We start from the raw sequence: 56,424 nt of genomic DNA, 5'->3' as shown, positions 1-56,424 counted from the left end.
GCAGGGCCTGGACCGCAACGGCTTCCACTTGAACCCCGACACCGCGTGGCGGGTCGCGCATCAGGCGTGCGTCGGGGGCATCCCGGGATACATCGGATTGGAACTGGCCGCCCAGGGCGTGTTCGGCCCCGGTTCGGAGCAGCGCGTGTACGACGTGGCCCGAAAGTACGCCTGCCCGGTTCAGTAGCGGCACCGCGCGGCGGCCAGTCGCCGGTTTAAGGTTGGCCGCACGATGTCCGGCGAAGTTGCACTCGCGCTGGCCCTGGCGCTGATCCTGGCGGCCGTCGCCGCCGTCGTCGTGGTGCGCACCCGCAGGGTCGTCGCCACCCCCACCGAGCGCGCAGTACACGCGGCCTTACACACCGCCGCGCAGGCCGCCCGCGCGTTACGGCAAGGCCTGGACACCGAATCCGCCACCACCGCGGCGCCGTACCTGCGTGAGCTCACCGGCACGGCGGGATTGGCTCTGTTCGACGACGATGCGGCCCTGCTGGCCCGCGATCACGCCGATGAGGCGATCTGGCATCCCGACATCGTCGAGGTCTGTGCCGACACCGCTCGCGAATCCATCAACGCCGGACGTCGGGTGCTGCGCACGATGCGATCGACCGCGGTGGTGGCCCAGCCGCTGCTCACCGAGGGCGGCGAGGTGCTCGGCGCCCTCGTCGTGCTGGCACCGGCCAGTCCAGGCCCCGGCATGCTCGGTGCGGTCGGCGAGGTGGCCCGGTACGCCGCCAGCCAGATCGAGTTGGCCGAACTCGACGCATCCCGCGCCCGCCTGGACCGGGCCGAGGTGCTGGCGTTGCGGGCCCAGATCAGCCCGCACTTCATCTACAACGCGCTCAACACGATCGCGTCGTTCGTCCGCACCGACCCCGATCGGGCCCGTGAGCTGATCCTGGAATTCGCCGACTTCACCCGCTATTCGTTCCGCGCCGCAGGCCAATACACCACGCTGGCCGACGAGCTGCGCAACATCGACCGATACCTGACCTTGGAACGCGCCCGATTCGGCGCCAATCTGCTGGTGCGGCTGCGGGTGGCGCCCGAGGTACTCAACGTCGTGGTGCCGTTCCTGGCGCTGCAGCCCCTGGTCGAAAATGCCGTGCGGCACGGGCTGGCCGGACAGGGCGGCGGATCGGTGGAGATCATCGCGCGCGACGCGGGCACCGAATGCGTGATCACCGTGGAGGACGACGGCGTCGGCATGGATCCCGACGCGCTCCGTGCCGGCCCCGGCGATGCACTGGCCGATCGCACCGACGAATCCGCGCACGTCGGGCTGACGAATGTGGATCATCGGCTGCGCGCGGCTTTCGGCAACGACTACGGTCTGGTGGTCGAGACAGCGGTCGGTGCCGGCACCAAAGTGGTGATGCGTGTGCCGAAGTTCCGCTCGGGGATACGAGCCAGCGGAGGTGCACTCACATGACGAGCGCGAAACTGACCGTCCTGGCCGTCGACGACGAGGCTCCCGCCCTCGACGAGCTCGCCTACCTGTTGGGCCGACACCCCGACGTCGCCGACGTGTACACCGCATCCGACGCCACCTCGGCGCTGCGTGAACTCAATCAGCACGCCATCGACGCGGTGTTCCTCGACATCAACATGCCCGGCCTGTCGGGCATCGAATTGGCCGGGGTGCTGGCCAATTACGCGCACCGCCCGGCCGTGGTGTTCGTGACCGCCCACGAGGACAAAGCGGTGGCCGCCTTCGACGTCGGTGCCGTCGACTACCTGCTCAAGCCGATCCGGCAGAACCGGCTCGACGAGGCGGTGCGACGCGTGGCCGCCGGCACCGCAACCGCCCACGGCGGTGGGGCTGCGGCGCACGACGATCAGGACTGGAACGTCATCCCCGCCGAGCTGGGCGGCATCACCCATCTGGTGCCCCGCGACAGCATCGGCTGGGTCGAGGCCGAAGGCGACTACGCCCGGCTGCACTCGGCCACTGGTGCGCATCTGGTTCGAATACCGTTGAGCACCTTGGAAACCCGATGGCGCGATCATGGCTTCCAGCGCATCCACCGCTCATATCTGGTGTCTTTGCGGCAAGTGACCGGTCTGCGAAGCGCCGACGGCGCCGTACTGGTGCGGTTGCGCGCCAACGGGTCCTCACCCGCGGTCGAGTTACCGGTGAGCCGCCGACAGGCACGCGAACTGCGCGACCGGCTGGTCCGTGACCCGATGCGCTCACTGAAACCGGCGGGCACCGATGAGTGAGCGCCCCCGGCCCGCCGCCGGATCCTCTGGGCGGCCCGCGCGCGAGCGCGTGGTCCTCGCCCACCGCCGCGGCGCCCGCATGGTGCGCACCCGCGTCGAAGTCGCCGAGCAGACCCAGGTGGGCGACGCCCTGGTTCGCGGGCTGGTGCGCACCCAGCTGGGACTCGCGCTGCGGCTCACCGCGGTGGTGGTGACGATCGTCGTGACACTCGTACTCGTCAACGCCCTGGTGCCGGATCTGGCCGCGCTCAGCGTGTTCGGGATCCGGCTCAACTGGCTGATCCTGGCCGGACTGCTCTACCCGCTGTTGTACGGCGTGGGACGGATGTATGTCCGGCTGGCCGAGCAGGGCGAACGGGATTTCGTCCGGGTGGTCGACAGCGAACCATGACCGGCGCCCCGTTGACCGCCGCCGCACTCCTGTTCGCCGCGGTCGCCACCATCGTGATCGGTATGTACGGCGTCCGCCTGTCGCGCACCACGTCGGACTTCCTGGTCGCCTCCCGCAGCATCGGACCGCAGTGGAACGCCGCCGCGATTTCCGGTGAATATCTCTCGGCGGCTTCGTTTCTCGGGGTGGCCGGGCTGATCGCCAAATATGGCGCCGACGCGCTGTGGTACCCGGTCGGTTTCACCGCGGGATATCTGGGCCTGCTGTTGTTCGTGGCAGCGCCACTGCGCCGGTCGGGGGCCTACACCGTGCCGGACTTCGCCGAATTCCGGTTGGGCTCGGTCGGATTGCGCAAGGTCGCCATGCTTGTGGTGGTGATGATCTGCCTGTTCTACCTGGCGCCGCAGTATCAGGGCGCCGGGTTGGCCCTGAAAACGCTTCTGGGCGTTCCGGTCTGGATCGGCCCCCTGTCGGTGGGGGCCATCGTGATCATGAATGTGGTGGCGGGCGGCATGCGGTCGATCACGTTCGTGCAGGCGTTCCAGTACTGGCTCAAGCTCACTGCAGTCGCCATCCCCGCGTTGGCGCTGCTGGGATTGTTCGTCGGTGACCGCGGCGAATTGGGCGGCCCACTGCCGCCGACCGTGCAACATCAGACCACCGTCCAGATCGAGACCGACGTCGTCGTGCAGGTCATCGAACCGGCCGGAATCACCGTGACCGGCGATCTGGACGGCCGCCACGTCGACTCCGCCACGATCACCGCGCCGGGGCAGCACACCCTCGGCGCGGGTACCGCGCTGACCTTGGCCGCCGGTGCCGCAACGCCCGTCGTGGCCGGCACCCCGGGCACCGGCAGTGAGTGGATCGCCTCCGGTGGCGGCCTGGGCGGCGGACATCCGCTCTATCAGGTGTTGTCGATCATCGTGGCGACATTCCTGGGCACCCTCGGTCTGCCTCATGTGCTGGTCCGCTTCTACACGAACCCCGACGGGCAGGCCGCGCGCCGCACGGCCCTGGCGGTGGTGGCGTTGCTGTCGGTGTTCTACCTCTTCCCGGTCCTGCTCGGGGTGTTCTCGCGGCTGTACGTTCCCCAGCTGTTGATCACCGGAACCGCCGACGCCGCAGTGCTTTTGGCGCCGGGGGCAGCCGTCGGCGGGGTCGGCGGACAACTGCTGGGCGCCCTCGTGGCCGCCGGCGCCATCGCGGCATTTCTGGCCACGTCGTCCGGGCTGCTGGTCAGCATCGCCGGCGCCTTGGCCACCGACGTGCTGCGCGGCCGGGTGCGCGACTTCCGGGTGGCGGCGGTGGTCGGCGGACTGATCCCGATCCCGTTGTCACTGATGGTGTCCGGGCTGGAGCTGTCCCGAAGCGTCGGTCTGGCCTTCGCCGTCGCGGCGTCCACATTGTGCCCGCTACTGGTGCTCGGCATCTGGTGGCGCGGCCTGACCGCGGTGGGCGCGGCATGCGGTCTCGTGGTCGGCGGGTCGGTATGCGGCGGGGCGGTCCTCGTGGCGATCACCGGTGGCGTGGACGACGCCCTTCTCGGCGGCTGGCCCGCGGTGATGGTCGACTATCCCGCCGCGGTCAGCGTGCCGATCGCTGTTCTCACCATGGTCGGGGTCAGCCTGGTCACCCGACCCACCCCCGGCGTCGCGCAGATCTTCGCGCGCATGCACGTGCCCGAGCGGCTCGGTCTGGGTATCGAGCGCCTCCCCACCGGCTGAGCCGCCTGCCGCTCAGCCCCGACGACCGACCGTTCGGCGCAACCACGCCCGAATTCGGCGTATCGACGGCCGATACCCGCGCCCTGTGACCCACCTCTCAATTAGGTTCGGTGCCCAGTTCCCTCACAGCCGACTGTCAGGAGTACCGGTGCCCGAAATCGACCTTCCCGAGAGGGTTGCCCCGACCGGCGAGCAATTCCTCGCCACGCAGGCCAGTCCTGAATTCCAGGAACTGCGTAACCGACTGCGCCGCTTCGTCTTCCCCATGACGGCGTTTTTCCTGCTCTGGTACGGGCTGTACGTGGCGCTGGGCGCGTTCGCCCACGACTTCATGGCCATCGAGGTGTTCGGCAACATCAACGTCGGCCTGCTGATCGGGCTGGGCCAGTTCCTGACCACGTTCCTCATCACCGGTCTGTACGTACGCTTCGCCAACCGCGAGCTCGACCCGCGGGCGACGGCCATCCGCGAAGAACTGGAAGGCACCCGATGACCACCACGATTCTCGCGGCCGAGACCGTCGGCAACCCCGTCGCCAACATCGGCATCTTCAGCCTGTTCGTCGTGGTCACCATGGTCGTGGTGATCAAGGCCAGCAAGCGCAACGCCACCGCCGACGAATTCTTCACCGGGGGCCGCGGTTTCTCCGGCCCGCAGAACGGCATCGCCATCGCCGGTGACTACCTGTCGGCGGCCAGCTTCCTCGGCATCGCCGGGGCCATCGCCGTCTATGGCTACGACGGCTTCCTCTACTCGATCGGGTTCCTGGTGGCCTGGCTGGTGGCCCTGCTGCTGGTGGCCGAATTGCTGCGCAACACCGGCAAATTCACCATGGCCGACGTGCTGAGCTTCCGGCTCAAGCAGCGTCCGGTCCGGCTGGCCGCGGCCATCTCGACCCTGACGGTGTCGTTGTTCTACCTGCTGGCCCAGATGGCCGGCGCGGGTGGCCTGGTCGCGCTGCTGCTCGACGTCAACAGCCGGACCGGGCAGTCGATCGTGATCGCCGTCGTCGGCATCCTGATGATCGTCTACGTCCTGGTCGGCGGGATGAAAGGCACCACCTGGGTGCAGATCATCAAGGCGGTACTGCTGATCGCCGGTGCTGCGCTGATGACGGTGATGGTGCTGAGCAAGTTCGGGCTGAACTTTTCCGAGATCCTTGGCTCGGCGCAGTCGGCGATCTCCGGTGCCACCACCAAGGGTGTCGCCGAGCGGGACGTCCTGGCCCCCGGTGCGCAATACGGCGGCTCGTTCACCTCACAGATCAACTTCATCTCGCTGGCGCTGGCGTTGGTGCTGGGCACCGCGGGCCTGCCGCATGTGTTGATGCGGTTCTACACCGTGCCGACGGCGAAAGAGGCTCGGCGGTCGGTGGTTTGGGCGATCGCGCTGATCGGTGCGTTCTACCTGTTCACCTTGGTGCTGGGTTATGGTGCGGCCGCCCTCGTCGGCCCGGACCGCATCCTCGGCGCGGCCGGTGGGGTCAACTCCGCGGCCCCGTTGCTGGCCTTCGAGCTCGGCGGCGTCATCCTGCTCGGGGTCATCTCGGCGGTGGCGTTCGCGACGATCCTCGCGGTGGTGGCCGGTCTGACCATCACGGCCTCGGCCTCCTTCGCCCACGACATCTACGCCTCGGTTCTGAAGTCCCACAAGGTATCTGAGGCCGAGCAGGTGAAAGTATCCCGCATCACCGCGGTGGTGCTGGGCGTGTTCGCGATCGGCCTGGGCATCCTCGCCAACGGTCAGAACGTGGCGTTCCTGGTGGCGCTGGCGTTCGCAGTGGCCGCGGCGGCCAACCTGCCGACGATCGTCTACTCGCTGTACTGGAAGCGGTTCAACACCCGCGGCGCGTTGTGGAGCATGTACGGCGGCCTGATCTCGACCATCGTGCTGATCGTGTTCTCCCCCGCGGTGTCGGGCAGCAAGACCGCGATGATCCCCGGCGCGGACTTCGATTTCTTCCCGCTGGCCAACCCCGGCATCGTGTCCATCCCGCTGGCGTTCGTCCTCGGCATCATCGGCACGCTCACCTCACCCGACACCGGGGACCCCGAGCTCAATGCCGAGATGGAGGTGCGCTCGCTGACGGGTGTGGGCGCCGAGAAGGCCGTCGCCCACTAATCGGTCTCGAATGCGACGCTGTGGCTGTTCGGGAGCAATCCCGGCAGCCATAGCGTCGCATTCGGGGAAGCTCCGGCGCCCCCGGCACGTTTCAATGGCACATGCCCAAGTCCCGGGGGCGTTTCGCCTTCCCCCTCCTTGCCTACGCGTTCGCGGCCATCATGGTCGGCACCACCCTGCCGACCCCGATGTATGCGCTCTACGGCCAAGAGATGCATTTCGCGGTCCTGACCACCACCATCATCTACGCGACGTATGCCGGCGGCGTGCTCTTCGCGCTCCTGGTCTTCGGCCGGTGGTCCGATGTGGTCGGCCGACGCCCGGTGCTGCTGGCGGGCATCGGGTTTGCTTTGGCCAGCGCGGTGGTGTTCCTGTTCGCCGACTCGGTGCCGGTGCTGCTGATCGGACGGGTGCTCTCCGGCCTGTCGGCGGGTGTGTTCACCGGCACCGCCACCGCAGCTGTCATCGAGGCCGCCCCGCCGGCGTGGAAGAGCCGGGCCGCGGCGGTGGCCACCGTCGCCAACATCGGTGGGCTGGGCGCCGGCCCGCTGCTGGCCGGCCTGCTGGTCCAATACGCACCGCACCCGCTGCAACTGCCCTTCCTGATCCACATCGGCCTGGCGCTCGTGGCTGCGGTGGCGGTGTTCGTCGTCCCGGAGACCTCGGCGCGCACCGGCCGGATCGGGCTGCAGCGCCTGTCCGTGCCCGCGGAGGTCCGGACGGTGTTCGTCATCGCGGCGCTGGCAGCCTTCGCCGGATTCGCCGTGACGGGGATGTACACCGCGGTGGCTCCGTCGTTTCTGGCCACGGTGATCGGGATCGACAACCACGCCGTGGCGGGCGCGATCGCCTGTTCGATCTTTGCCGCCTCGGCGGTCACCCAGGTGTTCGCGAACCGGATGGACACCGGTCGCGCGGTGGCCGTCGGGTGCGCGCTGCTGATCGCAGGTATGGCGATTCTGACTGCGGCACTGTTCTTTTCCTCGCTCGTCGGGCTTCTCGCGGCGGCCGTGGTGTCCGGTATCGGCCAGGGCATGAGCTTCAGTCGGGGCCTGGCCGCGGTGGCCGAACTCGCCCCGGCCGAGCGTCGCGCCGAGGTCAGCTCTACCTACTTCGTCGTCGCCTATGTGGCGATCTCGCTGCCGGTGATCGGCGAAGGCCTGGCCGCACAAGCTCTGGGTCTACGCACCGCCGGCGTCGCCTTCGCGATCGGTGTTGCCGGGCTGGCCGCGATCTGTCTGGTCGCCATCCTGATCCGGGAGTCCCGCGACAAGTCCGGTATTTCTACCTAGGGACTACGCAGCTGCAAGGCCATAGCGTTGCCGTCATGACCATTGCCGCTGACCCAGCCCCCGCAAAAGCCGGGCTGTTCCCGTCCCCCGCCGAGGTCGAGGCCCAGACTCCGCCGGACCGGGACCGGGCCATCGACGTCATCCGCATCGTCTCGCTCGTCGGTGTGGTGTTCGGGCACACCATCATGGCCACCAGCACCATCCGCGATGACGTGTTCATCTGGAGCAACCTGCTCACCGCGTCCACCGTGTTTCAGGCGCTGACGTGGATCTTCCAGATCATGCCGCTGTTCTTCTTCGCCGGGGTGGCCGCCTCGGTGCAGTCGTGGCGACCGGGCTCTTCCTGGGGTGGCTGGCTGCTGAAACGGTGCACCCGGCTGTACCGCCCGGTGTTCTACTACCTGGCGTTCTGGACCGCCGCCCTCGCGGTGTTGCGGTTCGTGCTGCCCGAGCACGTCTACGAGCCGGTCGCCGGCATCTCGATCCAGTTGCTGTGGTTCCTCGGCGCTTACGTGCTGGTGCTGGCCGCCGTGCCGCTGCTGGCGCGCATTACGACCACGGCCCAGTTAGCCGGGGCGATCATCAGCACCTATGCGTTCATCGCGGCCATCGACGCGGTCCGGATCAATCTCGACGGCTACGCCTCGCTGGGCTATCTCAACACCGTGGTGTGGTTGATCCCCGGCATGTTCGGGGTGGCCTACCGGCGCAACCTGCTGTCCAGCGGGGCCGCGCTCAAGATCGGGGTCGGCATGCTCGGGGTGAACCTGGCGCTGCTGTACTTCGGGCCCTACGAGCTGAGCCTGGTGGGCATCGAGACCCAGCAGCTGAAGAACATGACGCCGCCGTCATTGCTGCTGGCCGGCCACGCAATCATGATGTGCGCGTTCGCAATTGCCGCGGCGCCGGCGATCAACCGGTGGGCACAGCGGCCACGGGTGTGGTGGCTGACCGCGATCGGCAACTCCGGGGCGATGACGCTGTACCTGTGGCACATGCCGCTGCTGCTGGGCGTGCACCTGGTGTTCGACTACCTCGGCCTGGACCGTTACGACCCGTCCGCCCCTGGCTTCGTGGCCCTGTCGATAGTGCAACTGGCGCTGATGGCCGGCCTGGTCGCGCTCGCCTTCGTCGCCCTGCGCCCCTTGGAGAACAACCCGCTGCCCCGGTGGGACGGCGGCGTGGTGAGCAGTACCGGAGTTCGCAGCGCCGCCGTGGGCCTGCTGCTGTGTGTGGCCGGTGCGGCGACGCTGACCTCGGTGGCGTGGGGCCTGAAGGATCAGGGTGTGTACTGCGTGGCGGTGATGCTGGTGGCGCTCGTGGCCGCCCGCGCACTCGCCGACAAATAACGCGCCGAGGGTGCACACAGATCGTGATTCTGCGGTATTTCGCGATCTGTGTGCACCCTCGCGTGCGTGGTTACCCGCTCTTGCGGCGGAATTCGCGCCGGTTCTCCACCGGACCGTGGGCCCGCGGCTGAGAACGACCGCCGTCCTTGTGTGCAGCGCCGCCCGACGACTGCGACTTCTTCCGCTCCAGCGCCTCCCGGAACTTGCGCTTGTTGTCGTCTTCCGGTTTGTCGTCAGCCATAGGCGCAGCGTAACGCTATCGACGGCCCGGCGGCATCCCATAAACGTGTGTGATGGGCAGTGTCAGCAGCACCCGGCGGTCGTCGACCATAACGCGGCGGTAATCGTCCCAGTCCGGATGTTCACCGGCGATGTTGCGGTACAAGGCGATAAGCCCCTCGACCGTGTCGTCGTCGGGCGCTGCGGCGGGCGGGGTGAGGATCGCGTCGCCCTCGGCCACCGCGTAGGACCAGCCGTCGTCGGAGCTGACGTGGATGGACGCGCGCGGATCGCGCCGCAGGTTGCGGGTCTTGGCCCGCGGTTCGGTGATCGACACCTGGATCTGCTGCGCGCGGGGGTCGAAGTAGTACGAGACATTCGACAGCTGTGGACGACCGTCCTGTTTGATCGTCGCCAGCACTCCCAAGGAATTGCCGCCGATCAAGGCCAACAGCTTGTCGTCGAAAACCTGACGCCCCATGAGTCGAGCGTACGTCTTTACCGACGATCCGATGAGTGTGATTGACGGCAACACCCTCGACACCGCCTCGGCCCCCTCGTTGTGGCCCCGGGGCAACCGCGGCAGGGCGATTAGGCTGCAGCCATGACCCGCTATGCCGCGTTCCTGCGGGGTGTCAACGTCGGTGGCATCAACCTCAAGATGGCCGAGGTGGCCAAAGCGCTGGAGGGGGCCGGGTTCAGCGAGGTGCGCACCATCCTGGCAAGTGGAAACGTGTTGCTGGACAGCAATTCCCAGGCCGCAAAGGTACGCACCACCGCCGAACGCGCATTGCGGGATGCCTTCGGTTACGAAGCCTGGGTACTCGTATACGACCTCGCAACATTGCGGCAGATCTCGGCGGCCTACCCGTTCGAGCGTGAGGTCGACGGCCACCACTCCTACGTCACGTTCGTCAGCGACACCGATCTGCTCGACGAACTCGCCGCCCTGCCCCCGGGCACCGGGGAGAAGGTCCGGCGTGGTGACGGCGTGCTCTACTGGCAGGTCCCCCGGGGTGCGACGCTGGACAGCGCCCTCAGCAAGACCATGGGAAAGAAGCGCTACAAGTCCTCGACGACCACCAGGAACCTGCGCACGCTGGAGAAGGTGCTGCGCTGATTTCGGTACATTCGACCGGGTGACCACCAACTCCCGGGCCAAGGTCGAACTCACCGGCGTTTCCGAAACCGCGCTGATGACCTTGCAGGTGCGTGCGCATGAAGCGCGGCGGCCCGACGGCTTGATCGACGATCCGGTGGCGGTGCAACTGGTCGACTCGATCGATTTCGATTTCGGCAAGTTCGGCTACACCCGACGCCAGGACATGGCGTTGCGGGCCTTGGTGTTCGACCGGATGACCGGCAACTATCTGCGCGATCATCCGCGGGCCACCGTGGTGGCATTGGCCGAAGGGTTGCAGACCAGCTTCTACCGGCTCGACGCGGCCGGCCTCGGCCATGAGTTCCGTTGGCTTTCCGTCGATCTGAAACCGATGATCGACATTCGCAACAAGCTGCTACCCAAGCCGGAGCGGGTCACACAGTGCGCCCAGTCCGCGCTGGACTTCAGCTGGATGGATCAGGTCGACACCGAGGAGGGTGTGTTCATCACCGCCGAGGGGCTCCTGATGTATTTGCAGCCCGAGGAGTCCATGTCGATCATCCGCGCCTGCGCGCAACGCTTCCCGGGCGGGCAGATGATGTTCGATCTGCCGCCATCGGTGTTCGCGTTCCTGACCCGCAAGGGGATGCCGACCTCGACGCGCTATCGGGTACCGCCGATGCCGTTCACGTTGACTCCCGCGCAGTTGGCCGATCTGGTGAACACTGTCCCCGGGGTGCGCACGGTGCGGGATCTGCCGATGCCGCCGGGCCGCGGCATGGTGTTCAACGCCCTGCTGCGGGTACAGCACCTGCCGATCTTCAACTCGGTACGCCCGTTGGTCGGGCTCCTCGAGTTCGGCTGAACCCCCGGGTCAGCCGGTCAGCGCGGCGGGTTCGGCGGCAGTCTGGGAGAACTTCAGGTTCGGGTCGACGACGGGGCCGTCACGAAGCATCGCCGCGTCGTAGGTGTAGTTCATCGACATCACCCACGGCCCGTCGACGCCCTGGCGGGGGATGTCGGCCACTGCCCGCTGGACATAGCCGGCCGCGAAGTCCAACAGCGGACGCGTGTGCATGCCGGGTTCGGCGATCGGCCGCACGGCGTCATGGCCGTGGGCGTCCATGTGGCTGAGCAGTCGGCAGAAATGCTCACACAGCAACCCGACCTTGAGCGTCCATGACGAGTTGGTGTAACCGAAGGCGAAGACGAAGTTGGGCACCCCGGACAGCATCATCCCCTTGTAGGCCACCGTCGACGGCAAGTCCACCGCCGCACCGTCGACCGTCAGTGTCATCCCGCCGAACAGCTGGACGTTCAATCCCGTTGCGGTGACGATGATGTCGGCATCCAACTGCCGGCCGGACTCCAGCAGGATGCCGTTCTCGGTGAACGTCGAGATCCGGTCGGTGACCACCGAGGCGCTGCCGTCGCCGAGCACGTCGAACAGATCGCCGTCGGGCACCGCGCACAACCGCTGGTCCCACGGGTTGTAGCGCGGGCTGAAGTGCTCGTCGACCGGATATCCGGCAGGCAACTGGCGCGCGTTGAACCAACGGATCACCGCGCGGGCGGCCTTCGGGTACTTCTGGCAGAACGTGTAGACGCCGCGCTGCTTGAGGATGTTCTTGCGCCGGGTCAGTGCGTAGCCACGCTCGTCGCCGAGAATCCGTTTGGCGGTGTTGGCGAAGGCGTCCTTGCCCGGAACCGACATCACGTATGTCGGTGAGCGCTGCAGCATGGTGACGTGGGCAGCGGTTCTTGCCATCGCCGGGACCAGCGTGACGGCGGTGGCGCCGCTACCGATCACCACCACCTTCTTGCCGGTGTAGTCGAGGTCCTCGGGCCAGTGCTGGGGATGCACGATGCGGCCGGTGAACCGGTCGGCACCGTCGAAGTGCGGCGTGTAGCCCTGGTCGTAGCGGTAGTACCCACCGCCGCAGAACAGCCAGTTCGCCGAGAGTTGGATCAGCGCTCCGGTGTCAGCCCGCTCGATGTCCACGGTCCAGCAACCCGCGGCCGAATCCCACGCCGCACCGAGCACCTTGTGGTGAAAGCGGATGTGGCTGTCGATACCGTTCTCGGCGACCGTCTCACGCAGGTACGCCAGGATCTTGTCGGCGGTGGCGATCGCGTGCTCGTCCCGCCACGGCTTGAACGCGTAGCCGAAGGTGTGCAGGTCGGAGTCCGAGCGAATTCCCGGATACCGGAACAGATCCCACGTGCCGCCGGTGGCACCGCGAGCCTCCAGGATCGCGTAGCTGCGGCCGGGGTGTTCGCGTTGCAGGTAGTAGGCGGCGCCGATGCCGGAGATGCCGGCCCCGACGATCAGTACGTCGAGATGTTCGGTATCAGTCATGAAACGATGGTCGCGCCCACCCTCAGCGGGCGCCAAGGTCAAAAACCACCACATTCGCCGACTTCTGGTGCACTATGCACCACCGCTCTACGGTGGACGCATGGCCTGGACACCCCCGTCACCACGGGTGAGAGAACTGATCCGCCAGTGCGCGCAGATTGTGGTCAACGCCCGTGCGGAATGGCTCGACGAGCTGGACGCCGCCGTGCTGGCCGCGAACCCGGCCATCGCCGCCGACCCCGAACTCGCGGCCGCGGTCAGTCGCAGCAACCGGGCCAACCTGTTCTTCTGGGGCACGGCCAACGTCCGCGACCCCGGGGCTCCGGTACCGCCGAACACCGGGCCGGAGCCACTGATCATCGCCCGCGAGCTGGTGCGCCGCGGCATCGACGCCTTCGCTCTCGACGCATACAGAGTCGGCGAAGGCGTGGCGTGGCGCCGGTTGCTGGAGATCGCCTTCGAACTGAGTTCCGATCCCACCGAACTGCACGAGTTGCTCGACGTGTGCTCGCGGTCGGTCAGCGCCTTCGTCGACGCCACCTTGGCCGGGATCGCCGCGCAGATCGACCTGGAACGTGACGAGCTGACCCGCGGCACGAACGCCGAGCGACGCGAGACCGTCGCACTGTTGCTCGACGGCGCCCCGATCCCCCGGCAACGTGCGGAGGCGCGGCTGGGCTACGCGCTGACGGGAACCCACACCGCCGCGGTGATCTGGAGCGAGGACCCCGACGGTGATCTGTCCGGGCTGGACCGCGCCGCCCAGGCGTTCGGCCGGGCCTGCGCCGATCCGCGACCGCTGAGCGTGCTGGCGAGCAGCGCCACGCGCTGGGTGTGGGCCGCCGGGGGTACTCACGACCTCGACGTCCTCGCGCGGTCCACCGAGCCCTACCGCGGCGTGCGCATCGCGATCGGACCGGCCGGCGACGGCCTGGATGGCTTCCGGCGCAGTCATTTCGACGCCATCACCACGCAGCAGATGATGGCTCGACTGCACTCCCGCCAGCAGATCGCCCGATTCACCGATGTCGAGCTGGTCGCGCTGATCACCGCCGACCCCGATCGCGCAGCGGAGTTCGTCAGCCACAACCTGGGCGATTTGGAGGGCGCCGACCCCGAATTGCGAGAAACAGTAAGGATATTCGTCGACGAGCAGTGCAACGCGTCACGTGCCGCCGCCCGGCTGTACCTACACCGCAACACGCTGCTGCGCCGGTTGGCCCGCGCCGACGAGCTGCTGCCCCGCCCACTTGCCGAGCGCAGCGTCCCGGTGGCCGTTGCGCTGGATGTGCTGCGCTGGCACGGCAGCCGGCCGGGCTGAGCGCAACTCAGTCGAACACGTCGTCCAGATAGCGCAACGCATCGGTCTTACCGATGCCCAACGCGCGGGCCGCCTCGGCGAACGAGTGCGCGGCCGCCGCCATCGCGGCATCAGCCGGGTCAGCCCGCGCCACGAACGTGCCGTACCGTCCCCGCGTCTCCAGCACCCCCGCCGACTCCAGCTCGCGATACGCCCTGGCCACGGTGTTGACCGCCAGACCGACCCGCCCGGCCAGGTCGCGCACGGTGGGGAGGCGGGTCCCCGGCGACAGGCGGCCCTGCCGGATGCCATCGATGATCTGGATCCTGAGTTGATCGAACAACGGCTTTTCCGCGCTCGGATCGACCAGCACCCAATCCCCCAACTCGGCCACGTGCCCAGTATCACCCAAACCGACTACGTTGGTGACGTGCAAGTGACTGTCCTGTCCGGCGCCGGTATCTCGGCGGAGAGCGGTGTACCCACGTTCCGCGACGTCGAGACGGGTCTGTGGGCCAAGGTCGACCCGTATGAGATCTCCAGTCTGGACGGCTGGCAGCGGCACCCCGAAAAAGTCTGGGCCTGGTATCTGTGGCGGCATTACATGATGGCGCACGTGGAGCCCAATGACGGCCACCGCGCCGTGGCCGCCTGGCAGGACCACGCCGACGTGCACGTCATCACACAGAATGTGGACAATCTGCACGAGCGCGCCGGCAGCTCCAACGTCTATCACCTGCACGGGAGTTTGTTCGAATTCCGTTGCGATGCTTGCGGTTCGCGGTTCGAGGGCAATCTTCCCGACATGCCCGAACCGGTCGAGACGATCGAACCGCCGGTGTGCCCGTGCGGCGGCCTGATCAGACCCAGCGTGGTCTGGTTCGGCGAACCCCTGCCCGACGACGCCTGGCAGCGGTCGGTGCAGGCGGTCAGCAGCGCCGATCTGGTCATCGTCGTCGGCACCAGTTCCATCGTCTACCCCGCCGCGGGCCTGCCCGAGGCGGCCCTGGCGGCGGGCATCGCCGTGATCGAAGTCAATCCGGAACGCACACCGTTGTCCGACAGCGCGACGGTCTCCCTGCGCGAAAACGCGACCACGGCTCTGCCGAACCTGCTGCAGCGATTGCCCGCACTACTCGGTTAGGCCGGCCGGACCGCGCGCCCGATCGCGAACTCGGTGACGGGCAACGGCACCCAGGCGGGCATCGCCAGCTCACGACGGGTCTCGGCGACCCGGAAACCGCTGTCGGCGATCGTCTGCTCCGTGTTCCGATGGGTATGGCAGTTGCCGAACAACCGCGGCCACACGGTGGCGTCGGCCACGCGCTGCATGCGGGCCCGCCAGCCCGTACCGGCGACATGCTCGAGGTAGCGCAACTCCCCGCCGGGTCGCAGCAGTGTAATCAGCTGGCGCAGAACACCATCGGGCTCTTCGATGGAACACAGCACCAACGAGCAGACCACCGCGTCGAAAGGCTCGGCACTGCGAAACGTCTCGGCAGTGTCGCTGGTGACGGTCACCGGAACCGGGGCCACCGCCGCCGCGTCGCGGGCCACCTCGGCAAGGTGACGCTCGGGCTCGATGGCGACCACCTGGGTCACCGTCGACGGGTAGAACGCGAAGTTGGTGCCGGTGCCCGCCCCGATCTCGAGCACCCGTCCGCTGAGCCCGGCGAGGTTCTCGCCGCGCAAGCGGCGCAGCGCGGGTGGTTCCGAGTTCGACAACGTCTTCCACACGCGGGCGAAGAACGGATTATCGACAGTTCGGTCAGTCACGGTTCTTCTCCTCCACTGCGAATCCCTTCAGTCGGGCGATCATCTCCACCGGCCCGATATCGGTGCCGATGATTCCCGAGACGATCTGACCGGTGCACACCGCCCGCAGCACCCGGTCGGTGAACTCTTCGACGTCCCCCCACGGAAGATACGGTTTCGAGATCAGGATGGCAGCCACTCCGTGGGCGGCGGTCCACAGTTCCAGCGCCATGGTGGTGGCGTCCCCGGCCGGGTACACGCCCTCCTCGATCAGCGCCTGCACGGCCCCGCGCATGTGCTGGAACGCCGAACTGTTGAGGGTGGCGTCGACGTCGCTTCCGGGCCTGCCCTCACCCATCGTCGCCAACCGGTACAACTCGGGGGTACGCCTGGCGAAGTCCACATAGGCATGCCCCTGGGCGCGCAACACCTCGATCGTGGACGTGTGATCGGCGGCTACGCGCTGCATCTGCTCGTCGAGCTTCTCGAAGTACCGCGAGCACACCGCGTCGAGGAGCGCATCCTTGTCGGCGAAGTGCAGATAGATCGACGGCGGCGTGACGCCGACCCGCTGGGCCACCGACCGGATCGACACGTCCTTGGCGTGGCCGGTTTTGAGCAGCAATTCTGTTGTGGCGTCCAGGATCTGGTCGCGCAGCAGCTCACCACACCCACGCGGGGCCCGGCGCCGTTTCCCAGGTTGGCCCACCACGCTAACCGGTGTCCGCCATGCTTGCGCCCGCGTGCTCCCGGTCACCCTCGGGTAGACCAGACAGATCGTCGGGGCCGGACTCGCTTATGCCGATGCGCCGGTGCAGCCGAGCCAGTGGTGCGGGCGCCCACCAGTTCCACCGCCCCATCAGATGCATGAACGCCGGGACCAACAGCATGCGCACCAGGGTGGCGTCGACGAGCACGGCCAAAGTCAGCCCGAGCCCGAACATCCGCATGAACGCCACCTGAGCGGCGATCAGCGCGGCGAACGAGATCGACATCAGCAGTGCCGCTGCGGTGACCACCCGGCCGGTGCGGGCCAGGCCGAGGGCGACGCTCTCGTCGTTCCGTGCCCGAGGAGATATTTCGGTGCCGCCGGATGCCAGCCAGTACTCCCGAATCCGGGAGACCAGGAACACCTCGTAGTCCATCGACAGCCCGAAGGCGATACAGAACAACAACACCGGCAGATTGGCCACCAGGGTGCCCGTCGGCGTCGTGCCCAGCGCGCCGAGGTGGCCGTCCTGGAAAATCCACACGAGCGCACCGAACGCCGCTGACAGCGACAACACGTTGAGCACCAACGCTTTCAGCGGTAGCACGACGCTGCCGGTGAGTAGGAAAAGCAGTACGAAGGTGATGGCCGCGATGATGCCGAGCACCATCGGCAATCGGGAGGTGATGGCATGGGAGCTGTCCCGGTTGACCTGCGCGAGGCCGGTGAACTGCACCTGGGCCGGAGCAGGCACCGCGTGCAGCGCATCGAGCTGGGCTTCCGAGGCGTCGCTGAACAGCGGTTCGTGGCTGGCGACCGTGAGATAGGCACTGCCATCGGCGATTCCGGTGCCCGACGACGGGGGGCCGACCCGTCGACCGTCGACAAAGGTGCCGCCGGGTGCGGACACCGAGACCTCGCCGGTGGCCCGCGACAGGTCGGCTGCGTAGCGGTCGATCTCCGCAGGCGGCAGTGCGGTGATGTCCGGGAGCACCACGGTGACGGCGGTCGAGGAGTCCACCGCGAAGTCGTTGCGCAGTTCGTCGCCCACTTGACGGGCCGACGCCGACGACGGCAGCACCCGATCGTCGGGGAATCCCCATTTGATGCCGAGGAACGGCGCGCCCAACAAAAGCAGCAACGCAACCACGCCGATCCCGATCGGAACCGAACGGCGCATCACGCGCTTGCTCATCCGGTACCAGAAGGTCTGCTCGACGGGCTTGGGCACCGGTTCGGGCCGGCCCAGGATGCGGCGGACGAACCGACGCACGTCGTACGCGTCGAGACGGTCGCCCAACAGGGCGATGGCGGCCGGGGCCACGACGACGGCCGCGAACGCCGCCAGCGCCACCACCGCGATGCCCGCGTAGGCGAACGATTTCAGGAAGTACATCGGGAACAGCACCATCGCCACCATCGACAGCGCCACCGTCATCGCCGAGAACAGCACGGTGCGTCCGGCGGTGATCATGGTGCGCACCAGCGCCCGATCGGGCTCGACGCCGTCGGCCAGCTCGTCGCGGTACCGGCTGACGATCAGCAGGGTGTAGTCGATCGCCAGCGCCAAGCCCATCGCGACGGTGAGGTTGAGCGCGAAGATCGAAACGTCGGTGACCATGGTGACCCCGCGCAACACCGCCAGCGATCCCAGGATCGCGAAGCCGCCGACCGCCAGCGGCAATGCGGCGGCCAACAATCCGCCGAACACCCACACCAGCACCAGGAAGCTGAGCGGAATGGCGATGGATTCCATCATCAACAGGTCTTTTTCGCTCTGACCGTTGATCTGGACGTAGATCATCGCCTCGCCGCCGGCTCGCACACTCACGCCGTCGCGGTCGTGGACCAGCTGCTCGGTGAGTTCCTTGGCGTGCTTCTGCGCACCGCTCTCGCCACCGTTGATCCCGGCCAGGATGAGCCCGGTCTTACCGTCCTTGCTGATCAGCGTTGCCGCCGCCGGGGCGGGCACGGTCCACGCCGAGCTCACCTCGGTGACATAGGGCGATGCCTTGAGTTGGGCGGCGATGTCGGTGCCGGCGGTCTTCGCGGCCGGGCTCTGGGCCCCGGCGGCCGAATCGTCGGTGACGCTGATGACGAGCTGCATGTCACCGCGGGCGAACTTCTCCGACAGCAATTGCGTGGCCTGCGCCGATTCCGAGGTCGGGTCCTGGAACCCGCCGGCCGAGAGGCTTTTGGCCACCGGGACGCCGAAGATGCCCGCGGCCACCATCACGAGGGCGGCGACCGCCAGGACACGACGTGGTGCGGCAATGGCCAGGTGGGCGATTCGGTGCAGCACTAGATGTCCTTCCCCCGGGTATCGCCGTTAAGTTAACAACGGTAAGTTGTCACCGTCAACGTCGGGTCATGCTCTACATACGGGGACCGAAGCCCGAGGGTTCAACTCCCGCTTACGCGTCGGCCTTCGTCTTAAGCGTGAGCCTTCGTCGATTTCCACGCCAGGGTCATAGCCAGCGCGCTCCAGCGACCCTGCAGTAGAAATCGGCAGCAATCTGCGCCCATGCCCCAGTCTTCTCGTCGATTTCCACGCCAGGGTTGTAGCCGGCGCGCTCCAGCGACCCTGCAGTAGAAATCGGCAGCAATCTGCGCCCATGCCCGAGTCTTCTCGTCGATTTCCACGCCAGGGTTGTAGCCGGCGCGCTCCAGCGACCCTGGAGTAGAAATCGGCGCCCACCGATGGCGCCCGAAGATGCCGCCGAAGCCGGGGCCTACTCGCCAGAAACCTACCCAAAAGTAGGATTGCCACCATTTTCCGAACCGTGACTCAAAGATTCCTTAATGGTGACCCATACGCTCAGTGTCATGTGGATCGACGACACCAGTGCCGATGTCATCAAGGTTGATTTCGAGGCTCTCTACCACGGCGATGTCCTCGTCGAGGGTGACACCTCGGAGCAGTTCGACACCTACCAGGAACTGCCGAAGGCAGTATGAGAAAACGCGCGCCTCGCGGCGCGCGTTTCCCATGTGAGTTTGCCGTAGCTTCGTTCACCACGGCCCGCAGTCCTCGTCTCAGGCGAGGACTGCTTCTCTTTCGTCTTCTCCAGCACCGATCATGTTCGCCAGCCGTCCGCTGATGATCTGCTCGGCTTCCGACACCATTCGCGACACCAACTCGCCGCAGGTGGGGATGTCGTTGATCAGGCCCATCGAGGTTCCGACCGACCAGATGCCCGCATCGAGGTCGCCGATCTCATAGACCTTCACGCCGCGTTTGCCGGCCACCAGATCCTTGACGTCCTCGAACTGGCCGCCGTCTTTGAGGATCTGCACCACCTCACGCGAGACCGTGTTGCTCGCCACCCGGGCGGTGTTGCCGAGGCTGCGGAAGATCAGCTCGGTGTCGAGCTCGGTGCCCGCCACGATCGCTTCCTTGACGTTCTGATGGATCGCCGATTCCACCGTGCACATGAACCGCGAGCCCATGTTGATGCCGTCGGCGCCCAGCGCCAGCGCGGCCACCAGACCACGTGCGTCGGCGAAACCGCCCGAGGCGATCATCGGGATCTCGATCTTGGCCGAGGCCGCCGGGATCAGCACCAGGCCCGGGATGTCGTCCTCGCCGGGGTGACCGGCGCACTCGAACCCGTCGATGCTGATGCCGTCCACACCCAGACTCTGCGCCTTGACCGCGTGACGCACCGAGGTGCACTTGTGCAGCACCTTGATCCCGTTGTCGTGGAACATCGGCAGATGCGGCGCCGGGTTGGAACCCGCGGTCTCGACGATCTTGATGCCGGAGTCGACGATCACCTGGCGGTACTCGTCGTATGGCGGCGGGTTGATCGTCGGCAGGATCGTCAGGTTCACCCCGAACGGCTTGTCGGTGAGCTCCCGACACCGCTCGATCTCCTTGGCCAGATCAGCCGGGGTGGGCTGGGTGAGCGCGGTGATGAACCCGAGCGCACCCGCATTCGCCACGGCCGCAACGAGTTCGGCGCGGCCGACCCACTGCATACCACCCTGCACGATGGGGTGCTCGACCCCGAACGTCTCGGTGAACTTCGTCTTCAATGCCATATCAGTCCTTACCTCGGGGCCATGCGGATCGCGCCATCCAGACGGATCACCTCGCCGTTGAGCATCGGGTTCTCGATGATGTGCACGGCCAGGGCACCGTACTCGTCGGGATCACCCAGCCGGGCCGGGTGCGGTACCTGCTGGCCCAGCGACTTCTGCGCCTCCTCGGGCAGCGAGCCCAGCAGCGGAGTCTTGAACAGACCCGGCGCAATGGTGCACACCCGGATCAGCTCACGCGACAGATCGCGCGCGATCGGCAGGGTCATGCCAACCACACCGCCCTTGGACGCCGAGTAGGCGGCCTGGCCGATCTGACCGTCGAACGCCGCCACCGACGCGGTGTTGATGATGACGCCGCGCTCCTCGCCTGCCAGCGGTTCGGTCTTCGCGATACGCTCCGCAGCCAGCCGGATCACGTTGAACGTGCCGATCAGATTGACCTCGACCACCTTGCGGAACCCGTCGAGCGGGAATGCCCCGTTTTTGCTCAGGGTCTTGATCGCGTTGCCGATACCGGCGCAGTTGACGTTGATCCGCACCGGGCCCAGCGATTCGGCGACGTCGAGCGCCTTGGAGACACCCGCTTCGTCGGTGACGTCGGTGGCCACGAACTTGGCCCGCTCCCCCAGCTCGGCCACCACCTCTTCACCTTTGAGGTCGATCACGACCACCTGGGCACCGGCATCCAGCAGCCGCTTGGTGGTGGCCAGGCCCAGACCGGATGCGCCGCCGGTGACGACGGCTACCGCGTCCTTGATCTCCATGTACCGCATTCCTTTCCGGCCGGCCCTGTGCCGACCCGTGGATTGTTCGAACTGAAACGGTGAACTAAACCCAGTCCCGCAGAACGGTTTCGGTGTCGGCTCCGCGTTCGCGCGGCGGGGTGGGCACGGCCGTGGTGCTGCGTGAGAAGCGCGGAGCCGGCATCGGCTGCAAGTTGCCCTCGTCGTCGAAGAACGTATTGCGCTCGGCGACATGCGGTTCGGTGAGCACCTCGGCGAACGACAGCACCGGCGTCGCACAGGCATCGGTACCGGCGAACACCTTGGCCCAGTGATCGCGGTCGTGGGCGGCGAACGCCTGGGTGAAGGCCTCGCGCAGCTCGGGCCAGCGGGCCATGTCGTTCTGGGCCGGCAGGTCGGCGTCCGCCAAGCCCAGCCCCTTGAGCAGCTCGGCGTAGAACTGCGGCTCGATCGCCCCGATCGCCATGTACTTGCCGTCGGCGGTCTCATAGGTGTCGTAGTACGGCGCACCGGTGTCGAGCATGTTGGTGCCGCGCTCGTCGGACCACAGGCCGTTGGCCCGGAAGCCCCACATCATCTGCATCAGCACCGACGAGCCGTCGACCATGGCCGCGTCGATCACCTGGCCCTTGCCCGAGGTCTGCCGCTCGAACAGCGCCGACAGGATGCCGACGAGCAGGAACATCGAGCCGCCACCGAAATCGCCGGCCAGGTTCAGCGGCGGTACCGGCCGCTCGCCCTTGCGTCCCACGGCGTGCAGCAGGCCGTTGAGCGAGATGTAGTTGATGTCGTGGCCGGCCTGCAGCGCTCGCGGCCCCTCCTGACCCCAGCCCGTCATCCGGGCGTAGATCAGCCGGTCGTTGACCTTGGCGCAGTCGTCGGGACCCAGCCCGAGGCGCTCGGTGACACCGGGTCGGTAGCCCTCGATCAGCACGTCGGCCTTGGAGATCAGGGTGAGGACCAGTTCACGGCCCTCGTCGCTCTTGAGATCGGCTGCCACCGAGCGTCGGTTGCGCAGCATCGAATCCCGGTCACCGGCGGGCACTCCGCCGCTCTTTCCGGGCCGCTCGATCCGCACCACATCGGCACCCAGATCGCCGAGGATCATCGCCGCATGCGGGCCGGGGCCGATGCCCGCCAGCTCCACAACGCGCAAACCTTGCAGTGGTCCTGCCATGCTCTACCGCCCCTTCGCGTGTTCGGCCACGGTTGACCGGTGACATAGCTTACTTGTATAACCTTCTCGACCGGCATGGCCATAGCCGGCCCCGCTCGGAGCGGGCCACTGGCCCGCCAGACTTAAGGTGCAGAGATGACCGTGACCCGCGAATACCCCGACGTGAAAGACGTATCCGTATCGCTCGAGGACGGCGTCCTGTCGGTGACGCTCAACCGACCCGACAGCCTCAACTCCCTGACCCAGGACATGTTGACCGCGATCGCCGACGCCATGGAGCTGGCCGCCACCGACCCGGAGGTGCGGGCGGTGCGCCTCGGCGGCGCGGGCCGTGGATTCAGCTCGGGCGCCGGCATCAGCGAGGAAGATCAGAACGCCAAGAGCCACGACGCCGCAGGCGTGCTCGATGCGGCCAACCGCGCCGTCGCCTCGATCGTGAATCTGCCCAAGCCGGTCGTCTCGGTCGTTCAGGGGCCGGCCGCGGGCGTCGGGGTGTCACTGGCGCTGGCTGCCGATGTGGTGCTCGCCTCCGATCAGGCGTTCTTCCTGCTGGCCTTCACCAAGATCGGACTGATGCCCGACGGCGGCGCCTCGGCCCTGGTGGCGGCGAACATCGGCCGCGCCCGGGCGATGCGCCTGGCGCTGCTGGCCGACCGCCTCAGCGCGACCGACGCCTACGACTGGGGCTTGGTCAGCGCGGTGTACCCGGCCGACGAGTTCGACGCCGCGGTGGACAAGGTGATCGCCAAGCTGCGCTCCGGACCGGCGGTCGCGCTGCGCGAGACCAAGCAGGCCGTCAACGCCGCCACGCTCACCGAGCTCGAGGGCGCCTTCGCCCGGGAGCGCGAAGGGCAGCTGAAGCTGTTGGTGTCCAACGACTTCCGCGAGGGCACCCAGGCCTTCCAGCAGAACCGGCGTCCGGAGTTCTCCGACCAGTAGGGGCGCCCCTTACCTCGGCGAGCAGACATAAACCGGTACCTTCTCGGCCGAAAAGGTACCGGTTTATGTCTGTTCGGCGAGGAAAATCGTTGGACGCGGACCGCGCCGGGTGGGCACCATCGAACGGTGAGCGCCCAGCACGACATCGAGTTGCCGGTCCGCGCGGCCGGCGGCTGGCGGGTGCTCGCGCCTTTTCGCATCCGTGAATACCGGTTGCTGATCGCAGCCGTGACGCTGTCGATCTTCGCCGAGGGCATGTGGTCGGTGGTGATGGCCCTACAGGTCATCGCGATCGACAACGATCCGGCCTCGCTGTCACTGGTGGCCACCTGCCTGGGCGCCGGGTTGGTGGCGTTCGTCCTCGTCGGCGGTATCGCCGCGGACCGGTTCAACCAACGTGCCATCATCATTGCGGTCGAAACGGTCAATCTGGCAACGGTATCCACGGTGGCGGTGCTGGGCCTGCTCGATGCCCTGAAGATCTGGCACATGGCTGTCGCCGCAGGCATTCTCGGCATCGCCGCCGCATTCTTCTTCCCGGCCTACAGCGCGATCCTGCCGCGCATCCTGCCACCCGAACAGTTGTTGGCGGCCAACGGTGTCGAAGGTGTGGTGCGGCCGGTCTTCCAGCGTTCCATCGGTCCCGCGATAGCGGGCATGGTGATCGCCGCAGCGTTCCCCGCCCTGGGCGCGGTGGTGGTGGCGGTGTTGTTCGGACTGGGTTTGGCGCTGCTGGTGGCCACCCGCCCGGCGCCGAATCCCGCTGTGCCACAAGAAAACACCGCGCGGCCGCGGGTATTGCAGGATCTGCGTGAGGGTTTCGCGTTCATGGTGCGCACCCCGTGGCTGCTGTGGACGCTGCTGTTCGCGAGCCTGTTCGTACTCGTCGTGCTCGGACCGATCGAGGTGCTGTTGCCGTTCATCGCCGCCGACCGGTTCCACGACGGTGCCCGGGCCTACGGATTCATCCTGGCGTTCTTCGGATTCGGCAGTGCGCTGGGCGCATTGACGGTGTCATCGCGGCGCATGCCGCGCCGCTACTTGACCACCATGATGCTGATGTGGGGCATGGGTTCGGTGCCGCTGGTGATCGTCGGCGTCACCTCGTCGTTCCCGTTGATGGCCCTGGCCACGTTCTGCGTCGGCGTTACCGACGGCGCCGGAATGGTGATCTGGGGAACGCTGCTGCAGCGCCGGGTGCCCACGGAAATGCTGGGCCGGGTGTCGAGCCTGGACTTCTTCGTGTCGCTGGCGTTCATGCCGGTGTCGTTTGCGATCGTCGGCCCGCTGTCCAAGGTGGTCTCGATGGAGTCCATCTTCCTGGTGGCCGGGCTGCTGCCGGCACTGCTGGCGGCGGTGGCGGTCACCGCCGCCCGGATGCCCCGTGACGAGCTCGCCCACCCGCTGCGCTGACCGCCTCAGGCCTCTCGGTGCAACCCGGTGAGATGTGTGTAGGCGGCGGCGTTGAGCTGGTTGTGGCCGACTTCGTCGTCGCTGAGTTCACGGCGCACCTTGGCCGGCACCCCGGCCACCAGCGAGCGCGGCGGCACCACCATGCCCTGCGGCACCACGGCGCCGGCGGCCACCAGGGAACCGGCGCCGATCACCGCACCGTTGAGCACCACCGCACCCATCCCGACCAGGCTGTCCTGCTCGACGGTGCAGCCGTGCAGCACCACGTTGTGGCCGACGGTCACCCCGGCGGCGATCCGGCACGGGAAACCCGGGTCGACGTGAACGGTCACCCCGTCCTGGATGTTGCTGTTCTCGCCGACCTCGATGGGCTCGACCTCGGCGCGCAGCGTGGCGCCGTACCAGACGCTGGCGCCGGCAGCCAGCGAAACCTGGCCGATCACACTGGCATTGGGCGCGAGCCAGGCCTCCGGGTCGATCTTGGGAGTATGACCAGCGACAGAAACGATCAAGGGCTCAGGCATGCCGGTCATGGTAGTCAGCCGGGCTGGTCGGTCACCGAACAAGGGCAGCCGAGGCCGACGGCGCGCACAACCCGGTGTTCCGGCTGCCGGCGTGCTGTGCATCAACATTCGAAAAGCCCAGCGCAGAGGCGTCGCGGCCGTTGCACTGGACAATTGGTCTTTGGTGTAAGCGCAATGTTGGCCTTACCATCCGATGCGGCGCCGCGGGGAACGCTGAGGTTGTCGTGTTCGCTCGCCAGACCGGTCGCCGTAGTCGCGCGGAGGACCCGCGTAACGCGTCACCGGCAGCCGACGAATACAGGCTAGGACGAGCGGGAGGAAAACCCACCGATGAAGACGCGCACCACGACACTGGGCTTCGCTGCGGCGGTCGCCGCGATCACGGCTTCTCTGCCGTTGTCGGTCACCGCAAACGCCGACCCGGCGCCGACCACGACGGCCGCCCCGGTGGTGGAGATCCCCGACCCGCAGGGATCGGGCTGCGACAACTTCAAGAAGGCCATGCCGGAGTGGAAGAGCCTCGCGACGCTGCCGGCCGGCAAGGTGCTGGCCAGCATCCCCGACATCAGCACGTTCAACGCCGCGCTGTCCGGCGGGTTGAACCCTGAGGTGAACATCGTGCCGGTGCTCGACAACGGCCCGTACGTGATCTTCGCGCCCACCAACGCGGCCTTCGATGCCATGGCGCCCGGGCAGCTCGACGCCCTCAAGTCCGATCCGGCCGCGCTCACCAGCTTCGACTACTACCACGCGTTCCTCGGCCTGCTCGGGCCCGACGACGTGAAGGGTCAGCGCCCCACCCAGCAGGGCGCCGAGGTCAAGGTGACCGGCAAGGGCGGCGACATCAAGGTCAACGACACCGCCAAGCTGGTCTGCGGCCCCATCCAGGCGGAGAACGCCCGCATCTACCTGATCGACACCGTGCTGGATCCCAACTCGCCGCCGGACGCCCTGGTGCCGACGGTGTCGGGTACCACCACCACGCCGACCACCACGACCACGCAGGCTGCGGAGCCCGAGACCCCGGCCGCCGACGCGCCGATCGGCTGATCCTTCAGCGCGAGCAGACACAAAACCGCACCTTTTCACGTGAAAAGGTGCGGTTTTGCGTCTGGTCGCGGAAAAAACTAGACCCCGAGCCGGCTAGACGCCCAAGTCGCGGCCGATGATCTCCTTCATGATCTCGGTGGTGCCACCGAAGATCGTCTGGATGCGTCCGTCGACGTAGGCCCGCGCCACGCGGTACTCCATCATGTAGCCGTAGCCGCCGTGCAGCTGCACGCAGTTGTCGACGACCTTCTTGGCCACCTCGGTGGCCCACCACTTGGCCTTGGCGGCTTCCACCGCGGTCAGCTCACCGTCGACGACGCCCTGCAGGCAGCGGTCGATGTAGTTCTCGGTGACCTCGAGTTCGGTTTCCATCTCGGCGAGCAGGAACCGGTTGTGCTGGAAGCTGCCGATCGACTGGCCGAATGCCTTGCGGTCCTTGGCGTACTGCAGCGTCTCCTGGAAGACCGCGCGCGCGCCGTAGATGGCCGAGATCGCGATCGACAGCCGCTCCGAGGGCAGGTTGGTCATCAGGTGGTAGAACCCGCGACCCTCCTTGCCCAGCAGGTTGGCGTTGGGCACCCGCACGTTCTCGAAGTTCAGCTCCGAGGTGTCCTGTGAGTGCAGGCCCATCTTGTCGAGCTTGCGGCCGCGAGTGAAGCCCTCCATGCCCCGCTCCACCACAAACAGCGTGAAGCCCTTGTGGCCGGCCTCGGGATCGGTGCGCGCCACCACGACGCACAGGTCGCAGTTGATACCCGACGAGATGAAGGTCTTGGAGCCGTTGATGATCCAGTCGTCCCCGTCGCGCACCGCCGAGGTGCGGATGCCGGCCAGGTCGCTGCCCGCACCCGGTTCGGTCATGGCGACGGCGATGATGGTCTCGCCGCTGGCGATGCCGGGCAGCCAGCGCTTCTTCTGCTCGTCGTTGGTCAGGTCCTTGAAGTAGGGGCCGACGACGTCGTTGTGCAGGCTCAGTGCGGGGCCGTGCACGCCGGCCTTGGCGATCTCTTCGTCGATGATCGCGTTGAACCGGAAGTCATCCGACCCGCCGCCGCCGAACTCCTCGGGCATGTTGAACCCGATGACGCCGTACTTGCCGGCCGCGGTGTAGGCCGACCGGTCGACGATCCGCTCGGTCTCCCACTTCTCGGAGTGCGGCACGAGCTCACGCTCGATGTACTCCTTGACGGTCTCGCGGAACGCTTCGTGTTCTGCGGTGTAGATCGTTCGCTTCATGATTTACCTTGCCTTCCAAACAGGTTCGCGCTTTTGGGCGAAGGCCAGCGGCCCTTCCTTGGCGTCCTCGGTCTGCAGCAGGGTGCTGAACTCGCGGTTGGTGCGCTTCCAGCCGTCCTTGTCTCCGACGACGACGCCGTCCTCGACGCCGTAGGCCACCCGCTTGGAGGCCTGCACGGCCAGCGGCGCGTTGCCGGTGATCCGCTCGGCCAGCTTGAGTGCCGCGTCCACGACGGTCCCGTCGGGCACCACCTGGTTGATCAGGCCCCAGCGCAGCGCGTCGGCCGAGGTCATCGGCTCACCGGTAAACAACAGCTCGTTGGCCACCTTGCGGGGCAGCTGCTCGGCGATGCGGAACACGCCACCGGCACCGGCGATCAGACCCCGCTTCACCTCGGGCAGACCGAATTTCGCGCTTTCCTCCGCGACGATCAGGTCACTTGCCAACGCCAGTTCGGTGCCGCCGCCCAGGGCGGTGCCGTTGACCGCGGCGATGGTCGGCTTGTCGATGAAGTGGCTGACGTAGCCGGCGAAGCCGTATTCCGGATGCTCGGGGTGAAAGAGGTTCTCCCCCCGCGAGATTGCCTTCAGATCGGCACCGGCGCAGAACGACTTGTCGCCGGACCCGGTGAGCACGACCGCGCGGATCTCCGGGTCGTTCTGGGCCTGTTCCAGCGCGTCGCCGACGGCGATGCTGACCGAGGCGTTGATCGCGTTGCGCGCCTCGGGCCGGTTGATCGTGATCAGCAGGACGTTCCCACGCTTGTCGACGATCGCGCCGGGCTGGGTGTCGGCGTCGGTCACAGGAGCTCCAGGATGGTCGCGTTGGCCTGGCCGCCACCCTCGCACATGGTCTGCAGGCCGTACTGAATGTTGTTGTCGCGCATGTGATACAGCAGCGTGGTCAGGATGCGGGCACCGGAGCCGCCGAGCGGGTGACCCAGGGCGATCGCCCCACCGTTGGGGTTGAGCCGGCTCTCGTCGGCGCCGATGTCCTTGAGCCAGGCCATCGGCACCGGGGCGAACGCCTCGTTGACCTCGAACACGCCGATGTCATCGACGTTCAGACCGGACTTCTTCAAAGCCTTCTGAGTGGCCGGGATCGGCGCGGTCAGCATGATGACCGGGTCGGCGCCGGCCAGCACCGCGGTGTGCACCTTGGCAAGCGGCTTGAGCCCCAGGTCTTTTGCCTTGTCGGCCGACATGATCAGTAGCGCGGCCGACCCGTCGGAGATCTGGCTGGAGTTACCGGCGTGGATGACGCCGTCCTCCTTGAAGGCCGGCTTGATCGCGGCCATCGACTCGACGGTGCCGCCGCGGCGGATGCCGCCGTCTTCCAAGACGACGTTTCCGTCCTGATCCTTGATCCCGACGATCTGATCCTTGAACGCGCCGGAATCCTGTGCGGCCGCGGCCTTCTCATGCGAACGTAGGGAGAACTCGTCGAGCTGGGTGCGCGACAGGACCCACTGCTCGGCGATCATCTCGGCACCGACACCCTGGTTGGGGTTCTGCCCGTTGTAGCGCTCCCGGAAGGCCTCCGGGTACGGATGCCCGCCGTTGGCCAGCGAGGAGCCCATCGGCGTGCGCGACATCGACTCGACACCACCGGCGACGACGACGTCGTAGTGACCGGCCACCACACCGGCCACGGCGAAGTGCAGCGACTGCTGGCTCGAACCACACTGGCGGTCGACGGTCACGCCGGGCACGGTCTCGGGCCAGCCGGCGGTCAGCACGGCGGTGCGGGCGATGTCGAGGGCCTGCTCACCGGCCTGCATGACGCAGCCCCAGATGACGTCGTCGACGAGGGCAGGGTCGACGCCGGCGCGCTCCACCAGGCCGTTGAGCACCTGGGCCGACAGCTCCGCCGGGTGCACACCCGACAGGGCGCCGTTGCGCTTCCCGATAGGTGACCGGACAGCCTCGACGATGACGGCTTCAGCCATGACTTCTCCTTTGAAGGGTTGTGGCGCGACCCCCTTAGAGCTCGACGGGTCGCTCGAGGTGAAAATAGACCAGTAGGTTTACTAGGTCAACCTACTGGTTGGTAGAGCTGATGTACCGTCCAAGAGAGGCCTAGATGGTTTACTGAGTTGCACAGCTGGGCCGCCCGGCCCGTAATCGACCTTGTCTACCTGGGAGTGTCTGGTGGCTAGAACCACACCACTGGCGCCGATGATCGGCCCCGACGCGATCGCACCGCAGGCGCCGGTCCGTTCCCCGAAGACGGCCGAGCTCGTCGCGGGCACCCTGCGGCGGATGGTCGTCGACGGCCAGCTCAAAGAGGGCGACTTCCTGCCCAACGAAGCCGAGCTGATGGAGCACTTCGGCGTCAGCCGCCCCACCCTCCGCGAGGCCGTGCGGGTGCTGGAATCCGAGCGTCTGGTCGAGGTGCGGCGTGGCTCGCGCACCGGCGCCCGGGTGCGGGTGCCCGGCCCCGAGATCGTCGCCCGCCCCGCCGGTCTGCTGCTCGAGCTGTCCGGCGCCGACATCGCCGACCTGTTGGTGGGCCGCGCGGCGATCGAGCCGATGGCCGCGCGGCTGTTGGCCGAGAAGGGCGACGAGGCGGCGTTCGCCGAACTGGAACGCATGCTCGACGAGCACATCCCCACCGACCACCAATCGGACCGGTTGGCCGAGACCACCGGCGACTTTCACCGCCGGGTGGTCGAACTGTCGGGCAATGCCACCCTCGGCATCATCGCCGGCATGTTGCACGAGATCACCGTGCGCCACCATGCCTTTCTGTTCAAGGAGCGCCGGCCGGTGTCGAAGGCCGACTACGACAAGCTGATGCGCTCCTACCGCAAGCTGATCCAGCTCATCCGCTCTGGTGACGGCGACGCCGCCGAGGCGCACTGGCGCAAACACCTCGACACTGCCCGCGTCCTCATGCTGCAGGACATCGAGAGCGTCAAGGTGCGCGACGTCATGCGCTGAGCCGATTTCCGCCGAGCGTGCGTTCAGATCGCAAAATCAGCCCGAATCGCGCTCTGAACGCACCGTCGATGCCGCTTCCTCGACATGCACCGGTATTTCGTCGTCCCAGGGCTGACGGGTCACCATGTCGGCGACCTTGACGTAACCCCGCTCGAACTCGCCGGTGGCCGCGTCGACGAGCCGGTACTGCTGGGTCTGACGCTGGATCGGCTGCGCATCGAGAATCACCACCCGCACCTCCCCCGGCTCGAAATGGCAGCGCTTCTGCAACGCGGCGATCAGTTGCTCGTTGCTCATATGGCCGTCACCGAAGTTCCAGCCGATGGCCGTGGAGACGATCCGCTCCCCGTCGGTCAGCACATAGTCGTCCTCGTTGTGCCCGACCATCGCGCGGTGCGCCAGCGTGAACAGCGCCCGGCCGTGAGAGTTGAACCCGCGGAACGCATATCCCATGTACAGGTACATCTGGGCGGTCTCCGGGCTGCCGTAGTACCGCTCCATCTGCGAGGCCGGCATGCTGGCGATCGCCACGATGCCCTTCTCGATCTTCTCCGCGGCCGAGGGCTTGACGCACCACAGTGAGGTGTCCCAGTTGCCCGCGTAGTAGCGCATCCCGGGCAGGAAGGAGATCTTGCGCGGGAACAGGTTTCCCAGCACGACGGTGGTGACCGACACGGCGAACAGCACGATGGGCCACGGGCTGTTCAGGTCCCCGAGCCCGATCCCGGCGTGCCCGACGAACAGCGCCAGCACGCTGAACATCATGAAGACGTTCCACTCCAGCGGCACGCCCATGGGGATCGAACTCAGGATGCCGAAGTGGAAGACCAGCATGACGAACGCGGCGATCGCGGTCGGCCAGCCGCCGTGCGAGAAGAACAGCACCAACGGCACCAAACCCTCGATCACGGTGGAGAAGTGGGCCAGGAAGCGGGACGGACGGCCCGGGCGCAAATCGTCCGGGAAGTGTTCGAAGAACTTCCGTTTGATCCAGCGGGGCCGGAAGATCGGGTTGTTGCTCATCATCGTCGAGATGACGAACGGGAAGTGCTTGGTCAGCTTCGACGACGCCGCACCGATCCAGATGGTCAGGCAGATCAGCTTGGCGGCGATGACGATGTCGGCGCCGCTGAACAGGAAGCAGACCGCCAGCGCGCCGTAGACCTCGCCGCGCGCGGCCAGGAAGATCACCTTGTCCCGCAGACCGGCCAGGGCCAGCAGGCCGATGATCGTTGCCGTCTGCCACACCGGCAGGATGCCGATCTGGGTACCCAGTTCGGGGATGGGCCCCGTCCCTTGCGAGGACAGTGCCACCACCAGCATGACCAACAACGCCCCGTAGAGCGCGACGTCGAGCAGGGTACGGTCGTCGCCCTTGGTCAGCGGCACCCGGTTGGGCCAGGGTGGCAGCCGGATCGTCTTGGGCCGCAACCAGTACAGGATCGAGCCCATGGGTGGGAAGAACCGGTTGTTGAGGGGGCCGAAACCACAGCCGAGGCCGATGACCTCGAACATCATCGTGTAGAAGATGACCTTCTGGTAGACGATCGGCTCGGCATACCAGGAGGCGACGTTCGTGAAGCCGTCGACTCCTTCGGTCGTCAGCGCAATCAACCACGCACCGAGAATGTAGAGCAGGATCTTGACGACGTAGAACAGGTGCAGCACGACCGGTGTCCCGAATCCGACCTCGGCCCAGTGGCGCGCCATCGGCCGGATCTTCTCGGCGCGGCTGCCCTTACTCCATTCCTCGAAGTCGACCTGGGGAGCGACCTGTTTGAGAAAACCCATGCCAGCCAGATTAGAACGTGTTCTATTCCGCCCTCACGCGAACAGACGCAAACCGGTACTTCTTCGCTCGAAAAGGTACCGGTTTGCGTCTGTTCGGCGAGGAAATTAGGACTTGACCGGCGGGCGGTAGAAGATCGCCAACTGGCCGATGCCGCCGAGCAGGCCCAGCACCACCGCGATCGCCAGACCGCACCAGCCCTGGACGTAGTTCCACACGTCGGTGCCGGAGAACAACAGGTAGTCGAGGCTGTAGCGGCCGGCGCCCAGCCCGGCGATCGCGACCGCCGCGACGGCCAGGATCAGGTTGTACTCCCAGCCTTCCTTGACGATGAAGAAACCGTTGGCCCGGTGCACGGTCCAGGCCGCGACCAGCATCAGCGCCACGAAGCCGGCCGCCGGGATCGGGGTGAGCAGGCCGAGCGCCAGGCCGAGGCCGGCCGCGATCTCGGTGGGCGCCGCGACCCGGGCGTGGAACATGCCGGGTTTCATGCCGATGCTGTCGAACCATCCCGCGGTGCCGGGGATGCGGCCGCCGCCGAAGAACTTGTTGTAGCCGTGGGCGGCCATCGTCAGCCCGAGGACGACCCGCAGAACAAGGAGCGCTGTATCAGAAGCCACGTGACAGAATCTAGGCCATCTGTCACGCCGCTGCCCAGCCCCCGTCCACACTCAGGATCGCCCCGTGGACGTTTCGGGCGTCGTCACCGGCCAGGAACACGACAGACGCGGCCACTTCCTCGGGCGTGCTCATCCGCCGCGACGGGATGCGGGCCAGCACTGGGGCCACGTCGTCGGCCACGGCGGCGGCGCGTTCGGTCGCAATCGGTCCGGGGGCCACCGCGTTCACCCGGACCCCGCGTGGGCCGTACTCGACCGCCCACGACTTGGTCAGCGAGTGCACGGCCGCTTTGGTCGACGAGTACAGCGCCGACCGGTCTCCGCCGATCAGTCCGGTGATCGATCCGATGTTGATCACCGCGCCGTCGCCACGCTCGGCCATCGCCGGCACCAGGGCACCGGTGAGTAGGAACGGTGCGATCACGTTGGCCTGATAAGACTCGAGCAGGGCGGTTTCCGAGACTTCCTCGGTGGGTTGCGGCATCCCCCACACGGCCGCGTTGTTGACCAGGATGTCGATCTGCCCGCCGGCTGCCGCCAAGGCTTCTCGCGCCAGGCGGTGCACCTCGTCGCCTCCGGCACCCAGGTCGGCGGCGACGAATTCGGCTTGCCCTCCGGCAGCCCGGATCTCGGCGACGACGGCATCGCCGCGTTCCTTGTTCCGGCCGCTGACGACGACGAGGGCGCCTTCGGCCACCAGGGCCTTGGCAATGGCGACGCCGAGGCCTCCGGTGGAACCCGTGACAAGTGCTGTGCGGCCGCGCAAACGCGTAGTGTTTGGACTCATGAGTCCAGGTATAAGCCGCTGAAAATGGACCTGCAAGTCCAGAAACTGACGGCCAAGGGCGCGGCCACCAGACGCCGCATCATCGAGGGTGCCGCCGCGGTGATCCGCAGCAACGGCGTGGCCGCGGCCACGCTCGACGACATCCGCGCGCACACCCAGACCTCCAAGAGCCAGCTGTTCCACTACTTCCCCGACGGCAAGGAGCAGCTTCTGCTCGCGGTCGCCGAGCGTGAGGCCCAGATGGTGCTGGAAGACCAGCAGCCCTACTTGGGTGAGCTGACCTCATGGGCCGCGTGGCAACGTTGGCGCGACGCAGTGGTCGAGCGTTATCGACGTCAGGGCCAGAGCTGCCCGTTGAGCCTGCTCATGTCGGAAATCGGGCGCACCACCCCCGGCGCCCAGGCGGTCACCAAAGCCCTGTTGCAGCAATGGCACGACGAGATCGCCGCGGGAATTCGGCACATGCAGGCGCAGGGCAAGGTCGCCGCCGATCTGGACGCCGACCGGGTCGCGGCCGCGCTGTTGGCCGGAATCCAGGGTGGCGTCAGCGTCCTGCTGGCCTCCGGCGATCTGAGCTATCTGGAGGCCGCCCTGGACGTCGGCATCGCCATGCTGCGCCGCGGTCAACCGCCCAGCGCCGCCTCCAGCCGCGCGAGGTAAGCGTTGATATCCCCGACTGCCGACCGGGCGGCATGCACGCTGACCGCCACCGTCTGCCCGATCCCGTGCACGCCGTGGGTCAGCCCCATCATCGGTGACAGCGAGGGGTAACCGGCTGTCACCACCACCGCAGCCTCACCGAACCGCAGATCCGCCGCGCCCCGGTTGACGCTGGACACCACGGTGTTGCCGGTGACCATAGGCGCCCGCACCGTCGGGTCGAATTGCGCGACGCCCCACCGCAACAACGGGGCCGGGGTGGCGGCGAATGCTCGGCCGGCCGCGATCATGCCCGGGTGAGCCGCGCGGCGTCGGCGCTCGGCGAAATCCGCCGTGATATGCACGATCCGGTCTGGTACGGCGAGTTCGGGATACAAACCGATGCCGACGTTGCCGAAGTGGTTGTGCGCGTGGCGAATACCTGATTTAGCCATGGGCACCTCGGCCGCGAGCGCGCTCGTATCGTCGCCGAATTCACGCAGATGCCCGTCCAGGGCCGACGAGATCGCGGTCAGGGCTCCGATGGTGACCGTGGGTCCGGGGATCTGTGAACGCTGCCGGATGATGGTGCGCACCCAACGCCCACCGGTCGGCTCGGTATTGCTGTGCAACACCGGACGCGACGGCGCCGGCGCCGGCACGACACCGGATTCGGTGTCGCGGACCAGCTTCCGCTGAGTGCGGGCTGCCTCGATCGCCCGCCAGGGCAGCCGGGCGGCCGGAAAGCGAGGTACGGACACCGGCACCACGGGCTCGGCGCGGCCGAACAGCCACGCGGCCAGCGCCGAGGCCCGGGTCCCGTCGGCAAGGGCATGCGAGATCTGCAACACCGCGACAGTGCCCGTCGCGGCACCGGGAATCGCACGGACCCGGGGGAATATGTGCAGGCGCCAGGCTGCGACGGTGACGTCGAGCTGATGGTCGGCCAGCTGCGCGACGGCGTCCAGGCACTCGTTCCAGCCGAGCTCACCGTGGTGGATCGCGAACTGGTCTTCGCCCACCGTCCGCGGCATCCAGGCCGGGTAGGTCAGCCGGCAGTCGTCACGGATACGCAGGGTCAGGTCCGGGCAGTGCTGGGCACGCATCCGGATCTCGGCCACCGTGGCACCGAGATCCGCGGGCACTCCGTCGAATCCGTAGAGCAGGAACTGATCGTTGGGCAGTTTGGCCGACATCCACCAGTTCTGGGCGTCGATTGCGGCCAGTCGGCGCACCGGTCAGTTCCGTCCGGGACTACCGATGAAATCCACGATCTGTCGCCCGACCGCGTCCGGCCGGTCCAACTGCAGGAAATGTCCGGCGTGGTCGATGATGCCCACGGCACTGCCGCTCGGCAGGATCTCCTCGACCCACCGGGCGTAATCCGGTGCGGCACAGCCGTCATCGGTGCCGTGCAGATACAGTGTCGGCAGCACCGGCGCGGACAGCCAGTGCTGGTGGAGCTCGGCATACTGGGCCGGCGGCTTGCTGCCGCGCAGCATCGCCCGGTAGTAACCGAGCGCGGCCCGCCAGCGGTCGGGCGCTCCGATCGCGGCGTCGACGTGGCGCACGTCCTCGGCGGCGTCGTAGCCGGGTGACCATTGCTTCCACAGTTTCGGCACCACCCACGACGCGGATCGCTCAGGCAGCCAAGGCAATTGGAAGTACATCATGTACCAACTGCGGGCGAACTGACGCGGCAACTGGGCGATCAGCCGGCCTGTGTCGGGCACCCGGCCCAGCGGCCGGAACGACGCCGACGGCGGGACCGACATGATCACCGATTTTGTGAACGGGCTGTCCGGCATCGCCGCCAGACCCGAGGCGGTGATGGCGCCCCAGTCGTGGCCGATCAGCGCATCGTTTCCCGTCGGTCCGGCGGCGTCCAGCACCCGCAGCGCATCATCCATCAGCGCCCCGACGTGATAACTGCCGTCGCTGGGAATCGACGACGGCACGTAGCCGCGCAGGAACGGCGCCACCACCTTCCAGCCGGCATCGGCCAGCATCGGCGCCACCTTCCGCCAGCCGTAGGCGGTATCGGGAAAACCGTGCAGGCACAACGCCACCGGCCCGTCGTCGGGGCCCCACACCAACGCCCGCAGCTGTACCGCGGGAGTGTTCACGTCGATCCAGCGCGGCTCACTCATGGCTGCACCGGCTCGTACTGGGACAGCAACCACTGGTCACCCTCTTTGACCATCGTGGCCCGCACGATCGACAACGTCTTCTCCGGCATCTTGTTACCCACCTGCACGCTCTGATCGACGTACATCACCACCTCGGCACGGTCGGGCTTCGCGCTCACCACTCCCACACGCTGCACATCGGCCACCGCGGCGATCTGCTGAGCATGCGCCGCGGGAATCACCTCGTTGATCATCGCGGTGTACGTCCCGAGGAACTCTCCGGTCATCCGGTCACGGGCCGCGGTCAGCTGCTGGTCGACGGTCTCGGTCTCATACGAGAGCATCTGGACGGTGATGTCCTTGGCCGCCTCGACGGATTCTGTTCGGGCGGTGGCACTTTCATGCTGGGTGACGATCAGCCAGCGTAACACCCCACAGGCCACCGCCAGGACCAGAGCCAGCGCCGCCAACACCAGCGGAATCCGTGAGCGGTTGCGCGACGGCTCGGGCTCGTCCGGCTCGTCGGCAGCCGAGGGCTCGTCCATCTGCGCCGCGTCCTCCGGCGCCGCGCTCTCAGTCTCGGCGGGCTCAGTCTCGGTGGGCTCGGTCTCGGTGGGCTCGGGTTCAGGTTGCTCGGCCGCGACCTTGTCGAGGCTCACCTGCTCTGTTGCCTCGGCAGATTCCGCCGCGGCCTTGCGACGCCCGGCCGGCGGCATCGTGTGTCGGCCGCTCACTGGATGAACTCCACGTTGGAAACCTTCGCCTTGCCGTCAACGTCCTGCACTGTCAACACCATTCGCCATACCTGGGGCGCCTGTTCGGGCACCCCGGCGTTGGTCGAGCGGATGGTCGCCGAGACGAGCACTTTGGCCTCATCTGGCGAGTAGGACTGCAACCCGGACGCCGTGACGGTGCCTACGGATTTCGATTTGATCTGTTTGACGACCTCAAGGAACGACTTCGAACGCTTGTCGAAGTCGTCGTAGAACGCGCCGGTCGAGGTGTCGAGCACTCTCTGGATGTCGTCCTCGGCGTGTTCCCAGTTGACGGTGGTCAGATTCACCGCGGCCTGACGTGCGGTGTCGACGAACATCTCGCGCCTCTGCTGTTCATGCTGAACCTGATAGAACTCGTATCCCGTCCAACCGGTCAGCGCTGCGAGCGCGACGACGAGTACCACGCCGAGAGCCGTCGGCGTCCGCAGAAAACGTCGCCGCTCGGGCACCGCCTGGTCGTCGTCCGCCGGTTCGGTCTCGTCGGCAACCTCGTCGTCCGCCTCGGCGGTCTCGTCGGCCTCGGTCTGCTCGACAGGCTCGGCGTCGGCGCTGTCGTCTGCCATACATCTGCTCCTCGGGGCACTACGTGTCGCGTGGGTTGGCACGCGTGCGCTCCAAAGTACGTGGCATCGGTCACACCGCGATCAGCGGTCCCGGGTGCGCGCACCCACGGCTCGCAGAGCAAAGTCCACCGCCGCTGCGCACGCATCCTCGCGATCGCCGTCGGCAGGCAGACGGGCCAGCTCATGGCTGACCACGGCGCGGATGGCCGCAGCGTCGCGATCCGGCTTGGCCAGTGGAAAGGAGCCATCGTCGCGGCCGCGGCGCAGAAGCCCGGCCAGTGCCCGTTCCCGGTCGAAGCGCCACTGTTCCTGGGCCTCGTCGTACCCCTTGGCCGAGCGGATCTCGTCGGAATCCAGAACTGCGGCGTGATTACGCAACCGCGCATCGTGGATCACCTGGAACGCGACGCTGATCCACTGTGCGAGCTGCTCGACCGGCCGTCCGCCGTCGTCATCGGCGATCCGGTCCAGACGGCAGCCCAACGACCGGCCGCCGCTCTGCTGCATGGCCAAGAACAGCGCATCCTTGGACTCGAAGTGCCGGTAGAACGCCCGGGTGGACAACCCCGCCCGGGCCAAGATCACCGCCAGCGGCACCGCACCGGCATGGGGCTCGGACAGGCACGTGAACGCCGCCTTGATGATTGCCTTGCGCTCATCGGCGTCGCGTGCCACCTCGCCTGGCTCGATTTGCACGATTGTCAATTCTAGGAACGTGCCCGCGCAGCGGGTCGCGGATGGGGCGAAAACCCGTCTGGGTAACGTGACCTCCGGGGCCTGGCGAGAGGAATGTCCGTGAGCACCGGGAAACCAGAGCACAGCCAATTGCGGACCGTCACGTTCCGCGGGGTCGACGACCTGAATCTGGTCGGCGACGAATGGAACCGCGACGCGGCGTCGGCTGCCGACAAGCCGACGGTCCTGTTGTTGCACGGCGGCGGACAGAACCGGTTCTCCTGGAAGAACACCGGACAGATCCTGGCCGACCGCGGGCTCCACGTGATCGCTCTCGACGCACGTGGGCACGGCGACAGCGACCGCTCCCCCAGCGCCAACTACTCGGTCGAGGTGCTGTGCGCCGATGTGCAGCATGTGCTGTACCAGATCGGCCGTCCCGTCGTGTTGATCGGCGCCAGCATGGGCGGCTTGACCGGCATCCTGGCCGCGCACGAGGCAGGTCCGGAACTGGTCACCAAACTGGTGCTGGTCGACGTGGTGCCACGGTTCGAGAAGAGCGGCAGCGCACGTATCCGCGACTTCATGTTCACCAACGTCAACGGCTTCGACTCGTTGGAGGAGGCCGCCGAGGCGGTGGCGGCCTACCTGCCGTACCGCACCAAGCCGCGCAGTCCCGAAGGGCTCAAGAAGAACCTGAGGCTGCGCGACGGGCGTTGGTACTGGCACTGGGATCCGGCGTTTCTGACCAAGCCGGAAGACGATCCCTTCGTCCGGGTCGAGAAGCTGGAACAGGCCGCGATAAACCTGTCGATCCCGATCCTGCTGATCCGCGGGAAACTGTCCGATGTGGTCAGCCCGGAGGGTGTGCAGGACTTCCTGGAGAAGGTGCCCGCCGCCGAGTTCGTCGAGTTGTCCGACGCCGGGCACACCGCCGCCGGTGACGACAACGACGCCTTCACCGGCGTGGTCGTGGAGTTCGTCGGCCGCTGAACTGCCGTCAACCCGCCGACGCCAAGGTTCGAAGCTGTCGGCGCGAGGTCACCCCGAGCTTGGCGAACACGTTACGCAAGTGCCACTCGACGGTGTGGGTGCTGATGAACAACCGCTCGCCGATGACGGCATTGGTGAAGCCTTGCCCGGCCAGGGTCGCGATCTGCAGCTCCTTGGCGGTGAGATGGTCCCCTCCGGCGAGTGTGGGCTGAAGCGGCTTGCCCTCCTTGGCAATCAGTTCACGTTCGGCCCGCCCGGCAAACGCCTGGGCGCCGAAGCGGATAAACATGTCGTGGGCGACGGTGAGATGCTCGTGTGCCGCCGAGCGCCGCCGCCTGCGCCGCAGCCACTCCCCATACCGAAGGTGTGCCCGCGCGTGGTGGATCCGAACCTGGGTACGGCTCAGGTGGTCGATCGCTTCGAGGTGACCGGCCTCGGCATCCTGACCATGGGTGGTCAGTGCCCGAGCACTCGCCAGAGTTCCCCGCGCCCAATCGGTTTGGCTCGTGGCGAGGCGGCGGGTCAGCCGGATGAGCGCATCCTCGGCCGTTGCGGTGTCACCGACACGGGTGGCCGATTCGACGAGCTCGACCAGGTACCAACCGTAGAGCCCGAGGTCGTCATACTCGGCGGCCTGTCGGGCGGCGGTGAACGCCTCCTCGTAACGGCCCAGACCGTTGCACAGCACCGCCGTCGCATACCGGGCCAGCCCCAGGGCGCGTCCTTCCCCACGGTTGAGCGCAGCTTCCGCACCGGTTTTGATGCCCTCCAGGTCGGCCGGATCCCCTCTCCACGCGTCGAGCAGCAGCGACGGGTAACGCCAGGGGGCGTGGTAGCCGGCCGAGGCCGAGCGCGAATGTGCCTCCGACAGCATCATTTCGGCTTCGTCGAGCCGTCCGGTCAGCATGAGCACGACGGCTCGGTGGGACAGCGTTTCGGCGAGCAGGTGCCCGGCGCCGGACTCCCGAGATCGTTGCACCGCAGCCGTGGCAAACCGGTGTGCGAGAGCGTCATCCCACATCTCGTAGGCTGCGGCCTGCTCGAGAACAGGCAGGGCGGCCAGCCGGCCCGATGCCTCGAACTCCGGCACCGCGGCGGGTTCACCGGCGGCGGGAACGACCGACTCGGCGAGGCGGGCCACGGCCGGGACGCTCCCGAGACGGCCGGCAGCCGTCGCTGCGGCGAGTGCTTCCAGACGGGCTTCGACCGCCGCGGCTTCGTCGAGGGTTTCCAACTTTTGTGCGGCATCGTGCAATCGGGCGGCGATAGCGCTCGACGTCGTCGCACCGGAACCGTCATCACGATGTTCGAGGTACGTCATCCGGGCAGACAACCCGGCCGATCGGGCCCGCTGCAGTTCGGTCAGCGGGCCCAGCTGCGCCATGGCGAGCAACTCCTCGGCATCGCCCAGAGCACCGGCATCGAGTTTGGCGCGGGCCGCGGCGAGCGCACAGTCGCCGCGGCGTTCGGGGTGCGAGGTCAGCAGCGCCGCCCGCTGCAGGAAAGCTGCCGCCACCGAGACACCGGACCGGTGGCGGGCGGGGCCAGCGGCGGCTTCCAGTTGCGCGGCCACCTCGTCGTCGGGCCCCGTCACGGCATTGGCGATATGCCACACGCGCCGATCGGGATCGGTCTGCGCGTCGGTGACTTCGGCCAACACCCGATGTATTGCGCGACGCTCCACCGGGTCTGCGGCACGGTAGGCTGCCGACCGCGCGAGGGGATGGCAAAACCGCACCCCGGCCCCGACTTCCACCACACCGGCCGCCACCGCGGGGGCCAAGTCGGCGGCGGTGACCGCCAAGCGGTGCGCGACGCGGATCAGCACTGCGCGGTCTCCGATCGGCTCGGCAGCGGCGGCGAGAAGCAGCTGCCGCGTCGGTTCCGGCAGTGCCCCGATCCGTTCGACGTAGCTCTGCTCGATTCGTGTGGTCACCGAGCGGGGATGTCCGCGGCGCAACGAGCCGCCAAGTTCGGCAGCGGAGTCATCTGCCGGCAGCGTCATCAACGCCAACGGATTACCCCCGGCCTCGGCCAGGATGCGGTCACTCACCCGCGGATCCAGGTGGACACCCAGGGTCGAGTCCAACAGCTCGCGCGCGTGTGCATCGGACAGGGCTCCGACCACCCGTTCCGGCAGGCCGGCCAAAGCGCCCACGTCACGGGTGGCGAACACCAGCCCCACCGGTCCTTCCATTCGTCGCGCCGCGAACGACAACACCTCCAGTGAGGCGAGATCGAGCCACTGCGCATCGTCGATGAGGCACAACAGCGGCCGGTCACGGCCGGCCGCGGTCAGCAGGGCCAGCGCCGCCACCCGCACCCGGTCCGTCGGGGGACTGTCCCCGGTGTCCAGCCCCAGGGCCGTCTCGAGCGCTCGGCGCTGTGGGTCCGGGAGTTCGTCGAGGTAAGGCAGCAGCGGCCGACACAGCTGCTGCAGGCCGGCATACGCCAGGTCCATGTCGAACTCCACGCCGGTGACCTGAGTGGTGCGGAAACTGCTGTCACACTGGCGGGCCCGCCCGAGCAGGTAGCCCAGCAGTGCCGTCTTGCCGACACCGGCCCCTCCGCGCAACACCAGCACTCGGCTTTCGGTCGACAGAGCCGACATCAGACCATCCAGCAGCCGGCATTCGTCGTCGCGACCGATCAGAACCTGGGCGTCGAGGTCGTGAAAAGTTTTCCGCCGCATATGAATATAGACCGCTCGGATAGCCGAAATGTGACAGAACCTAGGCCGAGGGATCGGCGGCCAGCCTCCCCGCGATATCCCGTCGGGAGCGGATGCCCAACTTGCTGAACACCTTTCGCATGTGCCATTCCACGGTGTGGGCGCTGATGTACATCGCAGCGCCGATCTGCGCGTTGGTCAGCCCGTCGGCAGCCAGCGCAGCGATCTGCCGCTCCTGGTCGGTGAGCGCCGCGCCGGCCGGCCTCGATCGAGCGGTCGACGGCTCGTGCGCCGGCCCACCCGCTGCCGCAAGTTGGCGAGCGGCCCGCTCGGCGAAGCCGCGCGCACCGATGCCTCCCAGCAGTTCGTGTGCGCGGCCCAGTGTCTGCCGGGCATCCTCGTGACGCTGCTCACGGCTCAACCACTCTCCGTACACCAAATATGCTCGCGCTGTGAGCATTCCCACGCCTGAGAGCGCGAGTAACTCGATCGCTTCCCGATGGTGTTCTTCCGCGGCTGCGCCGTCGGCGACCAACGCGCGAACGTATGCGGCGGTGCCACGCGCCCAGTGGGTTTGACTGACCGCAGCCATGCCTTCGATATGCCGCACCGCGTCTTCGGCTTCCGACGACCGACCGAGTCGCGCTGCGGCCTCGATGAATTCGACCATCGACCACGTCGACAGACCGAGCTCCCGCGGGTACGCCGACCCGCGACGCGCGGCTGCGAGCGCCTCCTCGTACCGGCCGAGTCCGTTGTAGAGCACCGCGGCCGACCATTCCGTCGCCGTCAGCGTCTTACCCTCCCCGTGCAACATCGGATCACCGGTGATCGAGTCGATCGCCTGCCGCGTTCGCATCTCGTCGCCGCGCCAGGGCTCGACCACCACCGCGCCGTAATGCGCGAAGAAACTGCTGCCGATCACCTCGCCTAAGGTAGCCGCCTGGCTGACCAACGCGTCGGATGCGGCGAGGTCGCCGGCGTAGACCCGATTCGACAACCGCAGCAGCAGCGCCGACGGCAGCACCGCGAGCGCACCGGCCTCGATCGCCAGTTCCACCAGGGTTGCCGACAGTGCCGACCAGGCATCGAATTCCCAAGTGTTGTGTGCCAATCGGCATGCCAACGGCAGCCAACCCAGTCCTTCCTGGGCTCCGATGGGGGTCGTCAGGTAGGCGGTCAGGGCGCGCTGAACCAGCGACGCACCGGCCGCGTAACCGTCGACCGTTATCCGGGACACCCCCTCGAGCAGCTGGTCCGCCCGCGTCGGATTCGCCGGGCGGGGCATCGTCAGGACGGCCGCCGCAACCTGCTCGACACCGGTGTCCTCCGACAAGCGGCCGGCGGTGAGCGCGGCGTAGATGGCATCGCGATAGGTCTCGGTGGCCAGTGCAGCATCAAGTGGCTCAAGCTGTTTGGCGGCGCTCAGCAGTAACGGCAGCCCCGCGCTCGCGCTGCGGGACGAGAACAGGCTGCGTCCGCGGATCAATTCCGCGAGTGCTCGCTGCTGCTCGTCCAGCGGCTGGGCGGCACCGACGTCGAGCAAATCGAGAGCGTCGCCGAACTCCCCTGCCTCGCTCTTGGCCTGGGCCGCGGCCAAGGCACGGGTGCCGCGACGGAGCGGGTCTGGGGTCAGTTGGACGGCCCGGTCGAGAAAGGCTGCGGCCGCGGCCGCACCACCGCGCGCCCGGGCCCGGTCAGCCGCCCACTCCAGACCGGCGGCCACCTCCTCGTCGGGAACCTCTGCGGCAGTGGCCAAATGCCACACCCGGCGATCCGGGTCATGGTCTGGATCGGTCGCCTCGGCCAGCGCCCGGTGCACCTGCTGCCGCTGCTGGAGTGTCGCCGACCGGTAGGCCGCCGACCGCACCAGCGGATGACGGAACCGGACCATGGTGCCCACGGTGAGCAGATCGGCCTCCTCGGTTTCCAGGCCGGCAGCGGCCATATCGATGCCGAGCCCCGCTGCGGCGCGCCGCAGCAGTGCCACATCGCCCACCGGATCGGCCGCCGCGAGCAGGATCAGACGTTGGGCATCGAGCGACAGGGAGCCGAGACGACGCCGGAAGCCGGTCTCGATCCGGTGGGCCGGCGGCTCACCGGGCGAGCGTCCGGGCCCGGCGACCGGAGGGGTCTGCCCCACCTCGCGGGGAAGTTCGAGCAGCGCAAGCGGATTGCCTCGGGCCTCGGCCAGGATGCGGTGCAGGACACGGTCGTCGATCCGGCCAGGCGTTCCCGCGGCCAGCAGGGCGCGAGCGTCGTGCTCACCCAGACCCTCCACCTGCAGTCGGGGTAGCTCCTTCAGCGCGTCGACGCGGACCGGTTCACGTACGGCAAACACCAGCGCCACGCGCTCGGCCAGGAGCCGACGGGCGACGAAAGACAGTGTGTGGGCCGACATCTGGTCCAGCCACTGGGCATCGTCGATCAGGCAGACCACGGGCTTGCGCGCGGCTGCGTCGGCCAGCAGGCTCAAGACGGCCAATCCGACCAAGAAGCGATCGGGAGGAGCGCCGCCCCCGAACCCGAAGGCCGCCTGTAGCGCCGCCCGCTGCGGATCCGGCAGCCGGTCGAGATGATCGGTGAACGGCGCGCAGAGTTGGTGCAGCGCACCGAAAGCCAGTTCGGCCTCCGCCTCGACACCCGTGATGCGTGCCACCCGGCAGCCCGGGGCGTGCTCGGCCACGTGGTCCAACAGCGCGGTCTTGCCGATCCCCGCCTCACCACGTAACACCACCGATGCGCTGCGACCATTCACCGCCCCCGCGACGAGGTCGTCGAGCGTCGCACATTCCCGATGCCGGCCGAGCAGCCGGCCGGTGCCCCTGCGCTCCATGTTCTCGACGCGCAGCGTGTCGACCGACCAGGTCGACCAGCTGGTCACGCCGCTCGTGAGCACGCGAAATCCTCGACCAGCACCCGCTCCAACTCCCGCAGTTCGCCGGTGTGGGCCGCCGCCAGAAACGCCTTGACCAGGCGGCGGTGCGTCCCCACCGGAACCGGTGTCACGCGCCGGCCCACATCCAACCGGGTCTGGGCGCGACGAACCAGCTGGCGGGCATTGGCGACGCTGAGCGTCAGCAGCGCGGCAACGTCGGCATAGGGGTAGCCGAATCCCTTGCGCAGCAGATAGGCGGCCAGCTCCCCCGGCGACAACCTGGCCATGAGCAAGGCGAGCACATCCTCGATCAGCGCCGTCCGCTCGGCGCTGCGGGCGGACGCGTCCTCGCCGGACTCGGTGAGCTGTCCCAACGGTGACGCGGTCGGGGCCTCATGACGGTGCCGCGCGGACTGGATCACGTTGATGGCCAGATTGGTCGTGGTGGTGATCAGGAACGCGGCCGGGTTCTCGACCCGGGCCCGGTCGGTGCGCTGCCAGCGCAACCAGGCCTCCTGGACCAGATCTTCGGCCCCGCACACCTCGCCGGTGACCCGGTAGGCGATCCCGAACAACCGCGGCCGGTGACTCAGGAAGATGTCGAGGGCCACGTCGAGGTCGGCGGATGGCGGCATGGTTCCACTTTCGGTCCCACGTGCCCGCCGTCGCGCCACGGAGGTCCGTGGTCGAGTCCGTGGCGCCCACCCCACGGACTGCCACGGAGCACCACGTATCGGCCCTAGCCGGCTGCCCCGAGCGCACCGGGCAGCTCACGTCGGGAGCTGACGCCGAGCTTCGTGTACACCTTGCGAAGGTGCCACTCCACGGTGTGCGGGCTGAGGAACAGCTCCGCACCGATCTTCGGATTGGTCATCCCGGCGGCGGCCAACGCGGCGATCTGCGCCTCCTGTGGAGTCAGGCTGGTCGCCGGCCCGGTTTCGCGGGTGCGCACATGTTCACCTGTGGCCAGTAGTTCGCGTCGGGCCCGCTCGGCGAACGCCGTGGCCCCCATGCCGTCGAACATCTCGTGGGCGGTCCTGAGTTGCTCGCGCGCCACTGCCCGCTGCCGGTTGCGGCGCAGCCACTCTCCGTACAGCAGATGGGTGCGTGCCACCTCCACGACCACGCGGTCGCCGGCGATCTCCTCGATGGCCGTGCGGTACAGCGCATCTGCCTCGTCGCCGTCGGCGAGCAGGGCCCGGCTGCGCGCGCTGACGCCGCGGGCCCACCCGGAATCGGCGGCGTGGGTCAGTTCGACGAGACGGGCCAGTGAGGTGCGGGCCGCGTCGAGCTCACCGCACCGGACGGCGGCCTCGACATGCTCGACCAACGACAGCCCGGTGAAGTTGTAACCGTCGTGCTCGATGCCCGTCCGGGCCGCCGCGAGCGCCTCGTCGTAGCGGGCCAGGCCGTTGTACAGCACTCCCTGGACGTAGCCGGTGACGCCCAACAGCGAGACCTCGCCGTGCTGCGCGGCACGTGCCTTGGCCTCGGCGATCGGGCCGGCAGCGGCGGCCTCGTCGCCCCGCCACGCGGCCAACACCAGCGAGGCGTACGCGTGTGGGGTCTGTCCGGTCGCGGCGGAGATCGCGTCGGCCTCCTCGATCATGCGGGCGGCCGTGGCGAAATCGCCGTGGTGGATGTAGACGCCGCCGAGGTAGATCAGGGCCGGGGGCAACACCCCGAGTGCGCCGATGTCGCGGGCGAGCCGTACTGCACGGGTTGCGAAGGCATCCCACGCGGGCAGATCCCAGCCGTAGTGGATGAACGATTCCAGCGCGACCGGCACGAGCAGCAGCCATCGCATGGTCGCTTCGCGGCTGCGTAGTTCCTCTTGCGCGAACGGTTCGAAGGCTCGGCGCAGGACCGGCACCCCGGCGTCATGTCCGTCGGCCAGCAGCGTGGCCACACCGTCGAGCAGCAGATCGGCGGCAGGCGAGTTCGACGGCGGAGCACCCGATGCGCAGGCGGCGACCGCCGCGGCCCTGGCGCCGGCCGGCCCGTGGACCCGGCCGGCGAACACGGTGGCGCTGATCGCCTCCAGGTAGGTCTCGCGGGCCAGTGGTGACTCGGCGGCCGTGAATTGTTCGGCGGCGTCGAGCAGTAACGGGGCTGCCTCGTCACTTCGGCTGCGGCCGAACAGGATTCGGGCGCGCAGTCGGGCCAGCCGGGCCTGGTCCAATGGGTCGAGCGGGCACAGGCTGGCCATGGTGGCCAACTCGGTGGCGCGATCGGGTGCGGCGGCCGAGAAATGCGCCTCGGCGGCCGCAAGTGCCCGGCGGCCGCGCTGCCAGACGTCCGGGGTCAGTTCGGTGGCACGTTCCAGCAGAACCGCCTCGGCCGCCATTCCGCCGCGCTGCCGCGCGCGGCCGGCAGCGCGGTCCAACCCCGCCGCGACCTCCTCGTCGGGCCCGTCGGCCGCCTCTGCGGCGTGCCAGGCGCAGCGGTCGGGATTCAGGACCGGGTCGGTGACCGCTGCCAGAGCCCGGTGCACCGCCCGACGCTCATCAGGATCGGCCTGGCGGTACACCGCCGAGCGGACCAGCGGATGGCGGAACCGCACGGACTCACCGAATTCGATCAGGCCAGCCGCCTTGGCCGGTGCCGCATCGGGGACGATGTCCATCGCCTCGGCCGCACGCAGCAGCAACCGGGCCTCCCCGACCGGGTCGGCGGCCGCGATCAACAGCAGTGTTCGGGTCGGTGCCGGCAGCATCTGGATCCGGTCGGCGAAGTCCTGTTCGACGCGGCTCGACACCGATTCGCGGTTCGTCGCCTCATCCGCCTCGACGCCGTAGGCGAGCTCGGCCGCACTGCGTCCGCGGTAGAGCTCCAGAAGTGCGAGCGGATTTCCGGATGTCTCGGCCACCAGCCGGTCGCGTACCCGTTCTTCCAGCCGGCCGTCCACCGCGGCCTCCAACAGCTCGCCGCCCGCCGTCGGGTCGAGCCCACCGAGCCGCAGCTCGGGCAGATCCTTGAGCACGGCATGCCCTTCGGGGTCACGCACCGCGAACACCATCGCGACGGCCTCGGCCAACAGCCGGCGTGCCACGAACTCCAGCGTCAGCACCGACACCTGGTCCAGCCACTGCGCGTCGTCGACGATGACCAGCACCGGACGCGTCTCCGAGGCCCGGGTGAGCAGGGTCAACACCGCCAGGCCGACCAGGAAGCGATCCGGCGGATCACCGGCGGCCAAACCGAACGCGACCCGCAGCGCGTCGCGCTGGGGCACGGGCAGCGCATCGATCGCGGAGAGAAACGGTGCGCACAGTTGATGCAGCCCGGCGTAGGCGAGCTCCATGTCGGCCTCGATGCCGCGGGCCGTGGTGACGGTGATGCCCGAGGCATGGGCCGCCACAAACTCCAGCAACACCGATTTGCCGATGCCCGCCTCACCTCGGATCACCGAGACCGCGGATTCGCCGCGGCGCAGGCCGTTGAGCAGCTCCGTCAGCCGGGCGCACTCACGTTGCCTGCCAACCAGGTTGGGCAACGGGCTGGCACTCATGCGGGCGACTCCTGGCGGGGCTGGCCGGCACGGATGTGCGCGACTGGCGAGAAATCTACCGGGATTGTCACAAACCGTGACGCCACCCGGTCGGTACTTATAACCACCGGTCTGTCACGAGGAGATGTCCATGTCGCTCCGCGAACACCAGCTCGCCACGTCTGTCCTCGTGATCGGCGTCGGCGCGGCCGGGTTGCGCGCGGCCATCGAGCTCGCCGAGTCGGGTATCGCGGTCACGGCTGTGGGCAAGCACACACCGGACGACGACCACACCGGGCGGTCCCTCAGCGGCATCAACGCCGCGCTGGGCACGGCAGGCGCGTGGGAGCAGCATGCGGCCGACACTCTTCGCGAGGCCCGGTTGTTGGCCGATCCGCGCACCGTGCAACAGGTCGCCCAGGGTGCCGCTCAAGGCATCCACGACTTGGAGCGATTCGGTCTGCGCGCGGAACGAGACGATGCCGGCGGGGCGCGCTCTTACCGGCGTCGGGCCGACGCCGGTGAGGTGCAACGCGTCCTGCGTGAATACGCGCTGCGGCTCGGGATTCCGATGCTCTCGACGGTCTACATCACCCGGATTCTGGTGAACGACGGAGCCGTGTTCGGTGCATACGGTTTCGATCTGGTCGACGGATCCCGCTATCTCGTCCACGCCGACGCGGTGATCCTGGCCACCGGCGGGCACTCCCGGATCTGGCGGCGGACATCGGCCCGCCGCGACGAGAACACCGGTGACTCGTTCCGGCTCGCCGCCGAGGCGGGCGCCCGGTTGCGAGATGCCGAGCTGGTGCAGTTCCGGCCATTCGGGTTGCTCACCCCCGAGCCCGCGGCAGGCACGCTGATCAGCGATTCGGTATGCGAGGAGGGCGCCTATCTGCTCAACACCTCCGGTGAGCGGTTCATGGCCCGCTACGCCCCGGAGCAGATGGAGCGGGCCGGCGCCGGCCGGGTGGCGATGGCGGCCTATACCGAGATCAAGGCGGGGCGCGGCACCCGCAGCGGAGGGGTTTGGCTCGACCTGTCGCATCTGCCCGCCGAGCAGGTCGTGACGCGGCTACCGCGCATCTACCAGGCGCTGCTGGAGCTGCAGGGGCACGACATCACCCGCGACCCCGTCGAGGTGGCCCCGACGGCGCATCACTCCTTGGGCGGGGTCGCGGTCCGGCCCCAGGACCACCGCACCGAGGTCGACGGGCTCTACGCCGCCGGCGAGGCCGTCACCGGACTGCACGGGGCCGGCCCGCTGGACGGAAACTCCTTGAGCGCGGTGTTGGTCTACGGCCGACTGACCGGCCAAGCCGCAGGCCAGTATTCGGCGCGGCTGGGTGCCCAACGTCGCTCACCGGCGGCCGTCCGTGCCGCCCAGACCCAGATCGACCGGTTGCTGGCCGCCGATGGCAGCGAGAACATCCGAGGATTGCAACGTTCGGTGCGCAACCTGATGACCGAACATGCCGGCGTGGTGCGCGACGAAGCCGGGCTGCGGGCCGGGCTGGGTGCGCTCGACGAGATCGAGTTCCGGATGGCCGACGTGGCTGTACACACCGACATCAGCGGGTTCGCAGACCTCGCGCACGCCTTCGACCTGCAGTCGGCCGTGCTGTCGGCGCGAGCCACGCTCGAGTGTGCGCTGGAACGACGTGAAACGCGCGGCTGCCACATACGTTCGGACTTCCCCGATCTCGACCCGGCACTGCAGGTAAACCTGGTGTGGTCACCGCTCGAGGGGGTGCGCCGCGAGCCCATCGCTCCGATCCCCACCGACATCGCGGAGTTGATGCACGGCTAGCTACGGGTTCGCGTCAGCCTGTTCTGCCTCGGCCAGCCGCTGGTGCAGACGCTCCCGGATGTCCTGCGGGGTATAGGCGTTTCGGCGACGCTGATCACGCGCCACCATGACACCACCGGCGACGACGCCGGCGACACCGGCCAGCCCGACCCACTTCCAGATGCTGCGCATGCCTTGAGTCTGCCTAAGCTGCGCATGTGAAAGCGAACACCGTGTCGTTGAGCAAGGCGCTGGAGGAGACCCGCACCGGTGACATCTGGCTGTTTCGCGGCGGGTCCGGGCCCGACCGGGCGATCCAGACCCTGACCAACAGCCCGGTCAACCACGTCGGTATGACCGTGGCCATCGACGACCTTCCGCCGCTGATCTGGCATGCCGAGCTCGGCGACAAACTGCTCGACATGTGGACCGGCACCTTCCATCGAGGCGTGCAGTTGCACGATGCCCGCCAGGCCGTCGAACGCTGGGCCCACAGTTACGGGCAACGCTGCTGGTTACGTCAGCTCACCCCGTTCGCCACCCGCGAGCAGGAGGACAAGCTGCTCAAGGTGATCGCCCGGATGAACGGCACGGCCTTTCCCACCACGGCCCGGCTCACCGGCCGCTGGCTGCGCGGCCGGGTCCCCGTCGTCAGCGATTTCACCCGCGGAATCCCATTCGTGCACAACAAGGTTCGTGAGTCGGCCGAACGCAGGAAGGCACGCGATCGCCAGGTCGGGCTGGAAACCGCCTACTGCGCCGAGACCGTTGCCATCACCTACGAGGAGATGGGCCTGCTCACCACTGAGAAGCACTACAACTGGTTCGATCCCGGCTCGTTCTGGAGCGGGGATCGGTTGCCATTGACCGCCGGATATGCGCTGGGCGACGAGATCTCGGTGATCGTCGACTGAGATTTCTGATTGTCACCGAACGTGCACTCAGATCGCGTTGCGGGATGCACATTCGGCACGTCAATCACGTTCTCACAACCCGAACTTGGCCCGAGCCTCGTCGGTGACGGGCGTGAACAAGTTGACCAGGTTTCCATCGGGGTCGCGAAACAGCAGCGCGCGATTACCCCAGGGCATCGTCGTCGGTTCCGTCACCACCTCGCCGACCGACTCCCGGAGCCGCTCGTATTCGGCATCCACGTCGTCGACGATGAACTCGATGATGGCGCTGCGGTTGGCCGCCGGCTCGGCGGACCCGGCACCGAACAGCGGTACGGTCTTGTCACTGCCGATGGCCAAAGTGCCGACCGGCGTGGGAATCTCGGCGAACAGTTCATTGCCCCAGACGGCGTCGGCGCCGGTGACCGTCTCGTAGAACGTGACGAGCCGCTTGACGTCGGCGGTGATGATGCGGGTGGAAACGAATTTCATGCGCGGCACCCTAGTCGTGGGCACCGACAACAGGCTCCGAGCCGAGATTCAGCCGGTGAACACGAGGCTCCAGTTCGGCGCTGTTGATGGGCCAGAGAGTCAATCCGAACCCACGGGGTCGGTCGTCGCAAGACCGAGATGTTCTGCGACTACCTTCATCGTGGCGTCATGGCTTGCCACTGTGACCGGCTCGCCGATCAGGAGCGCGGTCGCAAGATGCAACGCGTCGAGCGTCCTGATGTGCCGCTCAATGGATTCGGCGATGACGTGCGTCTCCCTGGTGATGTCGAACATCCCGACGCGATCCAGTAAAGGAGCCCCATCCGTCAGCGGCCTCTTGTCACGCCGCAGCACGCGAACGACCTCGGTGCGCAGCAGCCGCGACGAGACGAAATCGGTTCCGGGGCTCTGCATCCATTCCTGCAGCCGGACACGCTCGGGAACATCAAGGATCGTGCGCAGCGCGATCGAGGAATCGAGATAGACGATGCCCACGGGGTCAGTGGTCGCCCTTGATCTCATCCAGAACGGCGTCGACATCAGCGGACTCGTAAGCAGGGCCTCCCGGCCGATCCGGCCAAGGAGCCGGCGCCGGCGCCGGCGGCGTGTAACGCCCCTGGCGTTCTGCCCGCGCCAACGGCGCGTCCTGGCTGCGGTAGGCGCTGACACGCCAGCGCGGCTCACCGCGCTCGGTCACGATGACCTCGCCGGTGTCGGTGACCTGGTCGAGCACGGCCGAAGTGCGCTGGTTGAGGTCACGCTTCGTGACGGTGTCCACGGGACTGATTGTAGTACGTATGTCTGACATGACTAGGAAACCGGCTGAACGTTGAACCGGAACTCCACCGGTTGGTCATCCCCTTCTATCGCCGCCTTGGTGGCGGTAAGCCATGTTCGGATGTAGCGACGGTGGGACTCAGCTGCCTCCGCCAACACGGTCGGGTTTGCCGCCAGATAGTCGACGAGCCACCCCGACAACCCGTCCCACTCCTCCACAGCGCCAGCCGGATACAGCTTCCAACCGAGGTGCTCCACCGTCCACTGGTCCTTAGCCTGATTGCTCAGCATCGACGCTGTGACCCAGTTCGACTGGTCGTCGCTCCCACCGCGGCTGACGGGCACGAAATGATCGACCGTCGGGAACAACTCCCAGAAAGCGGGGTGCGTCTCTGAGACCTTCCAGTTCGGATGTGTCGGGAAGTCGACCCCTAGCACGACATGGAGGAGTCGGAGAACGCCGGGGTTAACGAGTCGGTTGCCCGTGTAGCGGTCGATGAAGCCATCTCTCATGAACAGCTTCATCGACTGACGTTCTGAGTACCGGCGGGCGATCTTCTCTACCGGCTTAAACGGATACCGCGACCGAATGGTCGCCTTAGCAGAACGCGAGTCGCCCGCAGCAAGAGCAGCGCATACCTCAAACAGCACGCCAGCCTTTGAGTCCACCCGTATACCTCCCGACTGCTTGCCCGCGGCTTTGCCGATCACACGTTGAAGCGGAACTCCACCCAATTGCGTCACCGATAAACATCACGACGATGCCGTACGTCGATTACCCGTACAACCACAACATCCTCATGAATCTCGTAAACAACGCGGAAGTCGCCGCGCCGTGCTGACCAGCGGCCGGCCAACTCGTCACGCAGGCGCTTGCCGACCCGATGAGGGTGCTCGGCGAGCGGACCGCAGATGAACTCCCAGCAAGCCGCCGCGACAACCTCGGGGAGTTCCTCGGACAGACTTCGCCGAGCGCGTCGAGTCAGTTCGACTCGGTAGGTCATGAAGTGATGACGCCCTTCGCGCGGAGTTCGGACTCCACCTCTTCCAGCGGGTAGACCCGGCCAGCGGCGATATCGGCGTCAGCCTCGCGGATTGCCTCCATCGCTTCCCGATCGCCCAGAATCTCGAGCGTCTCCATGAGAGAGTCGTAATCGTCGGCGCTCATGAGCACGGCGGCGCGGCGCCCATTCTTGGTGACCTCCACCCGCTGATGAGTGCGCATCGCCTCGTCCACCAACTTGGAGAGGTTCGCGCGTACATCGGCGATTGGCAACGTAGTCATGTACATAATTCTAGCGCGATCGTAGAACTCAAGCAGTTGCGATTGATGGATCATGGAACCAAAGCAACGGGGGTGACATGACAAACCACTGGTCGGCGGTGACGATCGATTGTCTAGATCCGGTCCGGATGTCGACGTTCTGGGGACAGTTGCTCGCCATCGAACCGTCGCATGAGCACGGTGACGATCCAGGTTGGGCGACCCTCGGATCTCGATCAGGTCCGACACCTCGACTCACGTTCCAGCGAGTGCCCGAGACGAAGTCGACGAAGGTTCGCATCCACCTCGACGTCGAAGTCGATGACATCGAAGCCGGACAGCAGCAAGTCGAGAACCTCGGCGGGCAATGGTCAGGCACTCGCCACGACTACGACGAGGGTGTCGTTCTCGTCATGCTGGATCCCGAGAACCACGAGTTCTGCCTCGTCCAGTATTTCGAAAGACCAACCGCCAAAGGTTGAATCGGAATTAGACGTTGAACCGGAACTCCACGACATCCCCGTCGGCCATCACGTAGTCCTTGCCTTCCATCCGGACCTTGCCCGCCGCCTTGGCCGCGGCCATCGACCCCGCCTCGACGAGATCGTCGAAGGACACGATCTCGGCCTTGATGAAGCCCTTTTCGAAGTCGGTGTGGATCACGCCGGCCGCCTTGGGTGCGGTGTCGCCCTGGTGGATGGTCCAGGCCCGCGCTTCCTTGGGCCCGGCGGTCAGATACGTCTGCAGCTTCAAGGTGTGGAAGCCGGCGCGGGCCAGCGCGTCCAGACCACGCTCGGTCTGCCCGATCGACTCCAGCAGCTCGGTGGCCGACTCGTCGTCGAGCTCGATCAGCTCCGATTCGATCTTGGCGTCGAGGAACACCGCGTCGGCCGGGGCCACCAGCTCCCGCAACTCCGCCTGCTTGGCCGGGTCGGTCAAGATCGATTCGTCGGCGTTGAACACATACAGGAACGGCTTGGTGGTCATCAGATTCAGCTCGCGCAGGATCGACCAGTCCTGAGCCGCAGAGGCCGCAGAGAACAGAGTCTTTCCGCCATCGAGTACCGCCTGGGCCGCAACCGCCGCCTCCAGCACCGGCTTGCGGTCCTTGTTGTTGCGGGCTTCCTTCTCCAGCCGCGGCACCGCCTTCTCCAGCGTCTGCATGTCCGCGAGGATCAGCTCGGTCTCGATCACCTCGATGTCCGAGCGCGGGTCCACCCGGCCGTCCACGTGGACCACGTCGTCATCGGCGAACGCCCGGACCACCTGACAGATGGCATCGCACTCGCGGATGTTGGCCAGAAACTTGTTACCGAGACCGGCGCCCTCGGACGCGCCTTTGACGATGCCGGCAATGTCGACGAACGTCACCGGCGCCGGCACGATCTTCTCCGAGCCGAAGATCTCGGCGAGCTTGTCGAGCCGGGGATCGGGCAGCGGCACCACGCCCTCGTTGGGCTCGATGGTCGCAAACGGGTAGTTGGCCGCCAACACGTCGTTACGTGTCAGGGCATTGAACAGAGTCGACTTTCCGACGTTCGGCAAACCGACGATTCCCAGGTTCAGGCTCACAGGGAACACAGTCTAGGCCGGTGTGACAGGCACGCCAGCGCGAGCTGGCAGCACGCGGCCAGACATAGCCGGTACGGTCTACGTGTGTCAGGACAGCGCGCACAGTCGGCCGTGCCGGCTGATCATCGCTCTGTACACCCGCGTTTCGCCGGTGTGCCGTGGTGGGGTGCTGTCTTGTTGGCCGTCACGGCTACTGCGATCGGCTTTGCTTTCGACGCCGGTTCCGGTGCCCGGGAACTCAGCGCGGTGTTCGCGGTGTGTTACTCGCTCGGTTGCCTTTTGGCTGTTCTGGCGGTTCAACAGGCCGGCCTGTTCACCGCGGTGATCCAGCCTCCGCTGATCCTTTTCGTCGCTGTCCCGGGGTCCTATTTTCTGTTCCACGGGGGCCAGCTCGACGGCGTGAAAGACCTGGCGATCAACTGCGGATACCCACTGATCGAACGCTTTCCGCTGATGCTGTTCCTTTCGGCGGCGGTGCTGCTGATCGGCCTAGGCCGGTGGTACGTCGGCCTGACAGCGCGCCGCGGGACCGACGCGGTCGAGCCGACCGACGCGACGCACACCGCCAAAGCAGCCGGAACGGCCAAAGCCACGCCCGTCGCAGCAATTGTGGCTTCTGTCACAGAGAAACTTTCCGGGCTGGTGCTCCGCAAACCCGCGACGGCGTCGACTCGTCGGGCCAGGGCGACCGATCAGGACCCGCCCACCGATGCCCCGCCGCGGCGGCGTCCGTCGGAACGGCCCCCACGGCGGCGTCCGGCCGGCGCCGGCGTCGCATCCGAAGCCGGGGCAGCCGCCGGGCGCCCCCGGGGCGAACGCAGGCCCACCAAGCGCACCGCGCCGCCGCGACCCCGTCCCAGCCGCGCCGGTGACACCGACCCCGGCAGCGAGTTCGACGGGGCGATCCCCGAGCGCCCGCGACGCCCCAGGCCTCCGCGTCCGGCCGCGCCCGGGGTCGGCGAGCCGCGCCGGCGGGCACGGACCGAGCCGCGGGAGCTGCGCCCGCCGCGG

Annotated in this window: 58 protein-coding genes (1 of these 58 only partly in view); 24 read left to right on the top strand and 34 right to left on the bottom strand. The window is 67.4% G+C overall.

The window, feature by feature from the left end; translation table 11 throughout:
* The 9 genes from A5733_RS22235 to A5733_RS22195 all read left to right on the top strand — a co-directional run.
* A protein-coding gene (locus A5733_RS22235; RefSeq protein WP_076241694.1) for a DUF732 domain-containing protein crosses the window boundary here: on the top strand, positions 1-187 show its 3' portion. Its footprint begins 116 nt before the window's first position; only the last 187 of its 303 coding nucleotides appear in the window; its start codon lies beyond the left edge, outside the window; it ends in the stop codon at positions 185-187.
* A 45-nt stretch (positions 188-232) separates the two neighbouring features.
* Positions 233-1,432: a sensor histidine kinase gene (locus tag A5733_RS22230; protein WP_076241693.1), complete on the top strand. Its 1,200-nt coding sequence runs from the start codon at positions 233-235 to the stop codon at positions 1,430-1,432.
* Positions 1,429-2,223, top strand: a complete 795-nt coding sequence (locus A5733_RS22225) for a LytTR family DNA-binding domain-containing protein (RefSeq protein ID WP_067770221.1) — start codon at positions 1,429-1,431, stop codon at positions 2,221-2,223. Before A5733_RS22230 ends, A5733_RS22225 begins: the two co-directional genes overlap by 4 nt.
* Positions 2,224-2,302: 79 nt before the next feature.
* Positions 2,303-2,614, top strand: coding sequence for a hypothetical protein (locus A5733_RS22220; protein WP_142254162.1), 312 nt, complete (start codon positions 2,303-2,305; stop codon positions 2,612-2,614).
* Positions 2,611-4,341, top strand: a complete 1,731-nt coding sequence (locus A5733_RS22215) for a cation acetate symporter (RefSeq protein ID WP_076241691.1) — start codon at positions 2,611-2,613, stop codon at positions 4,339-4,341. The genes A5733_RS22220 and A5733_RS22215 overlap by 4 nt, the downstream gene beginning before the upstream one ends.
* 148 nt (positions 4,342-4,489) lie before the next feature.
* Positions 4,490-4,834, top strand: a complete 345-nt coding sequence (locus tag A5733_RS22210; protein WP_076241690.1) for a DUF485 domain-containing protein — start codon at positions 4,490-4,492, stop codon at positions 4,832-4,834.
* Positions 4,831-6,462 carry a cation acetate symporter gene (locus A5733_RS22205; protein ID WP_076241689.1) on the top strand — a complete coding sequence of 544 codons (1,632 nt, stop codon included), beginning with the start codon at positions 4,831-4,833 and terminating at the stop codon, positions 6,460-6,462. Before A5733_RS22210 ends, A5733_RS22205 begins: the two co-directional genes overlap by 4 nt.
* Positions 6,463-6,563: 101 nt before the next feature.
* Positions 6,564-7,754: an MFS transporter gene (locus A5733_RS22200; RefSeq protein WP_076241688.1), complete on the top strand. Its 1,191-nt coding sequence runs from the start codon at positions 6,564-6,566 to the stop codon at positions 7,752-7,754.
* Positions 7,755-7,789: 35 nt separating this feature from the next.
* Positions 7,790-9,103, top strand: a complete 1,314-nt coding sequence (locus tag A5733_RS22195; RefSeq protein WP_076241687.1) for an acyltransferase — start codon at positions 7,790-7,792, stop codon at positions 9,101-9,103.
* 70 nt (positions 9,104-9,173) lie between these two features.
* Here A5733_RS22195 and A5733_RS27275 read toward each other — a convergent pair whose 3' ends face one another.
* Positions 9,174-9,344 carry a DUF5302 domain-containing protein gene (locus A5733_RS27275; protein ID WP_139335135.1) on the bottom strand — a complete coding sequence of 57 codons (171 nt, stop codon included), beginning with the start codon at positions 9,342-9,344 and terminating at the stop codon, positions 9,174-9,176.
* Positions 9,345-9,359: 15 nt separating this feature from the next.
* A complete protein-coding gene (locus tag A5733_RS22190) occupies positions 9,360-9,803 on the bottom strand; it encodes a PPOX class F420-dependent oxidoreductase (RefSeq protein WP_076241686.1) in 444 nt (147 codons plus the stop codon).
* Positions 9,804-9,926: 123 nt separating this feature from the next.
* Between A5733_RS22190 and A5733_RS22185 the strand changes: the two genes are divergently transcribed.
* On the top strand, positions 9,927-10,442 hold the full coding sequence (locus A5733_RS22185; protein ID WP_076241685.1) for a DUF1697 domain-containing protein: 516 nt from the start codon (positions 9,927-9,929) through the stop codon (positions 10,440-10,442).
* Positions 10,443-10,518: 76 nt separating this feature from the next.
* Positions 10,519-11,289, top strand: a complete 771-nt coding sequence (locus tag A5733_RS22180) for a class I SAM-dependent methyltransferase (RefSeq protein WP_076241723.1) — start codon at positions 10,519-10,521, stop codon at positions 11,287-11,289.
* Positions 11,290-11,298: 9 nt separating this feature from the next.
* On the opposite strand, the gene A5733_RS22175 is transcribed toward A5733_RS22180, so the two are convergent.
* A complete protein-coding gene (locus A5733_RS22175) occupies positions 11,299-12,783 on the bottom strand; it encodes an NAD(P)/FAD-dependent oxidoreductase (RefSeq protein WP_076241684.1) in 1,485 nt (494 codons plus the stop codon).
* Positions 12,784-12,883: 100 nt separating this feature from the next.
* Here A5733_RS22175 and A5733_RS22170 point away from each other — a divergent pair, with 100 nt between their 5' ends.
* The gene (locus A5733_RS22170) at positions 12,884-14,104 is read left to right on the top strand and encodes a CdaR family transcriptional regulator (RefSeq protein WP_076241722.1); all 1,221 of its coding nucleotides are present in this window, start codon (positions 12,884-12,886) and stop codon (positions 14,102-14,104) included.
* 7 nt (positions 14,105-14,111) lie between these two features.
* Here A5733_RS22170 and A5733_RS22165 read toward each other — a convergent pair whose 3' ends face one another.
* Positions 14,112-14,477 (bottom strand): GntR family transcriptional regulator, encoded by a 366-nt coding sequence (locus A5733_RS22165; RefSeq protein ID WP_076241683.1) that lies wholly within the window; start codon positions 14,475-14,477, stop codon positions 14,112-14,114.
* Positions 14,478-14,513: 36 nt separating this feature from the next.
* Between A5733_RS22165 and A5733_RS22160 the strand changes: the two genes are divergently transcribed.
* Complete coding sequence (locus A5733_RS22160; RefSeq protein ID WP_067770313.1) at positions 14,514-15,227, top strand: NAD-dependent deacylase; 714 nt, start codon at positions 14,514-14,516, stop codon at positions 15,225-15,227.
* Here A5733_RS22160 and A5733_RS22155 read toward each other — a convergent pair.
* The 3 genes from A5733_RS22155 to A5733_RS22145 are packed head-to-tail and all read right to left on the bottom strand — an operon-like array spanning position 15,224 to position 18,849.
* A complete protein-coding gene (locus A5733_RS22155) occupies positions 15,224-15,859 on the bottom strand; it encodes a bifunctional 2-polyprenyl-6-hydroxyphenol methylase/3-demethylubiquinol 3-O-methyltransferase UbiG (protein WP_076241682.1) in 636 nt (211 codons plus the stop codon). The two genes, A5733_RS22160 and A5733_RS22155, sit on opposite strands and share 4 nt — an antisense overlap.
* Positions 15,852-16,550 carry a TetR/AcrR family transcriptional regulator gene (locus tag A5733_RS22150; protein WP_067770196.1) on the bottom strand — a complete coding sequence of 233 codons (699 nt, stop codon included), beginning with the start codon at positions 16,548-16,550 and terminating at the stop codon, positions 15,852-15,854. Before A5733_RS22150 ends, A5733_RS22155 begins: the two co-directional genes overlap by 8 nt.
* A 1-nt stretch (position 16,551) precedes the next feature.
* The gene (locus tag A5733_RS22145; protein ID WP_076241681.1) at positions 16,552-18,849 is read right to left on the bottom strand and encodes an MMPL family transporter; all 2,298 of its coding nucleotides are present in this window, start codon (positions 18,847-18,849) and stop codon (positions 16,552-16,554) included.
* 524 nt (positions 18,850-19,373) lie between these two features.
* Between A5733_RS22145 and A5733_RS28125 the strand changes: the two genes are divergently transcribed.
* Positions 19,374-19,505: a hypothetical protein gene (locus A5733_RS28125; protein WP_142254153.1), complete on the top strand. Its 132-nt coding sequence runs from the start codon at positions 19,374-19,376 to the stop codon at positions 19,503-19,505.
* Between the two features lie 78 nt (positions 19,506-19,583).
* Here the strand turns inward: A5733_RS28125 and A5733_RS22140 are convergent, their stop codons facing one another.
* The 3 genes from A5733_RS22140 to A5733_RS22130 form a co-directional block, all read right to left on the bottom strand.
* Positions 19,584-20,591 carry a nitronate monooxygenase family protein gene (locus tag A5733_RS22140; RefSeq protein ID WP_076241680.1) on the bottom strand — a complete coding sequence of 336 codons (1,008 nt, stop codon included), beginning with the start codon at positions 20,589-20,591 and terminating at the stop codon, positions 19,584-19,586.
* A gap of 8 nt (positions 20,592-20,599) precedes the next feature.
* A complete protein-coding gene (locus A5733_RS22135; protein ID WP_076241721.1) occupies positions 20,600-21,355 on the bottom strand; it encodes a 3-hydroxyacyl-CoA dehydrogenase in 756 nt (251 codons plus the stop codon).
* Positions 21,356-21,419: 64 nt separating this feature from the next.
* Positions 21,420-22,511 (bottom strand): CaiB/BaiF CoA-transferase family protein, encoded by a 1,092-nt coding sequence (locus tag A5733_RS22130; RefSeq protein WP_067770191.1) that lies wholly within the window; start codon positions 22,509-22,511, stop codon positions 21,420-21,422.
* A 135-nt stretch (positions 22,512-22,646) separates the two neighbouring features.
* Here A5733_RS22130 and A5733_RS22125 point away from each other — a divergent pair, with 135 nt between their 5' ends.
* On the top strand, positions 22,647-23,450 hold the full coding sequence (locus A5733_RS22125; RefSeq protein WP_076241679.1) for an enoyl-CoA hydratase: 804 nt from the start codon (positions 22,647-22,649) through the stop codon (positions 23,448-23,450).
* 150 nt (positions 23,451-23,600) lie between these two features.
* Positions 23,601-24,863, top strand: coding sequence for a tetracycline efflux MFS transporter Tet(V) (gene tet(V) / locus A5733_RS22120; protein ID WP_198938915.1), 1,263 nt, complete (start codon positions 23,601-23,603; stop codon positions 24,861-24,863).
* Between the two features lie 5 nt (positions 24,864-24,868).
* On the opposite strand, the gene A5733_RS22115 is transcribed toward tet(V), so the two are convergent.
* Entirely contained in the window at positions 24,869-25,387 is a 519-nt protein-coding gene (locus tag A5733_RS22115; RefSeq protein WP_076241720.1) for a gamma carbonic anhydrase family protein, read from the bottom strand.
* Positions 25,388-25,717: 330 nt separating this feature from the next.
* Between A5733_RS22115 and A5733_RS22110 the strand changes: the two genes are divergently transcribed.
* Entirely contained in the window at positions 25,718-26,437 is a 720-nt protein-coding gene (locus tag A5733_RS22110; protein WP_076241677.1) for a fasciclin domain-containing protein, read from the top strand.
* A gap of 93 nt (positions 26,438-26,530) precedes the next feature.
* Here the strand turns inward: A5733_RS22110 and A5733_RS22105 are convergent, their stop codons facing one another.
* From A5733_RS22105 to A5733_RS22095, 3 genes are read right to left on the bottom strand one after another with little or no spacing between them, the layout of a single operon-like run.
* Positions 26,531-27,673, bottom strand: coding sequence for an acyl-CoA dehydrogenase family protein (locus tag A5733_RS22105; protein WP_067772051.1), 1,143 nt, complete (start codon positions 27,671-27,673; stop codon positions 26,531-26,533).
* A 3-nt stretch (positions 27,674-27,676) separates the two neighbouring features.
* Complete coding sequence (locus A5733_RS22100; RefSeq protein ID WP_076241676.1) at positions 27,677-28,477, bottom strand: crotonase/enoyl-CoA hydratase family protein; 801 nt, start codon at positions 28,475-28,477, stop codon at positions 27,677-27,679.
* Complete coding sequence (locus tag A5733_RS22095) at positions 28,474-29,622, bottom strand: thiolase family protein (RefSeq protein WP_067772045.1); 1,149 nt, start codon at positions 29,620-29,622, stop codon at positions 28,474-28,476. Before A5733_RS22095 ends, A5733_RS22100 begins: the two co-directional genes overlap by 4 nt.
* Before the next feature lie 202 nt (positions 29,623-29,824).
* Between A5733_RS22095 and A5733_RS22090 the strand changes: the two genes are divergently transcribed.
* Positions 29,825-30,616 carry a FadR/GntR family transcriptional regulator gene (locus A5733_RS22090; protein WP_076241675.1) on the top strand — a complete coding sequence of 264 codons (792 nt, stop codon included), beginning with the start codon at positions 29,825-29,827 and terminating at the stop codon, positions 30,614-30,616.
* A gap of 36 nt (positions 30,617-30,652) precedes the next feature.
* Here A5733_RS22090 and A5733_RS22085 read toward each other — a convergent pair whose 3' ends face one another.
* The 3 genes from A5733_RS22085 to A5733_RS22075 form a co-directional block, all read right to left on the bottom strand.
* A complete protein-coding gene (locus tag A5733_RS22085; protein WP_076241674.1) occupies positions 30,653-32,407 on the bottom strand; it encodes a DUF3556 domain-containing protein in 1,755 nt (584 codons plus the stop codon).
* Positions 32,408-32,512: 105 nt separating this feature from the next.
* A complete protein-coding gene (locus tag A5733_RS22080; RefSeq protein ID WP_255376502.1) occupies positions 32,513-33,025 on the bottom strand; it encodes a DoxX family protein in 513 nt (170 codons plus the stop codon).
* 22 nt (positions 33,026-33,047) lie between these two features.
* Positions 33,048-33,812 (bottom strand): SDR family NAD(P)-dependent oxidoreductase, encoded by a 765-nt coding sequence (locus tag A5733_RS22075; protein WP_076241672.1) that lies wholly within the window; start codon positions 33,810-33,812, stop codon positions 33,048-33,050.
* 24 nt (positions 33,813-33,836) lie between these two features.
* On the opposite strand from A5733_RS22075, the gene A5733_RS22070 reads away from it, so the two are divergent.
* Positions 33,837-34,472, top strand: a complete 636-nt coding sequence (locus A5733_RS22070; protein ID WP_076241671.1) for a TetR/AcrR family transcriptional regulator — start codon at positions 33,837-33,839, stop codon at positions 34,470-34,472.
* On the opposite strand, the gene A5733_RS22065 is transcribed toward A5733_RS22070, so the two are convergent.
* The 5 genes from A5733_RS22065 to A5733_RS22045 all read right to left on the bottom strand — a co-directional run bounded on the left by A5733_RS22065 (position 34,436) and on the right by A5733_RS22045 (position 38,615).
* The gene (locus A5733_RS22065) at positions 34,436-35,686 is read right to left on the bottom strand and encodes a DUF1298 domain-containing protein (RefSeq protein WP_076241670.1); all 1,251 of its coding nucleotides are present in this window, start codon (positions 35,684-35,686) and stop codon (positions 34,436-34,438) included. The genes A5733_RS22070 and A5733_RS22065 overlap by 37 nt on opposite strands.
* 3 nt (positions 35,687-35,689) lie before the next feature.
* Positions 35,690-36,601 carry an alpha/beta fold hydrolase gene (locus A5733_RS22060; protein ID WP_076241669.1) on the bottom strand — a complete coding sequence of 304 codons (912 nt, stop codon included), beginning with the start codon at positions 36,599-36,601 and terminating at the stop codon, positions 35,690-35,692.
* On the bottom strand, positions 36,598-37,314 hold the full coding sequence (locus tag A5733_RS22055) for a hypothetical protein (RefSeq protein ID WP_142254152.1): 717 nt from the start codon (positions 37,312-37,314) through the stop codon (positions 36,598-36,600). Before A5733_RS22055 ends, A5733_RS22060 begins: the two co-directional genes overlap by 4 nt.
* Positions 37,311-37,919 carry an Mce protein gene (locus tag A5733_RS22050; protein ID WP_076241667.1) on the bottom strand — a complete coding sequence of 203 codons (609 nt, stop codon included), beginning with the start codon at positions 37,917-37,919 and terminating at the stop codon, positions 37,311-37,313. The genes A5733_RS22055 and A5733_RS22050 overlap by 4 nt, the downstream gene beginning before the upstream one ends.
* Before the next feature lie 81 nt (positions 37,920-38,000).
* Positions 38,001-38,615 carry a TetR/AcrR family transcriptional regulator gene (locus tag A5733_RS22045; RefSeq protein WP_231965535.1) on the bottom strand — a complete coding sequence of 205 codons (615 nt, stop codon included), beginning with the start codon at positions 38,613-38,615 and terminating at the stop codon, positions 38,001-38,003.
* A gap of 99 nt (positions 38,616-38,714) precedes the next feature.
* Between A5733_RS22045 and A5733_RS22040 the strand changes: the two genes are divergently transcribed.
* On the top strand, positions 38,715-39,587 hold the full coding sequence (locus tag A5733_RS22040) for an alpha/beta fold hydrolase (RefSeq protein ID WP_067764527.1): 873 nt from the start codon (positions 38,715-38,717) through the stop codon (positions 39,585-39,587).
* Positions 39,588-39,594: 7 nt separating this feature from the next.
* Here A5733_RS22040 and A5733_RS22035 read toward each other — a convergent pair whose 3' ends face one another.
* The 4 genes from A5733_RS22035 to A5733_RS22020 form a co-directional block, all read right to left on the bottom strand.
* Positions 39,595-42,279: an AAA family ATPase gene (locus A5733_RS22035; protein ID WP_083666380.1), complete on the bottom strand. Its 2,685-nt coding sequence runs from the start codon at positions 42,277-42,279 to the stop codon at positions 39,595-39,597.
* A 40-nt stretch (positions 42,280-42,319) separates the two neighbouring features.
* A complete protein-coding gene (locus tag A5733_RS22030; RefSeq protein WP_233152760.1) occupies positions 42,320-45,157 on the bottom strand; it encodes an AAA family ATPase in 2,838 nt (945 codons plus the stop codon).
* Positions 45,139-45,771, bottom strand: a complete 633-nt coding sequence (locus A5733_RS22025) for a sigma-70 family RNA polymerase sigma factor (RefSeq protein ID WP_076241665.1) — start codon at positions 45,769-45,771, stop codon at positions 45,139-45,141. Before A5733_RS22025 ends, A5733_RS22030 begins: the two co-directional genes overlap by 19 nt.
* A gap of 104 nt (positions 45,772-45,875) precedes the next feature.
* Positions 45,876-48,647 (bottom strand): LuxR family transcriptional regulator, encoded by a 2,772-nt coding sequence (locus tag A5733_RS22020; protein ID WP_076241664.1) that lies wholly within the window; start codon positions 48,645-48,647, stop codon positions 45,876-45,878.
* A 130-nt stretch (positions 48,648-48,777) separates the two neighbouring features.
* On the opposite strand from A5733_RS22020, the gene A5733_RS22015 reads away from it, so the two are divergent.
* Positions 48,778-50,436 (top strand): FAD-binding protein, encoded by a 1,659-nt coding sequence (locus tag A5733_RS22015; RefSeq protein WP_076241718.1) that lies wholly within the window; start codon positions 48,778-48,780, stop codon positions 50,434-50,436.
* Here A5733_RS22015 and A5733_RS27265 read toward each other — a convergent pair whose 3' ends face one another.
* Complete coding sequence (locus A5733_RS27265; protein ID WP_142254150.1) at positions 50,437-50,607, bottom strand: hypothetical protein; 171 nt, start codon at positions 50,605-50,607, stop codon at positions 50,437-50,439.
* Positions 50,608-50,633: 26 nt separating this feature from the next.
* On the opposite strand from A5733_RS27265, the gene A5733_RS22010 reads away from it, so the two are divergent.
* Complete coding sequence (locus tag A5733_RS22010) at positions 50,634-51,329, top strand: guanylate cyclase (protein WP_076241663.1); 696 nt, start codon at positions 50,634-50,636, stop codon at positions 51,327-51,329.
* Positions 51,330-51,401: 72 nt separating this feature from the next.
* Here A5733_RS22010 and A5733_RS22005 read toward each other — a convergent pair whose 3' ends face one another.
* From A5733_RS22005 to A5733_RS21980, 6 genes are all read right to left on the bottom strand, one after another.
* On the bottom strand, positions 51,402-51,800 hold the full coding sequence (locus tag A5733_RS22005) for a VOC family protein (protein ID WP_076241662.1): 399 nt from the start codon (positions 51,798-51,800) through the stop codon (positions 51,402-51,404).
* Positions 51,801-51,899: 99 nt separating this feature from the next.
* A complete protein-coding gene (locus A5733_RS22000; RefSeq protein WP_198938914.1) occupies positions 51,900-52,295 on the bottom strand; it encodes a type II toxin-antitoxin system VapC family toxin in 396 nt (131 codons plus the stop codon).
* A 4-nt stretch (positions 52,296-52,299) separates the two neighbouring features.
* On the bottom strand, positions 52,300-52,578 hold the full coding sequence (locus A5733_RS21995) for a type II toxin-antitoxin system Phd/YefM family antitoxin (RefSeq protein ID WP_198938913.1): 279 nt from the start codon (positions 52,576-52,578) through the stop codon (positions 52,300-52,302).
* Between the two features lie 32 nt (positions 52,579-52,610).
* Entirely contained in the window at positions 52,611-53,288 is a 678-nt protein-coding gene (locus A5733_RS21990; protein ID WP_142254149.1) for an HNH endonuclease, read from the bottom strand.
* A 29-nt stretch (positions 53,289-53,317) separates the two neighbouring features.
* Positions 53,318-53,581 carry a type II toxin-antitoxin system RelE/ParE family toxin gene (locus A5733_RS21985; protein ID WP_076241659.1) on the bottom strand — a complete coding sequence of 88 codons (264 nt, stop codon included), beginning with the start codon at positions 53,579-53,581 and terminating at the stop codon, positions 53,318-53,320.
* Entirely contained in the window at positions 53,578-53,862 is a 285-nt protein-coding gene (locus A5733_RS21980) for a type II toxin-antitoxin system Phd/YefM family antitoxin (RefSeq protein WP_082957529.1), read from the bottom strand. The genes A5733_RS21985 and A5733_RS21980 overlap by 4 nt, the downstream gene beginning before the upstream one ends.
* Positions 53,863-53,939: 77 nt before the next feature.
* Between A5733_RS21980 and A5733_RS21975 the strand changes: the two genes are divergently transcribed.
* The gene (locus A5733_RS21975; RefSeq protein WP_067764460.1) at positions 53,940-54,323 is read left to right on the top strand and encodes a VOC family protein; all 384 of its coding nucleotides are present in this window, start codon (positions 53,940-53,942) and stop codon (positions 54,321-54,323) included.
* A gap of 7 nt (positions 54,324-54,330) precedes the next feature.
* On the opposite strand, the gene ychF is transcribed toward A5733_RS21975, so the two are convergent.
* Positions 54,331-55,413 carry a redox-regulated ATPase YchF gene (gene ychF, locus A5733_RS21970; RefSeq protein ID WP_067764463.1) on the bottom strand — a complete coding sequence of 361 codons (1,083 nt, stop codon included), beginning with the start codon at positions 55,411-55,413 and terminating at the stop codon, positions 54,331-54,333.
* An 84-nt stretch (positions 55,414-55,497) separates the two neighbouring features.
* Here ychF and A5733_RS21965 point away from each other — a divergent pair.
* Positions 55,498-56,424, top strand: a 927-nt coding sequence (locus A5733_RS21965; protein WP_142254148.1) for a DUF6542 domain-containing protein, incomplete at its 3' end; no start/stop codon positions are given.

Origin of the sequence: Mycobacterium sp. NS-7484 (genome assembly GCF_001953975.1) — a bacterium.
Classification (GTDB): Bacteria; Actinomycetota; Actinomycetes; order Mycobacteriales; family Mycobacteriaceae; genus Mycobacterium.
This window is presented reverse-complemented; position numbering and strand designations above follow the sequence as displayed.

Bases quoted from the DNA above. Each gene is read 5' to 3' on its own strand.
- A5733_RS22140 (WP_076241680.1), bottom strand. From the start codon at position 20,591: ATGGCATTGAAGACGAAGTTCACCGAGACGTTCGGGGTCGAGCACCCC.
- A5733_RS22070 (WP_076241671.1), top strand. From the start codon at position 33,837: ATGGACCTGCAAGTCCAGAAACTGACGGCCAAGGGCGCGGCCACCAGA.
- A5733_RS22220 (WP_142254162.1), top strand. From the start codon at position 2,303: ATGGTGCGCACCCGCGTCGAAGTCGCCGAGCAGACCCAGGTGGGCGAC.
- A5733_RS22110 (WP_076241677.1), top strand. From the start codon at position 25,718: ATGAAGACGCGCACCACGACACTGGGCTTCGCTGCGGCGGTCGCCGCG.
- A5733_RS22185 (WP_076241685.1), top strand. From the start codon at position 9,927: ATGACCCGCTATGCCGCGTTCCTGCGGGGTGTCAACGTCGGTGGCATC.
- A5733_RS22085 (WP_076241674.1), bottom strand. From the start codon at position 32,407: ATGGGTTTTCTCAAACAGGTCGCTCCCCAGGTCGACTTCGAGGAATGG.
- A5733_RS22035 (WP_083666380.1), bottom strand. From the start codon at position 42,279: ATGCGGCGGAAAACTTTTCACGACCTCGACGCCCAGGTTCTGATCGGT.
- A5733_RS22195 (WP_076241687.1), top strand. From the start codon at position 7,790: ATGACCATTGCCGCTGACCCAGCCCCCGCAAAAGCCGGGCTGTTCCCG.
- A5733_RS22095 (WP_067772045.1), bottom strand. From the start codon at position 29,622: ATGGCTGAAGCCGTCATCGTCGAGGCTGTCCGGTCACCTATCGGGAAG.
- A5733_RS22225 (WP_067770221.1), top strand. From the start codon at position 1,429: ATGACGAGCGCGAAACTGACCGTCCTGGCCGTCGACGACGAGGCTCCC.
- A5733_RS22205 (WP_076241689.1), top strand. From the start codon at position 4,831: ATGACCACCACGATTCTCGCGGCCGAGACCGTCGGCAACCCCGTCGCC.
- A5733_RS27275 (WP_139335135.1), bottom strand. From the start codon at position 9,344: ATGGCTGACGACAAACCGGAAGACGACAACAAGCGCAAGTTCCGGGAG.
- A5733_RS27265 (WP_142254150.1), bottom strand. From the start codon at position 50,607: ATGCGCAGCATCTGGAAGTGGGTCGGGCTGGCCGGTGTCGCCGGCGTC.
- A5733_RS22215 (WP_076241691.1), top strand. From the start codon at position 2,611: ATGACCGGCGCCCCGTTGACCGCCGCCGCACTCCTGTTCGCCGCGGTC.
- A5733_RS22115 (WP_076241720.1), bottom strand. From the start codon at position 25,387: ATGCCTGAGCCCTTGATCGTTTCTGTCGCTGGTCATACTCCCAAGATC.
- A5733_RS22170 (WP_076241722.1), top strand. From the start codon at position 12,884: ATGGCCTGGACACCCCCGTCACCACGGGTGAGAGAACTGATCCGCCAG.
- A5733_RS22135 (WP_076241721.1), bottom strand. From the start codon at position 21,355: ATGGAGATCAAGGACGCGGTAGCCGTCGTCACCGGCGGCGCATCCGGT.
- A5733_RS22075 (WP_076241672.1), bottom strand. From the start codon at position 33,812: ATGAGTCCAAACACTACGCGTTTGCGCGGCCGCACAGCACTTGTCACG.
- A5733_RS22005 (WP_076241662.1), bottom strand. From the start codon at position 51,800: ATGAAATTCGTTTCCACCCGCATCATCACCGCCGACGTCAAGCGGCTC.
- A5733_RS22020 (WP_076241664.1), bottom strand. From the start codon at position 48,647: ATGAGTGCCAGCCCGTTGCCCAACCTGGTTGGCAGGCAACGTGAGTGC.
- A5733_RS22200 (WP_076241688.1), top strand. From the start codon at position 6,564: ATGCCCAAGTCCCGGGGGCGTTTCGCCTTCCCCCTCCTTGCCTACGCG.
- A5733_RS22175 (WP_076241684.1), bottom strand. From the start codon at position 12,783: ATGACTGATACCGAACATCTCGACGTACTGATCGTCGGGGCCGGCATC.
- A5733_RS21975 (WP_067764460.1), top strand. From the start codon at position 53,940: ATGACAAACCACTGGTCGGCGGTGACGATCGATTGTCTAGATCCGGTC.
- A5733_RS22130 (WP_067770191.1), bottom strand. From the start codon at position 22,511: ATGGCAGGACCACTGCAAGGTTTGCGCGTTGTGGAGCTGGCGGGCATC.
- A5733_RS22230 (WP_076241693.1), top strand. From the start codon at position 233: ATGTCCGGCGAAGTTGCACTCGCGCTGGCCCTGGCGCTGATCCTGGCG.
- A5733_RS22015 (WP_076241718.1), top strand. From the start codon at position 48,778: ATGTCGCTCCGCGAACACCAGCTCGCCACGTCTGTCCTCGTGATCGGC.
- A5733_RS22180 (WP_076241723.1), top strand. From the start codon at position 10,519: ATGACCTTGCAGGTGCGTGCGCATGAAGCGCGGCGGCCCGACGGCTTG.
- A5733_RS22050 (WP_076241667.1), bottom strand. From the start codon at position 37,919: ATGGCAGACGACAGCGCCGACGCCGAGCCTGTCGAGCAGACCGAGGCC.
- A5733_RS22105 (WP_067772051.1), bottom strand. From the start codon at position 27,673: ATGAAGCGAACGATCTACACCGCAGAACACGAAGCGTTCCGCGAGACC.
- A5733_RS22125 (WP_076241679.1), top strand. From the start codon at position 22,647: ATGACCGTGACCCGCGAATACCCCGACGTGAAAGACGTATCCGTATCG.
- A5733_RS21985 (WP_076241659.1), bottom strand. From the start codon at position 53,581: ATGACCTACCGAGTCGAACTGACTCGACGCGCTCGGCGAAGTCTGTCC.
- A5733_RS21980 (WP_082957529.1), bottom strand. From the start codon at position 53,862: ATGACTACGTTGCCAATCGCCGATGTACGCGCGAACCTCTCCAAGTTG.
- A5733_RS28125 (WP_142254153.1), top strand. From the start codon at position 19,374: ATGTGGATCGACGACACCAGTGCCGATGTCATCAAGGTTGATTTCGAG.
- A5733_RS22025 (WP_076241665.1), bottom strand. From the start codon at position 45,771: ATGCCGCCATCCGCCGACCTCGACGTGGCCCTCGACATCTTCCTGAGT.
- A5733_RS22190 (WP_076241686.1), bottom strand. From the start codon at position 9,803: ATGGGGCGTCAGGTTTTCGACGACAAGCTGTTGGCCTTGATCGGCGGC.
- A5733_RS22060 (WP_076241669.1), bottom strand. From the start codon at position 36,601: ATGAGTGAGCCGCGCTGGATCGACGTGAACACTCCCGCGGTACAGCTG.